This is a genomic window from Mucilaginibacter sp. P25, assembly GCF_050859465.1.
Lineage (GTDB): Bacteria > Bacteroidota > Bacteroidia > Sphingobacteriales > Sphingobacteriaceae > Mucilaginibacter > Mucilaginibacter gossypii.
This window is the reverse complement of sequence record NZ_CP193937.1, coordinates 3104067-3161737: the sequence shown is the minus strand read 5'-3', so window position 1 is coordinate 3161737 and position 57671 is coordinate 3104067. Positions and strand designations below refer to the sequence as shown.

General features: G+C 44.2%; 50 protein-coding genes and 2 pseudogenes (1 of these 52 only partly in view). 11 read left to right on the top strand and 41 right to left on the bottom strand.

The genetic code is table 11. The annotated features are described in order from the left end of the window. From ACRQ5D_RS16205 to ACRQ5D_RS16110, 20 genes are all read right to left on the bottom strand, one after another. A protein-coding gene (locus ACRQ5D_RS16205; RefSeq protein WP_091172356.1) for a glycoside hydrolase family 28 protein crosses the window boundary here: on the bottom strand, nucleotides 1-750 show its beginning. 906 nt of this gene lie to the left of the window's left edge; only the first 750 of its 1656 coding nucleotides appear in the window; its start codon is at nucleotides 748-750; its stop codon lies off the left edge, out of view. Nucleotides 751-980: 230 nt separating this feature from the next. Then, nucleotides 981-1757, bottom strand: coding sequence for a PoNe immunity protein domain-containing protein (locus ACRQ5D_RS16200; RefSeq protein ID WP_091172358.1), 777 nt, complete (start codon nucleotides 1755-1757; stop codon nucleotides 981-983). Nucleotides 1758-1775: 18 nt separating this feature from the next. Continuing rightward, entirely contained in the window at nucleotides 1776-2348 is a 573-nt protein-coding gene (locus ACRQ5D_RS16195; RefSeq protein ID WP_432329523.1) for a hypothetical protein, read from the bottom strand. Nucleotides 2349-2382: 34 nt separating this feature from the next. Further along, a complete protein-coding gene (locus tag ACRQ5D_RS16190; RefSeq protein WP_432329522.1) occupies nucleotides 2383-3147 on the bottom strand; it encodes a PAAR-like protein in 765 nt (254 codons plus the stop codon). Nucleotides 3148-3183: 36 nt separating this feature from the next. Continuing rightward, the gene (locus ACRQ5D_RS16185; RefSeq protein ID WP_143020842.1) at nucleotides 3184-4059 is read right to left on the bottom strand and encodes a hypothetical protein; all 876 of its coding nucleotides are present in this window, start codon (nucleotides 4057-4059) and stop codon (nucleotides 3184-3186) included. Nucleotides 4060-4300: 241 nt separating this feature from the next. Beyond that, complete coding sequence (locus ACRQ5D_RS16180; RefSeq protein ID WP_431199988.1) at nucleotides 4301-5932, bottom strand: type VI secretion system Vgr family protein; 1632 nt, start codon at nucleotides 5930-5932, stop codon at nucleotides 4301-4303. A 19-nt stretch (nucleotides 5933-5951) separates the two neighbouring features. After that, nucleotides 5952-6563 carry a hypothetical protein gene (locus ACRQ5D_RS16175; RefSeq protein WP_091172368.1) on the bottom strand — a complete coding sequence of 204 codons (612 nt, stop codon included), beginning with the start codon at nucleotides 6561-6563 and terminating at the stop codon, nucleotides 5952-5954. A gap of 3 nt (nucleotides 6564-6566) precedes the next feature. Next, nucleotides 6567-7112, bottom strand: a complete 546-nt coding sequence (locus ACRQ5D_RS16170) for a hypothetical protein (RefSeq protein ID WP_431199987.1) — start codon at nucleotides 7110-7112, stop codon at nucleotides 6567-6569. A gap of 44 nt (nucleotides 7113-7156) precedes the next feature. Continuing rightward, nucleotides 7157-7465, bottom strand: a complete 309-nt coding sequence (locus tag ACRQ5D_RS16165; protein WP_431199986.1) for a hypothetical protein — start codon at nucleotides 7463-7465, stop codon at nucleotides 7157-7159. Between the two features lie 112 nt (nucleotides 7466-7577). Continuing rightward, the gene (gene tssD, locus ACRQ5D_RS16160) at nucleotides 7578-7970 is read right to left on the bottom strand and encodes a type VI secretion system tube protein TssD (RefSeq protein WP_090531686.1); all 393 of its coding nucleotides are present in this window, start codon (nucleotides 7968-7970) and stop codon (nucleotides 7578-7580) included. A 74-nt stretch (nucleotides 7971-8044) separates the two neighbouring features. Continuing rightward, nucleotides 8045-8443, bottom strand: coding sequence for a type VI secretion system tube protein TssD (gene tssD / locus ACRQ5D_RS16155; RefSeq protein WP_091172372.1), 399 nt, complete (start codon nucleotides 8441-8443; stop codon nucleotides 8045-8047). A gap of 107 nt (nucleotides 8444-8550) precedes the next feature. Beyond that, the gene (locus ACRQ5D_RS16150; protein WP_091172373.1) at nucleotides 8551-9123 is read right to left on the bottom strand and encodes an NAD(P)H-dependent oxidoreductase; all 573 of its coding nucleotides are present in this window, start codon (nucleotides 9121-9123) and stop codon (nucleotides 8551-8553) included. A 224-nt stretch (nucleotides 9124-9347) separates the two neighbouring features. Beyond that, a complete protein-coding gene (locus ACRQ5D_RS16145) occupies nucleotides 9348-10730 on the bottom strand; it encodes a DUF5458 family protein (RefSeq protein WP_091172375.1) in 1383 nt (460 codons plus the stop codon). Between the two features lie 32 nt (nucleotides 10731-10762). Further along, nucleotides 10763-11203, bottom strand: coding sequence for a type VI secretion system contractile sheath small subunit (locus tag ACRQ5D_RS16140; protein WP_091172377.1), 441 nt, complete (start codon nucleotides 11201-11203; stop codon nucleotides 10763-10765). Between the two features lie 95 nt (nucleotides 11204-11298). Then, entirely contained in the window at nucleotides 11299-13776 is a 2478-nt protein-coding gene (locus ACRQ5D_RS16135; protein ID WP_091172380.1) for an ATP-dependent Clp protease ATP-binding subunit, read from the bottom strand. Nucleotides 13777-13779: 3 nt separating this feature from the next. Further along, the gene (locus ACRQ5D_RS16130; protein ID WP_432329518.1) at nucleotides 13780-15597 is read right to left on the bottom strand and encodes a type VI secretion system protein TssR domain-containing protein; all 1818 of its coding nucleotides are present in this window, start codon (nucleotides 15595-15597) and stop codon (nucleotides 13780-13782) included. Beyond that, nucleotides 15534-16142 (bottom strand): type VI secretion system protein TssR domain-containing protein, encoded by a 609-nt coding sequence (gene tssR, locus ACRQ5D_RS16125; protein ID WP_432329516.1) that lies wholly within the window; start codon nucleotides 16140-16142, stop codon nucleotides 15534-15536. Before tssR ends, ACRQ5D_RS16130 begins: the two co-directional genes overlap by 64 nt. Nucleotides 16143-16173: 31 nt before the next feature. After that, nucleotides 16174-17136 carry a PKD domain-containing protein gene (locus tag ACRQ5D_RS16120; RefSeq protein ID WP_091172384.1) on the bottom strand — a complete coding sequence of 321 codons (963 nt, stop codon included), beginning with the start codon at nucleotides 17134-17136 and terminating at the stop codon, nucleotides 16174-16176. Nucleotides 17137-17173: 37 nt separating this feature from the next. Next, entirely contained in the window at nucleotides 17174-17662 is a 489-nt protein-coding gene (locus ACRQ5D_RS16115) for a type VI secretion system transmembrane protein TssO (protein ID WP_143020843.1), read from the bottom strand. Between the two features lie 8 nt (nucleotides 17663-17670). Then, the gene (locus ACRQ5D_RS16110) at nucleotides 17671-17988 is read right to left on the bottom strand and encodes a hypothetical protein (protein ID WP_432329513.1); all 318 of its coding nucleotides are present in this window, start codon (nucleotides 17986-17988) and stop codon (nucleotides 17671-17673) included. A 419-nt stretch (nucleotides 17989-18407) separates the two neighbouring features. Between ACRQ5D_RS16110 and ACRQ5D_RS16105 the strand changes: the two genes are divergently transcribed. Genes ACRQ5D_RS16105 through ACRQ5D_RS16095 form a run of 3 tightly spaced genes read left to right on the top strand, consistent with a single transcriptional unit; the run spans nucleotide 18408 to nucleotide 20693 of the window. After that, nucleotides 18408-18842: a GPW/gp25 family protein gene (locus ACRQ5D_RS16105; protein ID WP_091172390.1), complete on the top strand. Its 435-nt coding sequence runs from the start codon at nucleotides 18408-18410 to the stop codon at nucleotides 18840-18842. Nucleotides 18843-18846: 4 nt separating this feature from the next. Next, nucleotides 18847-20202 (top strand): type VI secretion system baseplate subunit TssF, encoded by a 1356-nt coding sequence (locus tag ACRQ5D_RS16100; protein WP_431199980.1) that lies wholly within the window; start codon nucleotides 18847-18849, stop codon nucleotides 20200-20202. 35 nt (nucleotides 20203-20237) lie between these two features. Further along, entirely contained in the window at nucleotides 20238-20693 is a 456-nt protein-coding gene (locus ACRQ5D_RS16095) for a hypothetical protein (protein ID WP_431199979.1), read from the top strand. Between the two features lie 191 nt (nucleotides 20694-20884). On the opposite strand, the gene ACRQ5D_RS16090 is transcribed toward ACRQ5D_RS16095, so the two are convergent. The 3 genes from ACRQ5D_RS16090 to ACRQ5D_RS16080 form a co-directional block, all read right to left on the bottom strand. Next, nucleotides 20885-22669 carry a DUF885 domain-containing protein gene (locus ACRQ5D_RS16090; RefSeq protein WP_091172394.1) on the bottom strand — a complete coding sequence of 595 codons (1785 nt, stop codon included), beginning with the start codon at nucleotides 22667-22669 and terminating at the stop codon, nucleotides 20885-20887. A gap of 243 nt (nucleotides 22670-22912) precedes the next feature. Next, complete coding sequence (locus tag ACRQ5D_RS16085; RefSeq protein ID WP_432329511.1) at nucleotides 22913-24379, bottom strand: OmpP1/FadL family transporter; 1467 nt, start codon at nucleotides 24377-24379, stop codon at nucleotides 22913-22915. A 33-nt stretch (nucleotides 24380-24412) separates the two neighbouring features. After that, complete coding sequence (locus ACRQ5D_RS16080; RefSeq protein ID WP_175490052.1) at nucleotides 24413-25348, bottom strand: hypothetical protein; 936 nt, start codon at nucleotides 25346-25348, stop codon at nucleotides 24413-24415. A gap of 100 nt (nucleotides 25349-25448) precedes the next feature. On the opposite strand from ACRQ5D_RS16080, the gene proS reads away from it, so the two are divergent. The 3 genes and pseudogenes from proS (at nucleotide 25449) to ACRQ5D_RS16065 (ending at nucleotide 29080) form a co-directional block, all read left to right on the top strand. Next, nucleotides 25449-26921 carry a proline--tRNA ligase gene (proS, locus tag ACRQ5D_RS16075; protein ID WP_091172399.1) on the top strand — a complete coding sequence of 491 codons (1473 nt, stop codon included), beginning with the start codon at nucleotides 25449-25451 and terminating at the stop codon, nucleotides 26919-26921. Between the two features lie 110 nt (nucleotides 26922-27031). Continuing rightward, nucleotides 27032-28171: a cystathionine gamma-synthase gene (locus tag ACRQ5D_RS16070; RefSeq protein WP_431199976.1), complete on the top strand. Its 1140-nt coding sequence runs from the start codon at nucleotides 27032-27034 to the stop codon at nucleotides 28169-28171. A gap of 117 nt (nucleotides 28172-28288) precedes the next feature. After that, nucleotides 28289-29080, top strand: a pseudogene (locus ACRQ5D_RS16065) (TIGR02757 family protein). Nucleotides 29081-29092: 12 nt separating this feature from the next. Here ACRQ5D_RS16065 and ACRQ5D_RS16060 read toward each other — a convergent pair. Both ACRQ5D_RS16060 and ACRQ5D_RS16055 read right to left on the bottom strand, forming a co-directional pair. Beyond that, a complete protein-coding gene (locus ACRQ5D_RS16060; RefSeq protein WP_143020844.1) occupies nucleotides 29093-29386 on the bottom strand; it encodes a hypothetical protein in 294 nt (97 codons plus the stop codon). 83 nt (nucleotides 29387-29469) lie between these two features. Next, the gene (locus tag ACRQ5D_RS16055; RefSeq protein WP_091172404.1) at nucleotides 29470-30528 is read right to left on the bottom strand and encodes a nucleoid-associated protein; all 1059 of its coding nucleotides are present in this window, start codon (nucleotides 30526-30528) and stop codon (nucleotides 29470-29472) included. A gap of 203 nt (nucleotides 30529-30731) precedes the next feature. Here ACRQ5D_RS16055 and mnmE point away from each other — a divergent pair, with 203 nt between their 5' ends. Together mnmE and ACRQ5D_RS16045 are read left to right on the top strand one after the other, a co-directional pair. Beyond that, nucleotides 30732-32195 carry a tRNA uridine-5-carboxymethylaminomethyl(34) synthesis GTPase MnmE gene (mnmE, locus tag ACRQ5D_RS16050; protein ID WP_091172406.1) on the top strand — a complete coding sequence of 488 codons (1464 nt, stop codon included), beginning with the start codon at nucleotides 30732-30734 and terminating at the stop codon, nucleotides 32193-32195. Nucleotides 32196-32368: 173 nt separating this feature from the next. Then, a complete protein-coding gene (locus tag ACRQ5D_RS16045; protein ID WP_256337514.1) occupies nucleotides 32369-32626 on the top strand; it encodes a hypothetical protein in 258 nt (85 codons plus the stop codon). 108 nt (nucleotides 32627-32734) lie between these two features. On the opposite strand, the gene ACRQ5D_RS16040 is transcribed toward ACRQ5D_RS16045, so the two are convergent. Beyond that, nucleotides 32735-33874: a hypothetical protein gene (locus ACRQ5D_RS16040; protein WP_091172408.1), complete on the bottom strand. Its 1140-nt coding sequence runs from the start codon at nucleotides 33872-33874 to the stop codon at nucleotides 32735-32737. A 19-nt stretch (nucleotides 33875-33893) separates the two neighbouring features. Beyond that, nucleotides 33894-34787: a TssN family type VI secretion system protein gene (locus tag ACRQ5D_RS16035; protein ID WP_091172409.1), complete on the bottom strand. Its 894-nt coding sequence runs from the start codon at nucleotides 34785-34787 to the stop codon at nucleotides 33894-33896. 112 nt (nucleotides 34788-34899) lie between these two features. Here ACRQ5D_RS16035 and ACRQ5D_RS16030 point away from each other — a divergent pair, with 112 nt between their 5' ends. Continuing rightward, nucleotides 34900-35835 carry a type VI secretion system baseplate subunit TssG gene (locus tag ACRQ5D_RS16030; protein WP_091172411.1) on the top strand — a complete coding sequence of 312 codons (936 nt, stop codon included), beginning with the start codon at nucleotides 34900-34902 and terminating at the stop codon, nucleotides 35833-35835. A gap of 190 nt (nucleotides 35836-36025) precedes the next feature. Here the strand turns inward: ACRQ5D_RS16030 and ACRQ5D_RS16025 are convergent, their stop codons facing one another. From ACRQ5D_RS16025 to kduI, 5 genes are all read right to left on the bottom strand, one after another. Next, complete coding sequence (locus ACRQ5D_RS16025) at nucleotides 36026-36430, bottom strand: hypothetical protein (protein WP_431199975.1); 405 nt, start codon at nucleotides 36428-36430, stop codon at nucleotides 36026-36028. Beyond that, nucleotides 36430-36804, bottom strand: a complete 375-nt coding sequence (locus ACRQ5D_RS16020; protein ID WP_431199974.1) for a hypothetical protein — start codon at nucleotides 36802-36804, stop codon at nucleotides 36430-36432. Before ACRQ5D_RS16020 ends, ACRQ5D_RS16025 begins: the two co-directional genes overlap by 1 nt. A gap of 554 nt (nucleotides 36805-37358) precedes the next feature. Then, on the bottom strand, nucleotides 37359-37841 hold the full coding sequence (locus ACRQ5D_RS16015; RefSeq protein WP_431199973.1) for an SDR family oxidoreductase: 483 nt from the start codon (nucleotides 37839-37841) through the stop codon (nucleotides 37359-37361). Continuing rightward, entirely contained in the window at nucleotides 37838-38173 is a 336-nt protein-coding gene (locus ACRQ5D_RS16010; protein ID WP_431199972.1) for an SDR family NAD(P)-dependent oxidoreductase, read from the bottom strand. Before ACRQ5D_RS16010 ends, ACRQ5D_RS16015 begins: the two co-directional genes overlap by 4 nt. Nucleotides 38174-38203: 30 nt before the next feature. Then, entirely contained in the window at nucleotides 38204-39034 is an 831-nt protein-coding gene (gene kduI, locus ACRQ5D_RS16005) for a 5-dehydro-4-deoxy-D-glucuronate isomerase (protein WP_091172417.1), read from the bottom strand. Nucleotides 39035-39300: 266 nt separating this feature from the next. On the opposite strand from kduI, the gene ACRQ5D_RS16000 reads away from it, so the two are divergent. Continuing rightward, nucleotides 39301-40074: a YhcH/YjgK/YiaL family protein gene (locus tag ACRQ5D_RS16000; RefSeq protein ID WP_432329506.1), complete on the top strand. Its 774-nt coding sequence runs from the start codon at nucleotides 39301-39303 to the stop codon at nucleotides 40072-40074. Here ACRQ5D_RS16000 and ACRQ5D_RS15995 read toward each other — a convergent pair. Continuing rightward, nucleotides 40029-40547 (bottom strand): lipocalin family protein, encoded by a 519-nt coding sequence (locus ACRQ5D_RS15995; RefSeq protein ID WP_091172422.1) that lies wholly within the window; start codon nucleotides 40545-40547, stop codon nucleotides 40029-40031. The genes ACRQ5D_RS16000 and ACRQ5D_RS15995 overlap by 46 nt on opposite strands. Before the next feature lie 112 nt (nucleotides 40548-40659). On the opposite strand from ACRQ5D_RS15995, the gene ACRQ5D_RS15990 reads away from it, so the two are divergent. Further along, a complete protein-coding gene (locus tag ACRQ5D_RS15990) occupies nucleotides 40660-41460 on the top strand; it encodes an SDR family oxidoreductase (protein ID WP_091172425.1) in 801 nt (266 codons plus the stop codon). Between the two features lie 163 nt (nucleotides 41461-41623). Here ACRQ5D_RS15990 and ACRQ5D_RS15985 read toward each other — a convergent pair. From ACRQ5D_RS15985 to ACRQ5D_RS15950, 8 genes and pseudogenes are all read right to left on the bottom strand, one after another. Beyond that, nucleotides 41624-43767, bottom strand: a pseudogene (locus ACRQ5D_RS15985) (GH92 family glycosyl hydrolase). A gap of 9 nt (nucleotides 43768-43776) precedes the next feature. Next, complete coding sequence (locus ACRQ5D_RS15980; protein ID WP_176844538.1) at nucleotides 43777-46080, bottom strand: glycoside hydrolase family 3 N-terminal domain-containing protein; 2304 nt, start codon at nucleotides 46078-46080, stop codon at nucleotides 43777-43779. Between the two features lie 509 nt (nucleotides 46081-46589). Next, nucleotides 46590-48860 carry a beta-N-acetylhexosaminidase gene (locus ACRQ5D_RS15975; protein ID WP_091172431.1) on the bottom strand — a complete coding sequence of 757 codons (2271 nt, stop codon included), beginning with the start codon at nucleotides 48858-48860 and terminating at the stop codon, nucleotides 46590-46592. A gap of 22 nt (nucleotides 48861-48882) precedes the next feature. Then, nucleotides 48883-50043, bottom strand: coding sequence for an acyltransferase family protein (locus ACRQ5D_RS15970; protein WP_256337509.1), 1161 nt, complete (start codon nucleotides 50041-50043; stop codon nucleotides 48883-48885). Next, on the bottom strand, nucleotides 50006-52828 hold the full coding sequence (locus ACRQ5D_RS15965; protein ID WP_432329502.1) for a family 78 glycoside hydrolase catalytic domain: 2823 nt from the start codon (nucleotides 52826-52828) through the stop codon (nucleotides 50006-50008). Before ACRQ5D_RS15965 ends, ACRQ5D_RS15970 begins: the two co-directional genes overlap by 38 nt. A gap of 176 nt (nucleotides 52829-53004) precedes the next feature. Continuing rightward, on the bottom strand, nucleotides 53005-54498 hold the full coding sequence (locus tag ACRQ5D_RS15960) for a RagB/SusD family nutrient uptake outer membrane protein (protein WP_091172437.1): 1494 nt from the start codon (nucleotides 54496-54498) through the stop codon (nucleotides 53005-53007). Nucleotides 54499-54551: 53 nt separating this feature from the next. After that, entirely contained in the window at nucleotides 54552-54956 is a 405-nt protein-coding gene (locus ACRQ5D_RS15955; RefSeq protein WP_432329501.1) for a hypothetical protein, read from the bottom strand. Next, nucleotides 54896-57562, bottom strand: a complete 2667-nt coding sequence (locus tag ACRQ5D_RS15950; protein WP_432329788.1) for a SusC/RagA family TonB-linked outer membrane protein — start codon at nucleotides 57560-57562, stop codon at nucleotides 54896-54898. The genes ACRQ5D_RS15955 and ACRQ5D_RS15950 overlap by 61 nt, the downstream gene beginning before the upstream one ends. Nucleotides 57563-57671 lie beyond the last annotated feature (109 nt).

The window sequence follows — 57671 nt, the reverse complement described above, 5'->3', positions numbered from 1 at the left end:
ATTCCATGCGGGCGAATTTTGAAGGGTAACGCCCTGTAGCAATACTTTTTTACAATTGGTAAGTACCAGCATATTTGGCCTGAAAAAGTCCTTAAAAGGTTCGTTATCCTTTATGGTTTTTCCATTGCCAACAACACCTGCCCCAGCTGCTTTAAGTCCGTTAACATAACTTTCAGAAGGGTACCATGACCTGCCATTTTCGCTCACTACGCCTCCCGATGCTACCAGTTTTTTCCATTCAGCTTCAGTAAGCCTGTCTTTGCTGATGGCCCGCCAAACCTCGCCGTGCCCATCAATGATCCCTTCGCCGGTGATGGCGATATTGGTAAGGTTGGTGCCGGATATCGGCGATTCATTACGCACAGCGGCATGGCCTTCATAATTACCTTCAACCAGTTTATATTGCGTTTTATCATCAGTAAACTGGAGCAGCGCCGCCCGGCTTACATGGAGGTTTACATTACTCTTCATCACCAGCGGCCCGGTTAGCCACAAGCCTTGTGGAATAAGCACTACCCCGCCCCCTTTGGCGCTGCAGGCGCTTATTGCTTTATTGATACTTGTTGTATTTAACGTAATGCCATCAGCTTTGGCGCCATATTTTAAAATGTTGATGGTATCCTTTTTAAATACAGGTTTATTTACCTGCGGCAAATGTTGCCAGGAATACTGCTGACACTGTACCCGCGATGTGAAGCAACCCGCCAAAAGCAAAACCGCTATCCCTATCCTTGTTTTTACTACCGACATGTTTTTATTTTAAAACAGCTATTTATCGCCCTATAATTGGTGAGGGAACATTAAATCCTAAACAAGATTAAAGGCTGACGGCAATAAAAAAAGGATTTGCCCAACAAAAACCGCGCAAACGTTCCCAGAAACGTTTGCGTAAGTTTTAGCGGCTAAAAAGAGAGACCGGATTTCGTCAGTTAAACTCAAAGCAACGCCGGTTTATGGTGATTTTATTTGATACCGCGCAATTACGAAGCCGACCAGTGCACCATATCATAAGGATAATTCGGATGGTTAGCGTAACCGCTATCATCAAGTCCCATTATCTTAGTTACCGCTCCCGCCTCCCAGCTCCAGTAACCTTTATATGAGCTTTCTTTTTTGTGGTTTTCATACCATGAATCGTCTTTATGCAACCTGTACCATTTGTCGAGGTAAAGTTTCATTTCGCGCTCCGCATCGGCTTTAGGCATTTTTGTTAAATCATAAATATCCCTGTAAGCTTCGGTGATAAGCGTATCCGGCTGCGGGCCGCTCCCCGGCTTTTTGGTGTTAATGATATACCATAATAAGGCATCCGGTGTCCAGGTTGGGTAACTGGAACCACTATCCGACTGGCGGATATAATTAATAACCGGCTCGTATACCTCATCAGGTACATTCAGTAAGCTGCCTAAGGCTACCATATCAATCATATCGGCATAAAACGCGTCGGCATCCCAGCCTTCGCCATAGTATCCGGCAGCTGCTATATATTCATTATAACACAGGCTGATATCATTCCCGAAAGAATAGTTTAAATAAACCAGGTCAAGATGTTCCATAGCAAGCACCCAGTTGTTTATCGGGCGAAACTTTTCCTGTTGTTTTAAGGTGACATTTTGTTCCTGGTACATTTTTATTATCGACTGCTTCTTATCAAACATTTTTTTAAAGAAAGCAACGTCTTTATATTCTGCTCTTAACTGCGTTTCGGGTGTTGCCGTGGTTCCACCTCCGCCAAATAATTTATCAAAAAAACCCATTTTATAAGCTGTTTAAATTTATGAGAACCATCCTGCAATTGATTTACCAATGCCGCTTCCGGCCAGGCCTCCTATAACCCCGCCAACAATACCACCAACTACCGTACCAACCCCGGGGCATATAGCAGTACCTATCATTGCACCTATTTCGGCACCTGCTATACCTCCGGCAAGGCCACCGGCAGCACCGCCTACCGCTTCTTTTGTTTTTTTGCCAAAACCGCCCTCTTCTTCATACGCCGAATAGATACTTACTGCATCAAGGGCGATACCAACAACTATAAGCCCCCGGCCGGCAACTTTGCCAGCCACACTTAAAGCAGGAGAACGTGCAATTGCCTGGCTTGCCTTAAACAGGCCGTCATTTGCGCCAGTGGCAATTCTGCTATTACGTACCGCCTGCGAAAAATTAGATTCGGACAAGGCTGTAAGAGGTTTTGAATTGAGCATGGACGACCTTACACCATTCATAAAATTGCCGGCCCTGCTGGTTTTTATCTCCAGGGCCTCACTTTGCCCGCGGGTAGCTTTAAAGCCGTTGGAGTTTATAGTTTCTGACTGCATGGATCCGTCGGGCTTAACTCTGATCACCTCGCGGTTCAGGCTGCCATCTGTATTTGCCAGTCTAACCCCTGCTTCTGTCTGCCGGGTTTATCGCCCCGTTATTGTCGATGTGATTTCGCGTCCATCGCTCACTTAACTCGCGGCCGGTTGTCGTATTTTGTATCGATGCTGTATTGTATTTACCGTCTGTAATTTTATACCCATTATCTTTGGCGTAAGCCCCATCAATACCCGAAGCCGTAGGTTTATCAATGTCAATTACAGGGTGCTCACTTCTTACATCTCGAAAACCTTCCTGCCGATGATAAACGTTGTCCTTCATCTCCCCGTAATTACCATGCCTGCGGTAATCACTTTCGCTGTTGCTCCGTACCAGGCTTATCTTGCCGTTTTCAACATCATAAATGGTACCGCGCTGTAATATATCAAGGGTGTTGGTGTACGAACCATAGTTGAACGTTCCGGCGCCAGCACCCGTAACAAGCGCCCCGGCTGTGCTCATACCGCCTGGCGCATTAAAGTCAACACTTATTTTGCCGCCTTGTTTGCATAACAGGTTCGCATCTTCAAATAATAATTTGTAGCCGTTAACCTTAACACCTTTATTGGTCTTGTCCCAGTAAATAGGATCAAATTTGCAGCTGCCACCCGTTACCGAACACCTGCCCATGGGCAAAATATTTTCACCCGGCACCATGTCGGCCTCACTGGCCAGGAACTCACCATAAATTTTCGTGTTGTTATGATGCGTTACCTTTAACCGCACAGGAGCCGACCCTTTATCGCACTTAAGGCAGCTATTGTTTGGAATATATTTTTTTGACATCGGATATTACTTTTTGTGAGTACTAAACCTTCAGCCTTATACATGCAGTACACTGTTGCTCAACTCGTTCTTATCAACGCGTTCCTTCGGAAGCTCATGCTGTTCAATCCGCCTGCATTGATGTGCCGTTACAACAGTATAAAATGAGGGCACATGTAATTGCAAAAACAAATCGGCCTCCTGTAGTATGTTGTTTTCAAATTTGTAAATCTCTTCCATCTCGGTCTGCAGGTCAACCTTCAGGTTATAGGTATTTGTAAGGTCCTTTAGCATCCTCACTAAAACAGGTCTTTCAAACCTTTCTTCGTCAACCTCGGCTTCGTTAGTTATGGTTACGGTGTTGCCATGTTGTTCGGTAAAACTGTAGATGACGAGCGGCAGGTCAATTGTGCCGAAAAAACCTTTCAGTATCAGGGAAGAGCTTTCATTGGCTTGCCATTCCCTGTAAAAAGGTTGAAAAAAGCACCGGTAATGGCTGTATCCCATAAATGATTGCAGAAAGCGTTTAGGATCCTGCAGCAATTTATCTGTTTCGGACAGCATTACATCGATACCATCCTGCTGACGATATTTTTTGGCAATTTTTGACCGGAAGCCCTGCTGCCAGCAATTAGCGATACTATTAAAATTATTGATGCCGATAAATTTCCCTTCCAGATCTGTTATGATCTGTACCGGCGACTGGAACCATTCCATATCTGCTGCCCATTCATGGATCAGCGCCGAACCATCCATATTTTGATCAAGCAGGGTATATTCATAAACCCGTTGCTTATCGTCATGGCTAATGAGTTTTATTTCAATCCACCTGTCCTGCACAAACTCAAGTACTTTTGTGCCAATTATGGTACGGTTGGATGAGCTAAGCTGGTACCATGAACTTTGAGCTGTATTTACCGGTAATATATTCATGATCATGATTGGTTAATTTCAACATCGCCTGCTATAATATGCGCCAGACTGCCGCCGTTGAGATGCATTTTGTCGGTCGAGCTGATCTCGGCCGATTTGCTACTTGATGAAAGTTTGCCGGCCGCAGCATCAAAAGTGATGTCTTTGGCTGATGCAGAGAGTTTGATGCTTTCGGTTTCGCTGGTAAAGGCGATATCTTTTTTCGCATTTGTAGTGATACCTTCATCCTGTGCCGCTACCGCTATCGATTTTTTGGCTGTAACATTGATAACACCATCCCCCCGCCTTCTTTAGCCGGTGATGATGTTATATTAATGCTATTGCCCGCATTAATGTTTATATCTTTTGATACCAGCGTTAAGGTGTTTGGCGCATAAATGGTTACCGTACCGTCGCCATTAAGGGTTACCACGTTACCGCTGGGATCTTTAACGTTAATGCTGCCATTGCTATCGTCCAGTATCACGGTGTTGCCGCTTCGGGTAGTAAGCGCTTTGGTTTTATTGGTTTGACTGCCGCCTGTGCCTGTTTTACCACTAAACATGCTGCCAATAATAACCGGGCGGGCAATATTACCCTCCTCAAATGCCACCAGCACCTGGTCGCCAACTTCGGGGATAAAAACAAAGCCTCGGTTCTTGCTTACTTTATCCGAGCTGCCGGCATCAGGAGAAACTACCCTGAGCCACTCGGTAACATCATTCGCGGTACATTGCCATTTAAATTTTACTTTAACGCGGCCATGCCCATCCGGGTCGGCATTGTCGGTAACATCGGCCAGCTGCATATCCGGGTTTGGCTTTTCGGCTTCAGCAACCGGGATACGCTCCGTATCGGCAGTAACGCCTTCAAACGTATTTTGGTAATGGCCAATACCGTCGATCTGGTGATAAACCGCCGTAACCAGGAACTTGCCAAAATCCTGCAATTCAAAAGCCCCTGTACCCCTTACACTCATGCTTACATTAAGTATTTTGCCCAGGCCCACCATGGGGTTGTCGCAATTGCCTACTATGGTAACCAATTCGGATATCAGCGCTTTTTGCTGGTTATTAACAAAATCATCTATTTCTTTTTTGTTATTTACCCTAACAGCCAATGGTTCATTATAAACTTTGCTGAAAACTTTGTTTGACGCGCTGATGGCATGCGAAAGGTCCGGCGTGCTGCCCGAAGAGCCTTGCGGCTCTGACGAAAGCAGTTCATCCTGCCTGGGGTTGTAAGCAAATTTATTATGCTTTAAAGGCGCTATCTGCATTGCATATTGCAGGCTGTGCAGATCACGACCGTAAATTAGAGCAACCTCCTCCAGTTTATCGGGCTTGCCAAAATTCAGTTTAGCACCATCGTAATAAAACCATTCATAATACTCGGCCGAAAGACGGTTGATAAACTCAAAATCGCTTTCACGATATTGAATGATATAATCAATAGGCGAAGTATTGGTTGGCTTGATATTGAGGTTCAGATCGTTTGCTGGTGCATCCTGGGTAGCTAACTGAATAATGCTGCTCAGGCTTTTGTTAAGATACGAGCCGAGGTCGGGACCCCGGTCAATCAGGATGGTCGGACTAAAGCCGCTCACCAGGATATCGCCATGAAACCCATGGCTTTGCGAAAGCTCTACCTTGGTAACAATACCGCTAAATTTATTTTCGCCGCTATCGGCTGTGCCAAATTGCACGGTAATGTTTTTGCCAATAAAGTCCTTTGAGTTTTCGAGCGTAACAGCGTTGTACTCTTCAACCATATCATGGTTAAACCTGAGCTGAAAAGTATGATGCTCATTAAAACGCTGGTCAAGGTTAAAGGTAGAGAAATGGGTGATCTGGGTACCTTCAATATTGATATCTACTTTTAGTTTCTTTTCCATAATTCGGCTATAAAATCCATTAACCTTTAACAGGCCATGGGCTGTAGTAACTTATAATTTTATATTGCCCGTTAACTTTTCCAAAAACAAACCCGTACGATGTTTCCCTGCCATTTTTTTGCTCATATTGTTGCTGCAACTCGTAAAGCTTACTGCCTTTATCTGTAACTTTTGCAATAACTTTATAATAATTTTCGTCGGTAGCGGCGTCAATTTCCGACAGATCGTCTTCGGTACTTTTGGGTATAAGACGAAGCACGTCAGCACTCAATATAGCAGGCTCATACTGTGGATATTCTGCCCCGCTCACCAGTCCCTCAGCAGGGTTAATCGTAGCAGATCGTAAATCTTCGTTCGACCATTGGGGTGTTGTTTGCAACGGAAAGTAAAACATGGCGGCCAGCTGCTTTTTATTTTTTTGCAGGGCAGCAGCTTTAAACTGTTTCAGGCAGGCCCTGAACAACTGCTCATCCGTAAGGGCCGACTTATGCACAGTTCGGGAGGCCGACTTAGCTATGGTCTTGACAGTATCAGCAACCGGAGCTTTAGGGCTACCGCTGCAGCCAACAGCCGAACCTGCCAACCCGGTAGCAAGCAGTAATAATACCATATGTTTATTAATCCTGTTCATTGGTTAATTTCTGGGAATACTGATCAGTGCCCTGTCTTCCATCCGTTTAAGGATAACTGCCGCGCCCATTTGCTGGGATACCGCCTCGGCATCAAAAACACCGTCTTTGACATATTTGCCCTTAACATACTGGTTCGAAAAACTCCAGAGGTAAGGTGTGTGAATGCCCTTTTTATTATAACCGAAACCGTTATATCCCTCCAGCTTTTGCAAAATAAACGGCAGGCTCCAATTGGTTACCTTATCATACTTCATCAGTTTAATAGCATCAACAGCACTCTCCTCAAAAGTAAACGGAGGGCCGTGACCTACCTTTGGGCGATTGGCCGGCACCTGTACCGTGTAACCGGTAAGCGGATCGCCGTTGTGCAGGTGTTTTTTGAAACTGAACGAGCACTCCATATAATGTACACAAGCTATAAAATACCAGGGGATAGCTCCGCCGCCGCCAAAAAGGTTCATAAACGAAAACGGATCATTTGGGGTAAACCTCCCGGTGTCAAAAAAATTAGCTCCCAAAAGGCCGGTTGTCATCTGCGGTTTGGTCATGATATCCAAAACGCTTTCGGGTTTGGCATTGGCCGCGGTTGGGTTTAATGATAGCGGTGTGGTGTTATAACGATCAAAAAAGGGGTATACACCGATGCGAAAAGATTTTTATTTCCGGCAGCCGACGGCGCATTAGTACCAAGGCGTACCAGGTTTGAAATACTTTCGTAACGGGGGCGGTTTACGGTTACCTTTTCATCGATGATCTTATCGACAGCAGCGATTTTTTCCTTTTTAATAACACAGTTATTAAAAAGCTGCACGTATTCCATGGGGGTTGGAACCGACGATTTTTTCACCTTTTTCTTTGTAGTGGGTAAGGCTGGGTTTATTATTCTCTTCTTTCTTTTCATAAGGTTTATAACTGAACCTAAACAAAAGCTGTAAAAAGATACGGAGGAAAATATGTTACTATCTCCTCCGTATCTTTTTAAAAAGACAGTACAAATCAATTGTACTGAGATATTATTTAGGCCAGTCGTTTTCGTGCTCGGCGTTGCCTATTTTCAGCTTACGCGCCGATATCACAAAGCTTAACGACATTGGGTTGTTACCGATAATCGATATCCCCTCGTTATATTGAATTATATAACCATCCTCAAAATTAAGCTCCTTCATTTTGGCATCTTCTTCAGATTTTTTGAAGGTGATAGTGCCGTGAATTGGTTTGTACTGGCTGTTCACCATCGATTCGATAACCGAAGTATCTTCGGTTGATTCAACCTCAACCTGGATAGTACCACCATATACACCTGATGACGGACGGCCTTTTGAGTCAACGTCCCTGTTTAATGAATAGCTGCATTGCAGCACGTCGAATTCTTTCGATCCTAAACTAATTCTTGCTTTGAAAGCCATGATCAATAAAGTTTTAAGTAGATAAATAAATTAAGTGCCCCTTCGGCACAAACTGATAACAAAATCGGCCGGGCTTAGTTTCTACCTGGCCAATCGTTCACGTGCTCGGCGCTTCCCAGTTTCAACTTGCGGGCCGAGATCACAAACTTCAAACTCATGGGAGTTGCGCCTGTAATGTCGATACCTTCAGAATACTTTACGATGTAGCCATCTTCAAAAGACAGCTCTTTCATTTTAGCGTCTTCCTCAGATTTTTTGATCAGCAAAGTGCCGGCAATCGGTTTGTACTGGTTGTTAACCATTGATTCGATAATGGAGGTGTCTTCAGTCGACTCGATCTCGATATCGATAGTACCGCCGTAAATACCTGAGGACGGGCGTCCTTTTGAGTCTACATCGCGGTTTAATGCATAGGAGCAAGTGAGCACATCGTAGTCCTTGCCCGAAAAATTTAATCTTGCTTTGAAAGCCATAATGATAAATTTTAAGAGGTTAATAATTTAAAGTAGATGCTTTGCGCATTACTTTAATAACTACAATGTAATTAATTTATTGTTTGGAGAAAATATTAAATATTTATTTAAATAAGTTTTAACCCAAAAGAATATAATTTTTGGATCCACTTTTTGCTGTACTCATTATCGAGGTTGTAGAGATGCCCGATGGTACTGGTGTGTACGGGCTTGATGCCGCGCTTTTCGAGGGTTAGTTTTTTTACTGCCAGGTAGGTTGGCTTCATATCAACCTGCCAGTCCTGCCAGGCAGCTTCATCCAATATAGAAACCACACGTCCTGACCGGCCATTGAAATTAACCGACGAGCAGCTGATAAAAACCTGGTCGGGCATGAAAACGCGATCAAAAAAACCTTTAATTTTCGAGTTGATCGAATCTTTATAAACCGGGCAAAATATCACCACGTGCGATGCCCATTTTATTGCGTTTACGGCCTGCACAAGGTCGGGTTCGGGCTCGTTATTGCTTAGCGTGAACTGCTTATTGGGATTAAATTTAAGGTCGGCGATGGCTATCTCCTTTACTACAGCTTCGGCGGCCTGGGCCCCGTCTTTATAGGCGTTGATCAATGCCGCTGTGGTTGGTGTTTTGTCAATATCTGCATTAATGATCAATAGCTGCCTCATCAATGCAAACATAAACCATATTTAACAATAAATAAAGTTAGGCCTCCGGTTAAATTAACCTAAAATGCACACAGCGCTGGTTTAACGGTTGAATCTCGCTTTTAAAACCCGCGTCCTAACAGGAGGCACCTACGGAGCCAATATATTGTTTTGCACATATCCGATATCACTCCTGTAGGTGCTTCCTTATTTTAAAAGGGATTCATTACCACTTCACAACGTTGTGTACCGCGATATTACTGCTGTTTATATTCGCTGTTCCAGGTTGGGCTTGCATCCTCACCTTTTTGTCCGTCAAGCTTCACCACAAAGCTTTTAGCCGGGAAATATGGCGTGATATTAATATCAAGGTGAATGCGGTCCTTTTGCTGTTCATCGCGCTCAAACCTGATTATTTTAAAGCGTTCGATAAGCCTGTCGGGCCCCTGGATGTTATCCAAAAACTTCACAATTTGCGAGCGCAAATCCTGCTCTGTTTTTGATGTCCAGTTTTCAAAAGCCCGGCGGTTCAAAAAGTCGAATAATACTTTGGTGATATAATCAAATACCCTCACTACCGAATAGGTTTGCAAACCGATATTATCGCCGTTAAACAAAGTTTTGGCCGAGAATGCCATTACCTTGCCATACTCATTCACCATAGGTACCAGGCCAATGCGCTCCAGGTGCGAGATCTCGCTCTTTTTAAGGTCAAAGCGTACACCATCCACCTCGTTAACCGCGCCATGTTTTTTACCGGCGGTAACCTGCGACATCAGCGTGTAATACATTTTACCGGCCAATGCTGCCGAGCCCGGGATATACAGGTCATCCTCTTCACCCGCTTCGGCAACTTTGCCGCGGCCTACCAGCCAGTTACAGGTCATGATGGTGTTCGATTTAAAGGCATCGCCGCCGGTTAAATTGGCTGATGTAAACAGGTCTATCACATCATCCGGTTGTTCAAGATCCGCAAAATCGGTCACCAGCATTACTTTATTATCATAAGCTATTTTTGACCAGCGTTCAACTACCTTGTTTGAGCCAAGGTAGCCGGGTACAACCAGGATTGAATAATTTTGACGAAGATCCAGCCTGTCATAATTTTGCTTAAGTTCATTTGCAGCATATTCAATAAAGCGTGGGTTATCAAGCTCTTTCAACTGATCGATCGTGGCATTCATTAATACCACATTCTTCAGCTTATCCTGTTCGGTGTTTTTATAAAACAAATGCACTGTGCGGTAAGCCTGTTCCAGCTCGCAGGTGCTTTCCAATACATTGAGTAAATTTTTGTTCAGGTTTTCTTCAACGCTTTGCAGTTTTTCGGCGCTTTTCTGAATAGTATCGCTAACCGATTCGCCGCTTTCCAAAGCTTCTATCCATTGATTAAGCTTCAGCTTAAGCTCTTCGCGCTCCCCTTTCTTCTCATCATCAGTTAAAAAGATCTGTTTACGGGCTTTGCGTTCGGGGTTCAGGTTTTGAAGGCCATCAATAGTAGCTTCCAGCAAATCAAAACCACCAACTTTTGATAGTTTATCTAAACTGGTTGATAAGGATGCCGCGCCGCTTCTTTCTTTTATTTTAAGAGCCTGGTCTGTTGAATTTTCATTCAGGATCTGCTCGTTTGGTGTTGCCATGATCGTGTTGTTAAATGTTTAGGATTAGCTAATTATTGGTCAAGCTCGGTTACTATATTTTTTAACGCCTCAATAAAGGCCTGTTTGGTTTCGGCGTTATCAAGGGTTGACTTCAGCGTTTTGTTGGTTTTCAGCTGCTTCATGATATTGAGGTACATCTCGCGCTGAATATTAAGCTTATGCAGGTATTTGCTTTGTTGTACCAGGTTTTTTGGTGCAAAATCGCCAAGATTATTAAAGTACAGGGTTTCGGTAACATTTGACCCGTTTTCTCTTTCAAGCTCAACACTTACTTTTGGCTTGTAATGAGCAAAAACCTCTTCAACATTTTTAAGTCCTTCAACCTTCTCCGGTCTCAGCGGCTCATTATCAGTTAATTTTTGAATAAACAAAGTTTTATTGGGAGCTATCTCACCAAATGCTTCTGAGGAATCAACTTTTGTTTCGTTTCCCCCTATTTCGTAATTAAACATAGCTTTATTTAATAAATGATAAGTATGAAAGTGTTTATGTTATAATGCAATAACTATAAAATTGTTTTTAACAGTATGTATTTCAGTTAAATTACTTAACTAATGCTCCATAATAATTCAGTATCATCACTTTTTTTATCTATGGCGATAGTATTTCCTTTTTTCAGTTCGCCCGAAATAATATACCGTGATATTGGCCTGCGCAATTGGTTACGGATCACCGCCGATAGCTGCCGGGCACCATATTTGGGTGTAAAACCGCTTAAGGCCAGCATATTTTTTGCTTCGGCACTTAACTGCATGTTTATGCCCATTTTATCGAGCGCCTGCGTAAGGCTTTTGAGCTGGATCTCAAAGATGCGTACTACATTTTCTTCATGTATAGGTGCAAAGGGTACAATTTCTGATAACCGCGCCAAAAACTCCGGCCTGAATTTATTAGCCATCACCTCCATCAATTGGTTTGATGCAGGCATATACCCCCGGCTAATTTGCTCAGATACCCACTCGCTGCCAATGTTTGAGGTAAATAGCACCAGCGCGTTTGAAAAATCGCCTTGCTTGCCCAGCCTGTCGTGCATATGCCCTTCATCCAGGATCTGTAAAAAGATATCAAATACCGATGGGTGTGCCTTTTCAATTTCATCAAACAGCACAACCGAGTAAGGTTGCTGCCTTATTTTGTTTACGAGCAAGCCGCCCTCTTCATACCCTACATAGCCCGGCGGCGCGCCATACAGCAATGCGGCCGAATGTTCCTCCTTAAACTCCGACATATCAAAGCGGATCATCGCTTTTTCGTCATTAAATAAAAACTCGGCTATTGATTTGGCCAGCTCCGTTTTACCGGTGCCTGTTGGGCCAAGCAAAAAGAATGAGCCGATGGGCTGCCCTTTTTTGTTCAGTCCGCTCCGCGATTCGAGTATGGCATCAGATACGGCTTTCAACGCCTGGTCCTGCCCAACAACCCGTTTTTTTAGGAAACTTTCCATGCCCAAAAGCCTTTCTTTCTCCTGCGCCTGGATCTTGCCTAAGGGGATGCCTGTTTTGTAGGAAATAATAGCAGCAATATCATGGTTATTCACCACCTCGGTTTTATTTTGAGCCAATTCCTCAAGCCGGCTCAAATTGCGTTCAAAGTAAGCGATGTATTCATCGGGCGTTTCAAAAGTATCAACCTGGGTTTCATCTTCCAGCTGCCCTAACAATACCGCGCTTATTTTATTGCGATACAGGGTGTAAAGCCATTTGTATGCTCCGATCAAATCGCCTGCATCATCCTGAGCTTTTAATTCGTTCAGTTCGGTGCGGAGTTCGGAAAGGGCTGTATCGGTGGTATCGTTCATTAAACGGATAGCAGCCATGGTACGGTCGAGCAGATCAAAAGCAGAGTCGGGCAGGCGACGGTCTTTCATGTAGCGTTGTGCCAGTCTTACGCATTCTTCGGCAGTATTATCATCTATCTTTAAGTTGTGGTGCTCCTCATATTGGGGCACCAGTTTTTTAAGCATTTTAATAGCTGTAGGCGTATCGGGCTCATTTACCTGCAGCACCTCAAACCGGCGGCTAAATGCCTGTTCGGGCTCAATCACTTTGCGGTATTCGTCGATGGTAGTGGCACCAATCACCGTTATTTCGCCGCGGGCAAGTTCCGGTTTCAGCAGGTTGCCAACACCGCCGCCTATCGGCCCTTTATTATCAAGCAGTGTATGGATCTCATCAATAAACAGTATAGCTTTTTCAAACTGCTTTATCTCGCGCAGGATGTTTTTTAACCGGTCTTCAATTTCTCCTTTGTAAGATGCCCCTGCGATCAATGAACCCAGATCAAGTTCAAAAAGCTGTACATTTTTAAGCGACGCCGGTACCTGTCCGTTTACAATGCTAAGCGCGAACCCGTCAACCAGGGCTGTTTTGCCAACGCCCGCATCGCCGGTGATCATTACATTGGGCTTGGTGCGCCGGCTCAGGATCTCCATCACCATCCGTGTTTCGCGCTCCCGGCCTATGATAGGATCTACCTTACCCTGTTTGGCCAGGCTTGTGCGGTCTACACAGTATTTGAGTAATGCCGTTGTTTGTTTGGGTGCATCGCTGCCGTTTGTGGCCTGCGCAGAGGGATTTACCGCATGGTTAACATCCTCATTACTCAAATAAATATCCAGTAACTCGCGTTCTTTTACCGGGAAGGATTTTAGCTGGTTAGCATCAAAACCCACATTGGGCTTTATTAACGCAATCAACACACAAACGGGCGTAATCAAATCCTGGCCTAATTTTATGCGCACATTATCGGCTTCTTCAAATACCTGCTTTACCTGGTCGTTACCTAACATTTCGTCGGGCACGGTTAACGCGGCCGAATAATCTTCAATGCGCACTTCGGCCCAATCGCTTATGTAAGCCGTGTCCTTCCCGATGGATTGAAGCAGGTTCTTCAACCCCACTTCCTGGTGCATCAAGCCTTTTAAAAGGTGCGCCGGACCGAATTCCTTATGGTGATATTCTTTGGCTAATGACTGCGCTACCCGCACCGCCGTTTTCACCGACTCGCTTAAATTAACTATGTTCATATGCTATTGCAGGTTAGCCTGGGTTATATAATAATAGGTTTTGCCGTTTGACGTAAAGTGTTGGTTGGTAATAGCAGCCTGTTTAATAACATCACTGATATGGATCAAATATTGGATATATGCCTCAAATTGTGCCTGCGGCATATCATCGTTATGTTTAAGATCATTCACCTTTTTATTATAGAAATCTTTTTTGCCGGGTAAGGGTAAACTGGTAACCCGCAGAAAATAATCGGCCAGGGTCATGTCTTTAATATCACCGCCAGATAAGTTAAGCCCTAAATGCTTGGCAGCGATGTCAACATAGTTATCAACCAGCTTTGAGCGGTAATCGGACGCGTCCCGCTGCAGGTTTTCGCCTATCATGAGCGACAGCAGATCTGTCAGCTGCTTATAATCCTGCTCGTTCAATATCAGCAGGTATTGCAGCTGCCCCTTGCTTTCATTTACCAGGTTTCTGGGCGCTTCGGCGCTGAGGTAATATTTGAAAGCGTTATGTGGCATATTGTTTCCCAAATCGGTTGACGGCTGGCCCTGCTGCTGCATAACCAGCGGCTGTACATAACGTTTTTCGCGCCCGGTAAGCCTGAATGCGCTGTCGAGCGTATGGATCTGGTTACGGATATCATAGTCTGTTTCGCGCATCAGGCGTTCAACTGCCAAACTCATGGCCTGGTTTGATTTTACCACTCTCTTGGGCGGAAACACCACAGCGCCCTGGATCAGGCTCTTTTTGGGGTAATCGAGGTAAAAAGAAACCGAATCGGACAGTGATGTATTGAATTGCTGCACGTTGGTAAGGCCTTCTCCATTCACCATGCGCTGTTTTTTATAATCGGCCAGCTTTACCGCAGATTGTGATACAATTTGTCTTGCCTGGATTACAAAATCATTGTAGATAGGGTTGTAATCGCTAAATACCTGGATAGCCAACAAGCGGGCGTTGGCGGCCGCTATCTGACTGGCCACCGTATTAACCCCTACCGAATTACGATCTAAAGCGCCGGTGGCACCAATCAGGATGACCAGGTTGGTTTCGTCCGGATGATTGCCAAACAGGCTTAACCCCGTGCGGATACCGTCAAAAACTGGTTGGGAACTTATCACCGGGGCACAGTTACCTGTTACTGTTGACTGCGATTCGAGGTATTTTACCAGGTTACGATAATCGGCACTAAGCGGGGTTGACTGGATGCCCCCTGTTTGACAGCCGGACGCGTTACGGTAAACTACAGCCCCGTATCTAACCTGGTTACTCCTGGCATGCGCATCAAAAATATCTTCAAATGATTGAATAGTACTGGTAATACCCGAAAAATAATTGCGCATAGGGCTACCGCCATCAACCACAAACACAATGTTAACGTGGTGAACATTGTTGCGGATCTTGAGATAATCCTTATATGCTAAATGCCCGCCTTTGATATTGAGCACACTGTTATGGCTTTTATCATAAACATCGGTTGCGAAGCCGAGGCTAAGATTACCCGAAGCAGATGAGCTTACCGGCATGCTCAATAACAAGGGAGCATTATCGGCCAGTAAGGGGTCAAAAGCAAAATAGCCCGTACCTCCCTTGCTATTATTGGTTTTGAGGGAACTGTTGATATATCTTGCAATAGAATCATTGATCAATGGCTGGTTTTCCCTTGCCGACCCGATATATAGCCTATCGCCCCAGCTATGAACGGCGTCGGCGGCTATCCAGCCATAAACACTGCCAGCTGCATTATCGGCAATTAACTGCGGATCGGACCCTACCAATACTTTTTTCCCGTCGTCAGATTTTTTGTATACATAAACCACGTTGTGCAGTGCCACTTTGGTTTTTTCTGGCTTTGATCGGGCCCGGCAAAAATGTATGCCGAATCAGTTTTGTCATAATAATAATCGGGCATAGTGAGCGGACCGGCACCACTTATAATGGTGATATATTTTTCGGGATAACCATTTGTGCTGGTAAAAGCAGACTGCCAGGGCAACACCTTTGAAATGCTGATCCATCCGTAACTTTGCGAGCCTTTTTTATTGGTAAGCTTTTTACCTTGTACCATGCCTGCCTGGTACTTAATCAGTTTTATAAACCCGTTTTTTTGTTCACTTACATAAAAAGGTTCCATGAAACTTATTTTTTTCATTACCAGCGTTCCGCCCGGCGAGGTATATGTATAATTTTCGGCCCTGTCCGAAAATACGATCCATGGCAGAGAAGTACGGTCGTCGGTATTGTAAATGCTGGTACGCTCATCAGGTTTTTCAAAAGCTTTGGGCAGTGTTACCACTGTTTTGCCAAGCGATACCGGCGATTGCGCCCGGGCCGCAATTACTATACAGGTTAAAAAAACGAAGCTTAATATATTTTTCATGTTGGTTGATGCAAATAGGTTTTAAAATGGATTATCTGGGCCTCCTTTCGGGAGCGGCAGTGGTTGCATGCTGCCTTACCGAAAGCATGCTTGAACAGTTTGATTTTGGCTTTAGGGTAACCTGTGCTTCGTCAACACTGATGCCTCCTCCAAAAGTTAACCGCATACAGTAGGAGTAAAAATCAGTCCGTTTGCTTTCGCCGTTATCTTCAAGGTTTACGGTAACTTTCTCGTCTCCGCAGAAATATCTCCTAACGAGGTAATAATAATGGCGGTTAAAATCACCGCCGTTGGCTATGGCCTGCAGGTGTGCCCTGATATCATCGATTACACGGCGCTCACTTTCACCAGGGTTTACGATCTGGTTGGCAAATGTTGAATCGGGATTGGTAATACGCATGCGGTGATAGACCGGGCGCCTGCTTTTATCCGTGCTAAGTTTGATAAAATAGGTACCGGGATTGTGAAAGGTGTAGAGTGCAGTTGGTCCTTTAACATCCACCCGGCCGGTTTCCCCAAACGACCATTCAAAAATCCGGGCATTACCCTGCGCCTCAAGCCTTACCTGTTCATTTACAATCCCCTGTGTGGGGCCGTTAATTGTAATCAGGGTATCGGCAGCTATGGTTGGGGTACTATCTTTTACGCTAACCGGGAATTGCTGCGTTAAATTGCCGTCAACGGTAAGCCGTATGATATAGTCGCCTGTTTTTTTAAAGTGGTAGCTCCCGTTTTGTTGAGTTGATTTATCGCCATTGCCAAACTCCCAAAGCCAGCTTTTTGCATTAGCCGTATTATCCGAGTAAACCAGGTGCTCGTTCAGGGCTATCTCATCCTTCAGGATACGGGCGTTGATCACTCTCTTTTCAAACAATGAACTACGCAGCAGGAAAATGATACCAGCAATAACAACTACGCCTGTAAAAATGTATAAAAAGGTGTAGGTGTTCCGGTTAGTATCGACGGGCCTCCCGTCGTTGTAATCGTTTTTCATTTTGCTTAGGTTATATATTGTAGATGTATGATGATGCTTACCGGGCCATGCTCATGTTTTGCTGCAATTGCCGCTGCGCAATGTGGCAGTCATCAACCGATCCTTTTATGTTCCTGATATCGTTATAATTGCCCGTTAGTTCGCGCTTATCATAAAAAAGTGCCTGCAACAGTTTTGAAGCGTGGATAAAGCATTTATACCGCGCATCATATGGGCGGCGGTTGTAATATGACTTTATGGCACCTATTGAACCGCTGATATCATTCTCCAAAAAAACGGCCTGCACGTTGGGGTTAAACTTTACTATTTTATGATACGTTGTATCAACGGTTGGTAACGCTTCGGTAACAAGGCTTTCAAACTGCTCTTCTTCGTTTACCTTTTTAGCAAACTCGCTTTTTGATACTAACCCTTCGTTGCCATAATTATAAAATATAGCCACGCACAATATCACCGACGTCACTAAAAACATCCCCATGAAAAACAAGAATTTTTCTCTCCGTTCTTTTAAACTAAATTTTAACATATGGCTTATTAATGCGGATAGTGATGGTTTAACTGGTTAATTGCCGATTTATTTACCCGGCTACACGACTCTAACTGTGAGCGAAGGCTTTCAATCTGGAAACGAGTGGTAAAAAGCGAATCTTTGATGCTGGCAATGGTTTCAATATCGTTGCTAAGCTTTTTATACAACTCAAAACTTTTAAGCGGGTAAGGGTTACTTTGCAGCCGCTCCCGGATATGCTGATTACTCTCCTGGATATCATTAAGCAGTACCGTTTGGTTATTAAGCTCCTGCGAGTTCATTTTTGCATACTGCGAGAGTTGCTGCATGCGCAGCAGGATCAATTCAAAGCTGTTATTGATATCGGTACGGAGCGCTATCAGCTGATCTGTTTTTTTAACGCGGGCATTTAATAATTCAAGCTCACGGCCCGAGGTTGCAAAAAGAAGTAAACGATAATGATGGCAAAACCCAGTAATGTAATAAGGTACATCATGAATTTGCGATAAGCCCGGTTTAGGTCGCTATTGTTTACAGGTTTCATCTAATATTATAGTATCGGTTCGGTTTATTTACAGCTAAAAAAGCTGCATTTATAATATTTAGCTCATATTTATTAATTAACCAATAGTGTAATAATTATCAAAAAATCAATACTTTATCAACTATTTGTAACCAATAAAACATATCTACAACTATTTTTGAAAATAAATGTTTATAAAAAGTTAAAATTTAACACAGACGCAATCCAATAATATCATTTATGCTAAACCCGCTTTATTCAAAACCGCTCCGCTTTAGCCATATCAATAATGGCCAGGACCTTGATAAACAAGACCTTGGCGCGTCTATATCGCAATACATCGAACTCATTATTTTTACCCGTTTTGGCGAGCACCGTTACAACCCCGAATTTGGCTGCGAGATCTGGGATATGGATTTTGAACTCATTATGAGTGAGACTATTTGGGAAGAAAAGCTGAGGCAATCGTTGTTGCGTTCTATCAGCAAATTTGAAAACAGGATCTATGATATTGATATCAGCGTGAACATTACCGAGATCAACAAATTTTACCCCTTGCGCAACGTGAGCGAGATAAAAAAGAAAGTAGATATAACCATTAAAGGCAAACTGAACAAAACCGGCGAAACATATTTGTTCAAAACTGCTTTATTCCTAAGCCCGCTATCAGCATAAACCTATGAGCGCTATATTTTATAATTCAAAAGAAGAGATCAGGAACCGCATGCTGAAGAACGCTACCGAGTTTTGGGGCGTTCAAAACGTAAATGATGTTGATCCGCTGGTAAAGCTTTTGATTGAAGCCCTGAGCACCGAGTTGTTCAACTTAAACAACGATGTTAAAAACCTGGAGCATCGCATCCTGAACAAAATATCCAGGATCCTGGCTTCCGACTATTTAACGGCTCCCCTGCCCGCCTATGCCATATTAAAAGGTAAACCCATCGAGGCTTCAGAAATATTGAACATCGGCAATCATTTTTATTTCCGAAAACAATTGGCAGCAGAGGTTGGCAAAACCAGCCCGGAACAACTGGACATTTACTTTACACCGGCAGGCTCTAACTCTGTATTTAATGCAGAAATAAAATACAGCTTCAACGGGGGCAGGCTGCAGGAACATATTGAAAATGGGCAGAAGAATACGTTGCTAAGCGTCCGCACTGGTGCTTTTGGCGAACCTAACACCCTTTGGATAGGCATTGAAACAGCAGTAGCATTGAATACTTTTAAAAATGCAGGAATCTATTTCGACTGGCCTGTTTACATCAGCAATACCGATTTTTACAGCCTGCTGCAGGTAACTAAATTTTATCTGGATGGTTCACAGCTTGATACTGAACCTGGCCTCATTTACGCTGATGAACAAGCCGACGATCAGAAACCTGTTTTTTATGATCAGCATATCATTAACCTTATAACCCGCGACGTCAGGACCTATTACAACAATCATTTTATTTCGCTTACCGATGAGCGGCTAAGCAATATTACCGCCTTCAAAGCAAATTATCCGGTTGAGTTGCTGTCGTTTTTTAACGAGCAGGATTTGAAATCACTTAAGCCCTGCCTGTGGTTCAAGATCGTATTCCCAGCGGCAATCCCGGCAAATGCCATTGATGAACTACAGTTACATTTAAACTGTTTCCCGGTAATGAGCAGGCGGCTTCACCAACAAAAATTCAGGATCAAGGAGATCAGCGATATCATCCCTATAAAACCAGGCGCTTATGATCATTTTTTATCGATCCATGAGCTGCATGACGACAATAACGTTCGGTATAACGAGATCCCGTATAGCCAGGCCGGTATTAATTATGAGGGCAGTTACTCCATCAGGAATGGCGGCGCCGAGCGTTTTGATGCACGTAACGCCAGGCAAACTATCGAATATTTGTTTGAGTTGCTTCGCGACGAAAAAGCGGCCTTTGCTGCATACGGAAGCGACTTTTTAACAACGGCCTTAAAAACACTGGAGCAAAATATCTCCATTATCGAAAAAAGTCCAAAAGTTCAAAAGATCATCATGAACTGGTAAATTACCTGGTACTAAAACCGGCAAACAAAGCAGCCATGTTATACCTCAGTTTTTGGACAACCCTCGCCGATAATGCCAACAATATCCGCAAAGGGTCAAAGCTGCAACAGGCGGAAACCATTAAACTTAAGCCGGATAGTTTAAGGCTCCTTACCACGACCACTGGCGGCCGAAACAGCCTTGGAGCTTCCGAGCGGATCCAGGCCTATAAATACGGCCTCACCACTAAAGACCGCATAGTTACCCTTGCCGATCTAACAAGTTTCTGCAGATATGAGCTTGGAGCAAAAATAAAAAACATCCGCGTAAGCAAAGGGGTAAGTATCTCAGCCAATCCCAAAGAAGGTTTTATTAAAACAACCGATATTTATATAACCCCGGCCGATCATGAACTTTCGGCACCGGAATGGGCCACGCTGCTTGAGCTGCTAAAATCAAAGCTGCAAAGCCGGAGCGTAATGGATGTTAATTATAGGGTGTTTGCGGAGTAAGATATACATATTGTTACCGTCATCGCCCTTGTGTTCTTTTGTTATTAAGCGACGGGCCCTGCAAATAGGGCAGAATCACGGGCTGCATTATTTTGTCCCGCTTGCCCACCCTGCTCTATCGCGACATCGTAAATAACCAATAAAGCGGGATGATTTTTAAATAACCCGCTTTTTGCGTTTTATAGAAAATCTTACAACGCCTTCTCTTTCGGCACAAAATCATTCATCACCGCCTCGCGGATTAATGCCGGCGGCAGGATCCCTTGCGACAGGATGAAATCATGGAAATGCAAAGCGTTGAATTTGTTGCCTAACGCAGCCTCGGTATCTTTGCGCAGGGCAATCATTTTGGTAAAACCATAAAAATAGCTATTGGCCTGGCCGGGAGCGTTAATGGTATAACGCTCAACTTCCTGGCGGGCAAAGGCACGCGATTGTACTACATCGTTCATCAATACATCAAGCGCCTGTTGCTGGGTTATCTTACCAGCCTGCAATTCAGGATCAAGGAAGGCGCGCGCGGCCCTGAGCAAGCGATAATCTAACGATACCAACTGTCCTTCTAAAGGCATGTAAGGGCGGGTAATATATTCGGAATATAAGCCCCAGCCTTCCACATTAGTTGAGTTAAATGCGTACAGGGCGCGTGCCTGTGATACCCCTTCTTCTACCATTTTATCAAACTGTAATTCGTGGCCGGGTCTTGCTTCGTGGGCTATGATGGTCCACGAGGCGGCATCAAAAGTAAAGTCATCGTACTTGTCTGTAGCTTTTTCGCCGGGTGATGCGGGCATGTTTAATGGCAGCACAAAAACACCTCGCTGGCCAGTATTGTTCAGGAACGGCGGTGGCACCATATGCGGGGCGGGGCTCTGCGCGGTTTCGGCGGCTGTAGCTAAACGGATAATAGCCGGGCGGTTTGGCAGCGTTACCAGTTGATGATCGCGAATGATGCCTTCAATATCTTTTAAATGCTGCTCGTACAGCGGAATAATAGAATCTCCGTGGATTTGCTCTTTTTTAAGTTCACGAATTACAGCCCGATAGTCATCTGATGGCAGGCCACGTTTTTTGGCTATCTGCCCGGCAATAGGCTTCATCTCGTCCTGGATCTGGTTGAACAGGGCATGTGCCATTTCAGCTACTTTCGCAGGGGGAATATCTATACCATAAGCTTCGAGGTTCATAGCATACTCTTCGGGTGGGAGCCTGAAGTCTGTACGGGCTTTTACCAGTACATTTGCTTTTACCCATTTGTCATAATCTTCCAGTTGTTTTTTCAGGGTTGCATAGGGTTGTTCCCATCCGGTCACCTTGTATTTGGTACAAAGCTCGGCGATGCCGCTTACGATACTCGCATTGCGCGATAGATCGGTTTCCATGCGTTGCTTTGACGGATAGATCATGTTTTTGCCGTCCATCTGGTGCTGCAGACGTTCCCTGTAAATGGTTGTCAATGGTTTATAACCTTTTTCCAGTCCTGCATATTTACGGATACGCATTACCGCTGCCTGGCGACGGGCTTCGGGGGTTTGATCGTCAAGCAGTGTTTCCAGTCCGCTATAAATGGTTGAGGACGCATTTAAAAAAGGGACCTGGCGGCTCAACTCAAAGTCCTGCTGGCGAAAACCCAGTTTGAGGTGGGTTATAATGATATTGATATCCTGTTGAATAAAAGTATTTTTTTCAGTCTTAAGGGCTTCGGTAAGTTTAGCGACAACGGCCTCTTCATCCTTGCGTTCGGCCATGATGTTTTGGAGGGTTGGTACAGCGATGTCGCTGTCATACTCGGCCAGGCCTTGTGATGATCCGTATTCGGGCGAGTATTTTTTATCCAGATCGATGATGGTTTTGGTATACTCATTTGACTTGGTCACCCAGGCTTTTGTTTCGGCCGATTGCTGCGCCCGGGCATTAATGCCGATACCAGTCAATAGCACTAACAAACCGGTGCTTTTAAGTAGATTTTTGTTCATGGTCAATTTAAATTATGAATGGCAAGTTACTTAATTTGACCGTTGATATTTTTGATTACGTTGATTTCGCTGATAATAGCACATTTTGACTTTTTCGGCATTGTTGGCGACGACATCAACAACGGCACAACGATATACGTTAAATGAAACAGCCTGTCTTTTCGTAGCGAAAAGACAGGCTGTACAACAGATCAACGCAATAAGCGTAATCAATCAAAAAAATCAACGGTTAAAAGCGGTACCCTAAAGTAAGGAATGCATTGTTGTTAGTTTTTTCAAATCGGCGAAAGGACTGGTTGCACCTACTTCATAAGGGAAAATGGTTTGTTTGCCGGTTACCCTGGCGTAAGTAGCGTCAACAAAATAAGCACCAAAATGAAAGCCTATACCGCCGCTAACTGTTTTAATATCACTGCCAAGGTCTTTCATCGGGTTACCCTGCTGGCTGTAACCGCCGCGCAGATAAACGAGGCTGTTCACGTTTACTTCGGCGCCCACATGAAGGTTCACTGTTGAGCGGTAAAGTGATTTGATATCACTGTTGTCACCATCGGCAGTATAACTGTCGTTACTGCTTAAATGGGTAGTGGTATAATCGATATATTCAACATCGCCGCTTATGAAACCATATTTGCCTATGAAAACAGACGCGCCACCTGCTAATTTTAACGGCGTACGCAGATTGTAGCTTAGCTGATATGGTTCGGATTCGTTTTGATGACTCTTGCCACCTGTGTATTGCGTGGCAACCCCTTCGGAATATGAATCATCAATATTATAAAACGTTGGTGAGGTAAATACAAAGCCCAGGCGTAAAGCTTGTATAGGTTTATAAATAATACCTAATTTGGCGTTAAAGCCCGAGCCTTTGGTGCTTTGGTCTTGCGCGAAAGTGGATGAAAAGTCGGTAGGGTTGCCGCCATTGGTTATAATGGCGTTGCCATTTTCGGTAAACCTGGCATGCGAATTATACCTGATATCAGTAATAGCCAATCCCAAACCTATATAAAGCTTATTGCTGTAATTGGCGCCAAACGAAAGGTTAAACTCCGACTGGCCGCCGGTACGGGTAATCCCCGCCAATTGCCTTACCGGAACATTCACTGTGCTTGCATACGAATTTGGGTCAGTTGCAGGGCCAAAATTATCGATCAGGACATGATCATATGCCCAGCCATCGAGCCCACTAGGGTTAACACTGCCATATTGAGACACTTCGCGCTTGGCGATACCGGCATAGTAATCAGAAATAGAACTGGTTTGGTTTGTACCGCCGTAAGCAACGTTTTCATAAAAGTTATTGGTACGGCTGTAGCCCGCGCCATAATTGATACTTAGCCAGCCTTTGCTTTTGTCGCGCCCACGGGTAGTTAGCTGCTGATAAAATACGATGGCAGCGTTGCTCATATTCACATCATTACGGTTGGCGCTTCCTGCCTGCCCAAAAAAGCTGGAGCTTATTTTGGAGTTATCATACTCAGGGGTAATACTAACCTCCGAGTGTGTAAAAAAGCCTAAGCCGGCAGGATTGCCGCTAACGGAGCTTAAATCGCCGCCTACGGCTGTGCCGGCGTTGCCAATAGCTTTGATACGTGAGGTTGACCCGGTTTGAAAGGTTGAAAACCTGATGGCATCCTGTGAGTATTGTGCAAAACTATCTTTAGTAATTGCTACTATAGCAATTATGCTTAGTAAATACTTGATTTTCATAAAATTCAGGTAAATAAAATATAAGATTTAGGTTTATGGTCTTGATGGTCTGCCGCCACCGCCGCCACTGCTGCTGCCTGTGCTGCGTGAACTGCCGCCGCTTGAGCTTGGTGATGGCGTATAGGATGGTTGCTGCGATGTACGTTCAACCTGTGGCTGTCTGTAAACCGGCTGTGCATCACGGGTAGGCGCCGCGTCCGTACGGGCCGGGCGTGCATAGCGGGTGCCATTGTTATTATTATAACTGTTATTTCCGCTATTGCTGCTGCCGTTACTGTAAGTGTTCGTTCTGCTGCCCAATGGTCTGTTACGACCTCCGGGAATGTAGCCTATACCGGAAGTGGCACTGCTGACAGGGCGACGCCCGCTGCCTGCAAAAGGATTGCCATTACCACGATAAGGACGCGCTGTACCTGACGAGGCATAGCCTCCACCATAGTAACCGCCATATCCGCCGTATCCGTAACCGCCGCCGTAATAACCGCCGTATCCACCATATCCGTAGCCTAAGCCCCAGCCACCATAATAACCGCCGTATCCATAACCTAATCCTAAGCCAAGGCCGCCGTAGTAGCCTCCATAACCCAATCCCCAGCCGTTGTAATAACCAGCACCGCCATAATATCCTAAACCACCATAGCTCAATCCATAGTTGTAGTAAGGATAGTTATTGTACGCCGAATAAAAGTCGTCATAATAGCCGAAAGGAGAAAAGTAACTGAAACGGTTTATACGTGCCGAATAATCATCGTAGTAAAAGTAATCATCGTCGTCATCGCTATATCCATCCTCTGCAACCGGGGTTTGGTTGTAAGCCGGCTGTTGTGCATAAACAGGTTCATCGCCCGCTCGTGCATCAGAAAAATAAACGTTGTCATTACTTTGGTTTGATGCAAGCTTGGTTGTAGAGCAGGAACTCAATGCCATGGCACCGATAATAAACATTCCTATCGCGATGTTCCGTTTCATATACAGGTAAGTAAAAAGTGCAAGGTCAAATAAGTTTTAAATTTATAAATTTGGCAGCAATATACAACAATTACACAAGTCCAAATTCTATCCAATCAATATGAGCAAAGGTGTTATTAGTAAAGACGAAGATTATTCGCAATGGTTTAACGACTTAGTAATTAAATCTGACATGGCCGAGTATTCGCCGGTTAGAGGCTGTATGATCATTAAACCGTACGGTTATTCGATATGGGAAAAGATCCAGGCAGTGCTTGACGAGATGTTTAAAGACACCGGCCACAGTAATGCTTATTTCCCGCTTTTAATACCTAAGTCATTCTTTAGTAAAGAAGCCAGCCATGTTGACGGTTTTGCCAAAGAATGTGCTGTTGTAACCCATTACCGCCTCAAAAATGATGGCGAAGGAAATATTATTGTTGACGAGGAAGCCAAGCTTGAAGAGGAGCTCATCATCCGTCCGACATCAGAGACTATTATCTGGAACACTTACAAGGGTTGGATCCAATCATACCGCGACCTGCCTATCCTGGTTAACCAGTGGGCCAACGTAATGCGCTGGGAAATGCGTACCCGTTTGTTTTTACGCACCAGCGAATTTTTATGGCAGGAAGGCCACACCGCGCATGCAACAGCGGAAGAAGCGGTGGCTGAAACAGAGCAAATGCTTAATGTATACGCCGATTTTGCCGAAAACTGGATGGCTTTGCCGGTAGTAAAAGGCCGTAAAACCGCTAATGAGCGTTTTGCCGGTGCTTTGGATACTTATTGCATTGAGGCGCTGATGCAAGATGGTAAAGCTTTACAAGCCGGTACATCGCACTTTTTAGGGCAGAACTTTGCCAAAGCTTTTGATGTAAAGTTCACCAACAAAGAGAATAAAATTGAACACGTTTGGGCCACTTCATGGGGCGTTTCAACCCGTTTAATTGGGGCATTGATCATGGCTCACAGCGATGACGCAGGCCTTGTATTGCCTCCGAAACTTGCACCAATTCAGGTTGTAGTTGTGCCTATCTATAAACACCAGGAAGAGCTGGATAATATCAGCGCCTATGTTAACTCGTTAAAAAAGGAACTTAAGGCTAAAGGTATTTCGGTTAAGTTTGATAACCGCGATACTCATCGCCCGGGAGCTAAATTTGCTGAATACGAACTGAAAGGTGTTCCATTACGCGTAGCCATAGGCAGCCGTGATATGCAGAACGGAACAGTTGAACTGGCCCGCCGTGATACCAAAACAAAAGAAACAACCACACAGGAAGGCCTTTCCGGTAAAATAGAAAGCCTGCTCGAGGAGATCCAAAATAACATCTACAAAAAAGCGTTCGATTTCCGGGCTGAAAATACCACCGAAGTTGATACCTGGGATGAATTTAAACGTATGCTCGATGAACAACCCGGCTTTATCAGTGCACACTGGGACGGCACATCCGAAACCGAACAAAAAATAAAAGAGGAAACTAAGGCGACAATCCGTTGCATACCTTTGGATAATAAACAGGAAGAAGGTAAATGTATTTTGACAGGTAAGCCATCGACGCAGCGGGTGTTATTTGCGAGGGCGTATTAATTTTGTAAAGTCCATAGTTCGTGGTCGATAGTCCATAGCTATGAATAATTGTTTTTTTACTACTATGGTCCATGAACTATCGGCTATGGACCGTGCTTACAGCACCACTCATGAAATTCGCAACTAAAGCAATACACGCAGGGCAGGAGCCCGATCCAACTACCGGCGCTATCATGACGCCGATATATCAAACATCAACCTACTGGCAAAAATCGCCGGGAGATAATAAGGGTTATGAGTACTCGCGTGGTACCAACCCTACCCGTAAAGCGCTGGAAGATTGTTTGGCTGCTTTGGAAAACGCAAAGTTTGGCCTGGCGTTTTCGAGCGGTATGGGCGCTACTGATGCGGTGATGAAACTGCTTGCGCCCGGCGATGAGGTTATTACCGGTAATGACCTTTACGGAGGTTCGTACCGGATATTCACTAAGATCTTTGCCAATTACGGTATCAAGTTCCATTTTTTGGATCTGTCTGATCCGGAGCTTGTACGTACCCATGTAAATGATAAAACCAAATTAGTTTGGATTGAAACGCCTACCAATCCTACTATGCGGATTGTAGATGTGGAAGCAATTGGCAAGATCACTAAAGAGAAGAATTTACTTTTTGTGGTAGATAACACATTTGCATCACCATACCTGCAAAACCCAATTGATTTGTGTGCTGATATTGTAATGCATTCGGTAACCAAATACATAGGTGGCCACAGCGATGTGGTGATGGGTGCACTGATGCTGAACGATGAAGAACTTTATAAAAAGCTATGGTTCATCTACAATGCCTGCGGTGCTACACCAGGACCTATGGATAGCTTTTTAGTTTTGCGTGGTATCAAAACCCTGCACCTGCGCATGAAAGCCCATTGCGAAAATGGAAGGCAGATAGCCGAATTTTTGAAAGATCATCCTAAAGTTGAAAAGATCTACTGGCCGGGCTTTACCGATCATCCTAACCATGATATCGCTAAAAAACAAATGCGCGATTTTGGTGGCATGATCAGCATTGTATTGAAAGACGCCGATTTGCAGGAGACTTTCCGCATTGCATCGTCATTTAAAGTATTTTCATTGGCCGAGTCATTAGGAGGAGTTGAATCATTGATCAATCACCCGGTAAGCATGACCCACGGCTCAATTCCTAAAGCCGAACGTGAAAAAGCAGGCGTAGTTGATAACCTGCTGCGCCTGAGCGTAGGTGTAGAAGATATCGAAGATTTGCTGGAGGATATTAAGCAAGCTTTAAGTTAAGCTTTATATTAAAAAATACGCGTCATTGCGAGGTACGAAGCAATCCCCGACAGGCAGAGCCGCTCTGTATAGTTTGGGATTGCTTCGTACCTCGCAATGGCGTTTTTGTAAATACTCATGACAGAAAATCTCAAAGCGTTCCTCGACGCGAAAGTTGCCCAATACAACCGCCCCGAATTTATTGAGAATGATCCGGTAACCATCCCGCACATGTTTAGCCAAAAGCAGGATATCGAGATCATGGGTTTCTGGGCTGCCACACTGGCCTGGGGACAGCGGGTTACCATTATCAAAAAATGCAAAGAACTTATTACGTTGATGGATGGCGCGCCTTACGATTTCATCATCAATCATGAAGAGCCTGATCTGAAAAAGCTGTTAAAGTTCAAGCACCGCACTTTTAATGATGTGGATACTTTATATTTCATCGCTTTTTTTCGGCAGCATTATGAACGGTTTGAATCGTTGGAGGATGCGTTTATACCCCCACCCCCTGAAGGGGGAGGGAAAGGTTCAAGCGATTGAGGGTGCTTTAAATCATTTTCGCTCATACTTTTTTCTTTGCCCGATTTTCCACATCGTACTAAAAAACATGTATCATCACCATCGCAAAAATCAACCTGCAAACGGCTGAATATGTTTTTACGCTGGATGGTGCGGAAGGACGATAACGGCGTTGATTTTGGCATCTGGAACCGCATCAAACCGACCGATCTGATCTGCCCGCTTGATTTGCATGTTGACAGGGTATCGCGCAAACTCAATCTTATCACCCGAAAACAAACCGATTGGCAAACGGCCGTTGAACTGACCGAAAGACTCCGCGGGTTCGATCCTAACGATCCGGTTAAATATGATTTTGCCTTGTTTGGTTTGGGGATAGAAGAACGCTGGGGCGTACAGTTTTAAAATATTAGCATTCTACTTACCCAAAACTACAATACCTGGTTTAGGGGCATCAACAAGTTCTGTGCGCACCAATGTACCGTTATTGAAATAATAATAATGATATGATAGTGGTTTTGATTGTGCATCTGCAGAAGCTATTCGCCTGTAAACTGCATGCTGTGAGGTTTCTTCAACTAACTCCAGGTTATACTTTTCTGAATTTTTAAATTCGCTTTCACTCATCCCTATGGTATAGTGTTTTACACTACAACTGGAGAATACCAGTAGAATTGACAGAATAATGAGCGTGTTTTTTAGAGCAGACATGTGACTTAGTTTATTTTTCTTGTGTTACAGGTATGACTCACACGAGAAACAAAGGTTTATTCACTATCTGTTGTTTTTTGCCATTAAGCCTCTTCTTTAAAATAAACCTTATAATAGTTCATCGCCCGGCCGTCGTCAAAACCTTTTTCAATCAGTTCTTTATCGCCATGAATATAAATATGGAAGTTTTTATCAAGTTTTAACACGCTTTTATAAACACGTGCCTGCTTCTTTACGGCATTTTCTGATATTACAAAATTATCGGCAATTGGGCTGTCAAACTCCTGCTCGTACTGGTTTTTGAAGTTTTTGAATGATTCGATGGCCTGTTCATTACCGATCACTTCGTTCGAAAACTCCTCCATATCAAAGGTTTCCTTTTCTTTAAAATACTTCATGGAGCGGTTTAGCAGGTCGATCTTGTCGGCCTTGCTCATCTCAAATTCTTCATCGATTTTTTCGGTGATGAAGTTTTTGTAAATGCCCAGGGTATTGTTGGTTTGATTGAAGCTGTCGTTGCGGATCTTTAATTGCAGGAAATCATCCTTCCAAAATCGCGCCGCTTCCTGTCCGCCGTTGGTTTTATCAACCACAACAACCTTGTAGCCGTTCTCTTTTTCGATATTGAAGATTAGTACACCTTTATCCAGTTTATTAATATTGATGGCATCCTGCTCATAATCAACCTGGAAACCGCCTTTGTCCGGGTAAACTTTAAGGTAAGTTTCCTTGTTTTCCGACTTGAAGATACCGATGGCATCCAGTGGGTTGCCTTCAATTTGCACTTTATTAAAGTAAACCACATAAAGCTCGCCGCCTTTAATGTTAGGGTGATTGGTAACCTTGTACAAATGCTTCGCTATTTTCTCAGATGCCTCATGAAACTTAGTGTTGTCATCAAATACCTGTGTGGCAAAGTGGTGCAGCTCGTTTAGTTCCAGGTCGCCACTGCTGTGCATCAGGTGATAAACCTCGTTAGCCTTTTCAAAAGGTTTCAGAAAATACTGCATAAGCAGGTTGGGAATAATCTCATCCTTCAATTCTAACGGCTGTTCGGAAAGGGCATACATCTCTTCCTGCGACTGATTACCAACATGATGTACCGAAATAGTATCGAGCGAAGCTTCAAAAAAAGTTACCATAATTGCCTGCGAAGGTAAAGATTTTAGTTAATGGTTCATGGATCATAGTTCATGGTGTGCCCGCGTTTTTCATGTTCAAGTCATATGGAGATGGATTAGAAGGAGCAGGTGAGAAAAATCACCACGAAATAACGACCTTTGCACTTTGGTAAATTAGGCGGGCTTAGGCTATGATCTATGAACCATTAACTATCAACTAAAAAATGACAGATAATACCGATACCATAGTTGCCCTTGCCACACCAAACGGTGTGGGCGCCATTGCTGTGATTCGCCTTTCGGGCCCTGATGCCATAAACATAGCCAACAGTGTTTTTAAAGGCAAAGACCTGAGCAAACAGGCATCGCATACTATTCATTTCGGCAGTATTGCCGATGGTGATTTGATTTTGGACGAGGTGCTGGTATCGTTGTTTGTTGGTCCGCGGTCATACACCCGCGAAAATGTTGTTGAGATTTCATGTCATGCTTCGGGTTATATTATTGAAAGTATCATTAAGCTGTTCATCAAAAAAGGTGCACGGTCGGCCAAACCCGGCGAATTTACCCTAAGGGCATTCCTCAATGGTCAGCTCGACCTGAGCCAGGCCGAAGCTGTGGCCGACCTGATCGCCTCCAACTCTAAAGCATCGCAGCAGGTGGCCTTGCAACAACTTCGCGGAGGCTTCAGCACTCAGTTACAGGCCCTACGCGAGCAACTGGTAAACTTTGCTTCGCTCATTGAATTGGAACTCGATTTTGCTGAGGAAGATGTAGAGTTTGCCAACCGAGACCAACTGAAACAGTTGATCCACGAGATTACCAAAATTGTTGGCCGGCTAATTAATTCATTTGAGTTGGGTAATGCCATTAAAAATGGTGTAAACACGGTAATAGCAGGCAGGCCAAATGCGGGCAAATCAACCCTGCTGAACGCCCTGCTTAATGAAGAGCGTGCCATAGTGAGCCATATCCCCGGTACTACAAGAGATACGATTGAGGAGGTGCTGAATATCCAGGGCATTAATTTCAGGCTGATTGATACCGCCGGGATCCGGGAAGCTACCGACGCCATTGAACAGATAGGCGTACAGCGCACCATGGAAAAGATCAGCCAGTCGGCCCTGTTGGTTTATGTTTTTGATGCTGCGGAGATTACTATTGAAGAACTGAACAATGATATTGCCAGCCTGCAAAAACCCGGGGTTACCATGTTAGTGGTAGCCAATAAAGCAGATCTGCTGAATAAGTCCGACAGTCAGGAAGCCGGGATGTCCGAAAGAAGCTTCGCTGATTTATTCGCTAATGCTTACAGTTTCGGGGAACGAGGTTTATTCACTTCTCCATCCACTGACTTTCGGACTTTCGGATTTCCGGACATTATTTTTATCTCCGCCAAAGAAAAACATCATATTGACGAATTGAAACACAAGATCTACTCGTCTGCCGTAAAAGACCAGCTCAGTGGCGATGAAACGCTGGTAACCAATATCCGCCACCTCGAAGCCTTACAAAAAACTGAAGAGGCGCTTGTAAGGGTATTGGGCGGTATTGATGGCAGCATAACTTCCGATTTTTTGTCGATGGATATTAAACAGGCGCTTCACTACCTCGGTGAGATCACTGGTGTTGTTACTACGGATGATTTGCTGGAGAATATTTTTAGTAAGTTTTGTATCGGAAAGTAATTACACAAGTTAACAAACGCTTACTAATTAAACATTTAATTCATAAATAAGGTATTATTCCTTTTTGCTAATATTCATGGCGTTCACCTGCTCTTGTACCTTACGTTAACCAGCCCTGCCAATAAATTGGTCAAGATCCTAATTTAAGTTTTTGTTTAAGCCTGTACCTGGCCATGCGGATACTTTTTGGCTCAACGCCAAGGCGGTTAGCTATTTCCCTGGTATCAAGCCCCATTAAAATATATGAGCAATATTTTAATGGGGCGGGCAAGGCTGTTTTCGGCCTGTTGCTGCAGGGTATTGAAAAAACCGGGACGACTTTGGCTTATGATCTGCTGCTCATCAATACTTTTATCCATCCGCAGGTTTTGGTTAATGATGCGGCCTACCCAGTGAGCGCGGTTATACCGAAATATTGGAACAACTGTTAATGGCGGGTGCCGAAAGCGGGTAATAAAACAATACTGGTTTATGATGAGTGCCTGCCGCAATATATGGAAACGGCAGGCATTTGTTTTATTGGAACCTTTTAACCGTACTTAATCAAGCAATGTCCAGGTACGTTTAGTTTGTATGGTTTGTATGGCTTGCTGCTCGGCAACTACAATGTTCTCTTTACGCTGCCCTATGTATTCTAATGTACTAAGCTTATTCCACAGGGCAACAATTACCCGCATAAATTCATCAATCGCTGTCATTGACGAGTTTATCTCATGATGATTATAAACTATTTCGATTAAACGGGCTAAAAGCTCTTCAAAGTTACCGGGTGTTACATCCTTCCATTCATAGAAATATTTAAGCAATTCTTCCCGTTCTGCTCCCGGCATGCTTTTAACGGTACTGAAAAACAGGTGTGCCATTTCTGAAAAGCAGGAAACCAGTTGGATAGGCGGCTGAAGATAGATCAGGTTTCGGTATGAAAAATAAATCCTCGCGATATAATCAAGCATTTTATCGCACAGCATCTTTACATTTTTACCAATAGTAGATACCGAATCTTTTGAGGTGATCTTGTCAATAATACGGAACGAAAGCAGCTGAAGGTTGTTGATCTGTGCCCCAAAGTTTTCATAATAGGTCATCAGGCCGGCATGGCTTATCAGCGCAGTACATGGCGGGATATAGCTTACATTGGCCTGAAAGGAGCTTCCGCTTCGTACAAATTTACCAACCTCCATAAAATGCGCCCCGATGCTGTTGAGTTGTGACGCCGGCAAAACAGTGATACTGTAATGTTTGCTGATATCAGGATAGCGGATAGGCTGTTCTTGCGGGTCGGGTGTGCCTGAGGGTACACGTTCAAAGGGGTTTACGGTAAGCAGCACATAATAGGTTTCTGATGCTTCATTGATAGTTTCCTGGCCAAAGTAATGACTAAATGTTAGCGGTTGTTCGGCACGGGTAATATCAATCCTGAAACCTTCGGCGGTGATGGCGTTACACTGGTTTAAAGTTACCTGCACCTGGCCTGATGCCCGTTCGGTGATCTGGATATCCAGCGATGAGCTTTGCCCTTGTGCGGGTGGAAGCAGCCCGAAATTATTATTGTTGAGCGGCAGCGAATTGGCATCGCGTACTATATCATGAATAAAATTATCAGTATTAACAAGATGTGCGCTGGAAATTTTCATTCCATCTATCCAGTTCACAGGTTTATGTTTTAATGGGCTGATCATGTTTTTGTTTTAATATAGTTTACAGGTAAATGGCCTGGTCGCCGGTGCGGGCGGGTTCACTTACCACTTCCGATACACGTTTGGCAAATATGGTTACCGATTCGGTTATCCGATTTTCTGTAATATTAAGGTCCGGGTCGATAAAGTGGCGTTGCTTAAAAAACGACGGCTTAATATAAAAGATCCACTTATAGCTTTCATTATTATTAAGCTTATACTGCACCGTTGATTTTGGAAATTTAAGATTATAATCATCAATAAACTTTTGAAACCACTGGCCAAAGTTCATATTTGGCGGTGCTTTGGCCTTTACTTTAAGCGGTTCAGGATCGTCGGTGTTTTTATACAGATCAAGTTCGAGCACCATCAGCCTGTCAAAATCCAGGTGTTCCATACTGATCTCTTCAGGCGTACGGGGATATTGCCAAACCTTGTAAATTTCGAGCGGGATGCTTAAAAAGGCGATGTACCCCCACCAAAAAACCGGCGGTAATAAAAATATCAGGATACTGGTTGAGGCCCACAGGCCATATTGCATATCATTAAGCCAGTTAAATGCCAACTTGAAAAGAAACATCCCCAGCAAGCATGATATTAAAGAAGCCACGAGGAAAAACCATTTTTTATCGAGAAACTGATCTTCATGGTATTTGCCTGCAAGCCAGGTGTAAAATACACCCATACCTAAATATATCAGTTGGCAAAATAAGTACCCCCACGGCATAAACTGCATACCTAAAAAGCCCAAAAAACCCGGAACTCCCAATATAACAGCCGTTAAAAGTAAAGTGATGATAAGGCGCCTGTTACTTAGATATTTGTTTTTCTTGTTCACCACCGACATGATCAGCGCGGCAATGAAGAACAGGACAGGAGCTATCAGATAACTTATAAAAAACGATTTAAGGTTCATGAGTATTAAATATGTAGGCCGGGCAGCTATCTTATATTAATTTCAATTTAGTATAATCAATTACCGATAATATTGGTTATTGTTTTGGATAGCATCAATTATTTAAATCACAATGAGAATAAAAAAGCCTAATCAAATTGATACCGACTTTAAAGCGGCAGCTATAGCGGCAGAAATTATTGAAAATGAAATGGTTAGTGCCGGTGATGTAATAATACTGCCCAAAGGCCCTAAAAAGCGTGCCTATGATAAGGAGATAGCAGGCATAACGGCTGATAAAAAAACTGAAAGTAAAAAACCGGTAACCACCATTTGGGTTAACCGCGATGGGTTTTATGATATGCTGCCCGAGGGATTGTTTCACCGGCCGCCGGCTTCGAGTGTGATGATCACCGAGGAGGATATGATCAAAGATATTAAAGCCCGCCGCGAAGAAGAAAAACAAACCCGTCGCTTTTTTGCCCCATTTGAGGCCGAGCTTAACTATTTCAGAACACTGGTCGAGCTTTATGAAAACCGGCTCGACAAAAAAAATGAATACGATGAGCTGATCAATATATTTTTAAAGGAATGGCAGGAGTTTGAGTGTTTTACAAAAAAGCAGATGCTTATTTTGATACATGTTTTACCTGTAATACATGAGCAGCGCAATAATATAAATTTTGTGAGCAGTATTATTAATATGATGTTCAATGTACCCTTATCATTGCATTACAAAACGGTATACCCGAAGCAAAAAAACAATACCATTATAAAAGGCGGAACAGCCCTTGGCGCCGGTACTTTAGGCGTAAACTTTATTGCCGGGCAGGTTATTGAGGCCGAGCGAAAATTAATCATGAACATAGGCCCCGTGAGCGCCACCAGGATGCTGGAGTTTTTACCCGGCACATCTGCTGCAAAAGCTATTGACGTATTGTTATCCTACTTTATACCGTTAGGCACCGGCATACAATTTAACCTCCTTGCCGATCCTGCCTCGCAAAAATTGGTTATCGGCGGAGCAGGGGCCAATGCTACCCTTGGTTATACTACTTATTTGGGGTGATGATGATACCAATCTCCAATTTTACACCCCAGAGTATGTACGCGTCTTTTTCACAAAATAAAAATCGTCATTTAGATATAGCAGCGAAGGAACAAGCATAAGGTGAAAGAGAAATCTTCTACACCCCACAATGCAGACGCACAACACATTTCTCACTCGTTCTTCGTTTTGAAATGACTTTAATATATAGTTACTTCTTCGCTTGCTTCAACAGCCAGTGAGCAACATCATTCACTGCCTTGTCATTCTGATACCCGGCAGGTAGCCTGCCGTTCACATATTCATTGTAAAGCCATGGATCGCCAACAGCTATTACCGTGCCCTTACCATATTTGGCAGATGCTATAATCGTAGCACCATCTTTGTTTTTAAGCACAGATACGGCAGTCCCCGTTGAACCTATTGAACAGGCATCTTTCATAAAAACCTTAGTAGCTGTTTTCAATACCGGATTGTTTTTTACGTAGACAGCACCATCCTCAAAATGAGCATCATCAATTACATGGTTTTGCAGATCGTTATTGAAATGCATCCCGAATTTTGCAGCAAGGTTATTGAAATGAGGCAGCTCCACATTAACGCTGTCGTTAGCCATCAGCAGCAGCACACCACCTTTTTTACCCAGGCAGCAATTTGCTCAATATCATCTTCCTGGATATAGTTTGGGTTCGGGCTCTCCTTTTTAGTATCAGGGTCAACAATTATATAAACAGATGAACCTTTCAGGTTTTCCAAAGTCGGTGCCATACCAAGCGTATCCAGCTTAGCGCCGCGGCTTGTAAAAGCCTCGCCAAAGATCTTGAAACCGTTATTATCCGCTTCATCCCACAGATAATGAAAGCGCTCCGACTGCCCGTTGGCTCCTTTATGTACCTCATGGTTAAAATAATAATCGAGCGTTACAGTTTGACCGCTTGCGGCAAAGCCGACAAGGGAGAACAGGGTTATAAGGGATAATTTTAGTTTCATAGTAGGTTTATTATTTGGTTAGCCTGCGGTAGGTGTTATCACCATACATTTAACTTTTTTATCTATTTTCCAGGTGTTCAATTTTTTTAGGTGTAAACACTTTCACTTGTTTTCAAAAAAACAATACTGATAATCAACATGTTAACTTTAGCAAAAAGCACCTTTTTAGCAAAAATGAACACATGTCCATTGATAATCAACAAGTTAATATTTTACAAGATCAAAAATTGAACACCTTGTTTTTAAAAAATTGAACACTTGTGTTTGTGCCCAGCTTTACGGCCATATATCTCAGCGGTCATGCTGAGTGTTTAAATCCGGGGCCTCTAAAGGTTAGATGACAAAGAGGGCCTGTCAGTCTGAGCCTGTCGAAGACTCGTGCGCAGAGACCCTGCCCGCCATACTTCGACAGGCTCAGTATGACACTCCTTTTTTAAGTTGTCATGGGTAACTTGTTTCAGCACCCCACTCGCCAAGTAACTGTCATGTATGAAGCTGACCTTAACAATGCGATCCCGAAATAAATACGGGATGACCTTAGTTATCTTATTCCCCTAAACTCCACCAAAAATCGAGAACCCGCCGTCAACGCAGATCATCGAACCGGTTACAAATACCGAGGCATCGCTCAGTAACCATACCAGTGCTCCTTTAAGTTCATCGGCATGGCCAAAGCGTTTAAACGGCGTTTGTTTGATCACCAGTTCGCCCCTTTGGGTATAACCGCCTTCGGGTTTGGTGAGCAGGTAACGGTTTTGTTCGGTAAGGAAAAAACCCGGTGCCAACGCGTTCATCCTTATTGCATCACCATAACGGTTAGCCAGCTCAACCGCAAACCATTGGTTATAGCAATCAACAGCGGCCTTGCCTATATTATAGCCTAATACCTTGGTTATGGCGCGTTTTGAGTTCATTGACGATATATTAACAATGCTGCCTTTACCCGTTTTGGCAATGGCTTCGCCGAAAACCTGTGTAGGGATCAGTGTACCCCAAAGGTTCAGCTCCATTACTTTTTTCATGCCATCGATGTTCATTTTAAAAATATCCTCATCGGGCTGTAAAACCCCTCGGGCATGTTACCGCCCGCACCGTTCACCAGGCCATCTATCCTGCCAAAAGCTGCCAGCAATTTATCTTTGGCGGCTACCAGTTCAGCCTCGTTCATTACATCGGCTACCAGTGCTATGGCTTTGCCCCCGGCTGCATTTATGGCGTTGGCACGTTCTTCTGCTACCTGGGCATTACGACCAAGAATGCCTACCGCGCCCCCCGCCTCAACAATACCATCTATAAATGCTTTGCCTAATATGCCTGTTCCGCCGGTTACTACAATTACTTTACCGGCTAATGAAAATTGATTCTCCACTTAAACTATATTTTTAAGGTTGATGTATAATTATTTCAGATCTGTTATAGCAATGGCGTCCATATCGGTGTAATCGAGGTTTTCGCCTGCCATACCCCAAATAAAGCTATAGTTTGACGTACCACTGCCCGAGTGGATGCTCCATGGCGGCGATACTACGGCATCGTAATTATCCATGGTGATGTGCCTTGTTTCCTGTCCTTCGCCCATGTAATGGAAGATCTTTTGGCCGGCAGGTACGTCGAAATAAAAATATGCCTCCATACGCCTGTCGTGCACGTGGGCCGGCATGGTGTTCCAAACACTGCCTTCATGTAATATGGTAAGCCCCATTACCAGCTGGCAGCTCCGTACACCTTCCAGGTGGATATATTTATTGATGGTGCGTTTATTTGCCGTTGCTACCGAACCCAGCTCAACCTTAATCGCATCGGCGTGGGTAAGCAGGGTTGTTGGGTATACCGCGTGTGCCGGTGATGACAGCAGGTAAAATACAGCCGGCACTGAGGGATCGGCACTTTCAAAGGTTACGCTTTTTGTACCTTTGCCAATGTACAGGCAATCAAGCTTATTCATTTCAAAGACTTCTCCGTCGGCTTTTACTACACCGGCACCGGCTACATTAATAATGCCGATCTCGCGTCGCTCTAAAAAATATTCGGCACGCAGGTTTGGATAATTTGGCAGCCCAAGTGTTTTACCTACCGGGTTAGCCATACCTACAATCATCCTGTCGTAATGGGTATAGGTACAATTGATCTGGTCGGGCTGAACCTGTTTATCTATCAAAAATCTTTCGCGTATGGTAGTGGTATCGTAGCTTTTAAAATCCGTTGGGTGGACACTGTGTATTGTTTTCAAAGCAAATGTTGTTTTAGAAAATCTTTTGTTAATAAATACAATTCTACAATCTTATAAACGATTTCAAAAGCCATTTAAGCCTTATTTTCACTCCAACGTTATAGTGATAACACGATTACTAAACCATTTAAAAGCTAAACTATAACGTTAAAGTAAATATTTAACAGATCATATATCATTTTAATTAATTAAGCTTGTATTATTGGTACTTAATGAGCTGCCGAACCAGGGCAACGCCAATTCAATAACCGGTAAACTAATAAACTATGAAACAATTAGCAGCCTATAAAAACATCGCACTACTAACCGTCTTGTTGCTTGTTGCAGGCATTGTTAATGCCCAGCAGCAGGAGCTTACAACTAAAAGTGCAAAAACATGGGTAAAAAGCCGCATCTGGGCTAATGGGTTAAAGCTTAAATTAAACTCCTCAACCAATAACCTCGAATTTGCAAAACAATATGCCGCCAATAAAGCGGTATGGGATAAGGCTTTTGAATTTCTGCGCGAACGCAATCTTGATCAGATAGCTCCCGGTAAATATCCTATAGATGGCGATAACGTTTATGCATCCGTTACTGAAGGCCCTTCCAAAGAGTTTGAACAATCGGCCTGGGAATCGCACCAAAACTATATCGACCTGCAATATGTAATCAAAGGCAAGGAAAAGATCGGTGTCGCCCCTATTGAAAGCCTTACTGTTACTAAACCCTATGACCCGGCTAAAGACGGTGCCAACTACAGCGGCGAGGGTAAATGCTACACCGCCACTCCCGACGAATTTTTCCTGTTTTTCCCCAGTGATGGCCACCGGCCTAATATCAAGGTTGATGGTTATGATAAGGTGAAGAAATTGGTTATTAAGATAAAAGTGGTGAAGCAAATTTTTTCATGTCATTGCGAGGAGGAACGACAGAAGCAATCGCATGCTATACAGAGCGGCCCTGCTTCCGTGCGATTGCCGCGCTACGCTCGCAATGACATTTTTTCACCTACCTACACCTGCACCGTTTTCACCAGCTTTCGCACATCAAATCCCTGATTGGCAGCCTGTACCACCAACTGATTATAGATCTGTTCATCAAGTGTTGAACGGCGGCTCAGGATCCATAAGTAATTTCTATTCGGATGCCCTACCATGGCATAGCTGTAATCATCAGCCAAAGCAATGATCCAGTATTTACCTTTAAATGGCCACTGAAATTGTACTTCCAACTTTGCGTTACTTGTTTTATCAGCAACAACAGCACTGCCCTCGGCAATTTTTATCTTATTATCTTTTATACAACGGTTTTTAACAATGATACTACCATCTTTTGCTAAACCATAGGCTGCCGAAGTAAAAGTGCAATCCGACTCAAACCATTGCGGGAAAGCGGCAATTTCAAACCAGGAACCAACATATTTTTTCAAATCCACATAAGGAACAGTTTCAAGCGGTTTGCAGCGGGTTGCTTGTAAGGCTAAAGCAGTTAAACCTAATGCTACAGAGGTTGCAATGATCTCTTTCTTCATAAACCAATAACGCCTGTTATGCCCAAAAAGTTTAAAACAAAAGCATATTAACGGCAGCCAAACGCCTTATCATTATTTAATTACCTTTGCGCCAAAGCATTATTTTTATAACATGCCCGGTAAAACAAAGATCAGTATTTTAGGCTGCGGCTGGTACGGCAGCGCATTGGCTAAAGCGTTAATTGCCGATGGCATGCAGGTAAAAGGCTCAACCACTTCTACCGCAAAAATGGATAACCTGGCTGCTTTGGGCATCCGGCCCTATGTAGTTAACTTTTCGCCGGACGAGGAAATATATGATGCCGATTTTTTTGATTGCGATGTTTTGTGGATAGCCATTCCGCCCAAAAGCCGCAGCGGTGAGGGTGATATTTTTTTACAGAAGGTTAAAGGCATTGTCCATGCCATAAAAAGGTTTGCTATACAGCAAGTGATTTTCGTCAGCTCCACAGGGGTTTATGCCGATAACAACAGGCACGTGAATGAAGAAACCGATCCACAGCCCAATACAGAAGCCGGCAGGATATTATTTGAAGCTGAGAACCTTTTCCGTGCCGAGGATGGCTTTAAAACAACCATTATCCGTTTTGCAGGATTGATTGGACCCGGACGCAATCCCGGCAGGTTTTTTGCCGGTAAAAAGGAGATCCCTAACGGTGACGCGCCAGTAAACCTCATCCATCTTGATGATTGTATCGGCATTAGCAAAGCGATATTGGCTAAAGAGGCATTCGGTTATCTTTTTAATGGATGCTCGCCGGTTCACCCTGCTAAGGCTGATTTTTATACACAGGCTGCTCTTGATTCGGGCTTTGAAAAGCCGGAGTTTATAAGGGAGTTGAAGGAATGGAAAGTTGTGGAGAGTATAAACGTTGGACCGGTATTAGCTTATCAATACCAGGTCTTGATTTAATGACGCAGGTTTAAGCGTCTACGCTTGAACCATCTTAAAGCGTGAGCGTCCACGCTTGAACCATCTTAAAGCGTGAGCGTCCACGCTCACATCTAACAAATAGTAAGCGTGGACGCTTGAACTCAAAAGCCTTAAAACACCGGCGCTTTCGCCTTATCACCCATCACAAATACCAGCTTCCCCCTTTCATAATATCCTTATGTGTAATATATTCTTTGGGGTAAGGTTTACCATTTAAGCTGATGTTTTGCACATATTTATTCTCTTCGGATAGCCCCTTTGCTTCTATCACAAAACTTTTGCCGCCAGGTAAAGCAATGCTAACCCTATCTAATAGCGGCGCACCAAAAACATAACGGCCATCTGCCGGATTAACGGGATAAAAACCCATAGCAGTAAAGATATACCAGGCCGACATTTGTCCGCAGTCATCATTGCCAGAGAGGCCATTGGGTTTGTTTATATAAAACTGGTCGGCAATTTGCCTTACCAGTTCCTGTGTTTTGGCAGGGTTCCCGGCAAGCGTGTACAAATAAGCCACATGATGGTTAGGTTCGTTGCCATGTGCATACTGGCCTATTAACCCGGTAACATCAAGCGTTGAGCCTTTTCCAAACACTTTTGAATCCATAGTAAACAATGAATCCAGCTTGCCCGAAAATGCTTTTTTGCCGCCCGTGAGTTTAATCAAACCCGGAATATCATGCTGAACCTGCCAGGTATATTGCCAGGCATTGCCTTCGGTATAGTCACCACCAATAGCCAGTTGGCCACTATCTAAATTGGCAAAAGGCTGTACCCATTCGCCGTTTGATTTTCGGCCACGCATCAAGCGCGTGCTTTTATCAAACAGGCTATTATAAAACAGAGATCGTTTGATGAAATAATTGTAGTCACTTTGTTTGTTCAGCGCCTTGGCTAATTGAGCGGCGCACCAATCGTCGTAAGCGGCCTCCAGTGTACGGGAAACAGCTTCGCGTTTTACAGTATCTGATGGCAGGTAGCCATAACGCAGATATAGGCTCCAATCGTATTTTGGATTTTTATTATGTGTAAGCGTGTTCTTAATGGCAGCAAATGCCTTTTGCCGATCAAAACCTTTAATCCCTTTCAGCGCGGCATCTACAATTACCGGTACGGCATGGTTACCGATCATGGCGTAGCTTTCCTTACCCCACAGCGTCCAGATTGGCAGCATACCTGCCACGTCGTTGTGTTGTAACATGCTCTCTACCATTTGCCCGTCTTTTTCAGGACAAATAATAGTATACAGTGGATGGGCGGCCCTGTAAGTATCCCATAATGAAAGCGTAGAATAGAAAACTTTATCAGCGGATCGGTGCACCAGGCTGTCGGCTCCGCGATATTGACCGTCAACATCCGCAATGTTGTTAGGCTGGATCAAGGCGTGGTACAGGCTGGTATAAAATGCTATTTTCTCTTTTTTGCTGCCTTCGGCTTTAAGTTTACCAAGATTATTTTCCCATGTACGGGCTGCTTCCGTTTTTACCTGTTCAAATGTTTTGTGCTGTGTTTCGGCCAGCAGGTTTTTACGCGCACCGGCAATACTTACGCCCGATACCCCAACTTTAGCTTCAATAGTTTCACCGGGTTTCAGATCGAAATCCAATATTAAGCGGCGTTTATTATCGCCATCAATAAAATGCTGTCCGGTAAACGGGCGGTTAAAAACAGCCGTGAAATATACTTTTTTATCTACCCATTGGCTGGTGAAGGCATAACCATTGATAGTTATTTTGCTATCGATAGTGATCTCCCCGTCAGAAACATGCTCAGCCAATTGCTCCGGGCTATCAACCAGTCCGCTTTGCATATCAACAAGCAAATGTGCTTTACCGGCTTTTGTAAAAGTATACCGGTGCAAACCAGTATGGGCAGAAGCAGTTAGTTGAGCCTTAATATTGTTATCGCCCAAAATCACTTCATAATAACCGGGCGATGCTTTTTCTTCCTGATGAGAAAATTTGCTTTGAAACTTTTGAGGTTGATCGCCCTGAAAGGGAAAAACAGCACATCTCCTAAATCAACACCACCTGTACCGCTTAAATGGGTATGCGCGAAACCGGTGATCACGTTATCTTCATAACGATATCCCGAGCAGTAGTCCCAACCAAAATTCCCGGTCTCAGGACTAAGCTGAACCATACCAAAAGGCACCGTAGCGCCCGGAAAGGTATGCCCGGTTGCGGAAGTGCCAATGAAGGTGTTTACGTATTTATTATACGATTGCGCATTAACCTCAACAGCCAAAGTCAACACTAATAAAACGGCAATCAGCTTTTTCATGACCTTTTACTATTTATATTCAATTGTCTTTTTTAACACAACATCTTCGGCCGAGCGTGCTATCATCACATCAAATGTACCGGGTTCGGTTACCTGTTTCATTTGATTATTCCAGATAGCGATATCTTCGGGCTTTACCGTAAATTTAACTGTTTTGGTTTCGCCGGGTTTAAGGTTGATCTTGTCAAAACCCTTGAGGGCCATTACAGGCGTAGTTACCGAATTTACCTTATTGCCCAGGTACATTTGTACCACTTCCTTACCGGCCATGCCACCGCTGTTGGTTACATCTACCGAAACCGTTATAGTCTCATTTTTTCCGAACGACGCTGCCGATACCTGCAGATTACTGTATTTAAATGAAGTATAGCTCAATCCATAACCAAAGGGGAACAGCGCATCCGGCGATGAAAAAACATAGTCTTGTCCCGGTTTTTCGGTTGAACCCGGATTATGATAAAAACCTTTGTTGGATGCCACATGATTATAAAAAACCGGGATATGCCCGGTTGACTGCGGGATAGATACCGTAAGCCTGCCTGATGGGTTTACCTTGCCGAACAGGATGTTGGCAATGGCATTGCCTCCCCTTTCGCCGGGATACCAGGCCTCCACAACAGCCGGGATATTCTCTTTTTCCCAGCTGATGCTTTGCGGCCGACCGTGTACCAGTACCAAAATTACAGGTTTACCTGTTTTATAAACAGCCTGCAACAGTTCACGTTGTACCCCATCGGGATCAATGTCGGTTACATCATAACCTTCGCCGCAGGTGAATGGGTCTTTAGGCTCGCTTTCGGGTGCATGCCCGTCCCAGCCTACGCCGGAGAATACCACGCTGGTGGTGCCCAAAACCACTATCACGGCATCACTGTTTTTTGCTGCTTTGACGGCTTCGGGAAAGCCGCTTTTGTCCGGGCCCGACAGGGCACAGCCTTTAGCATAATTGATTTTTATTTTATTGCCGGCCAACTGTTTTATGCCATCAAGCACTGTTGTGCCCGAGCGGCTGTCGCGGGTTGAACTGTAATCGCCATACTGAACCTCGTTGGCATTGGGGCCGATAACCGCCAGCGATTTCAGGCTGTTCATATTGAGCGGTAAAAGCTGTTTATCGTTTTTAAGCAGGATGATCGATTCCTCGGCTATCTGTTGGGATAAGGCGATATGATCAGCGGTGTGTACCCGTTTCTTTAGCGCTGATGTATCGGGCAATGCCTTTTCAAACAAACCTGCTTTAAATTTTATAGTAAGGATGCGGGCAACGGCGCTATCAATCAGGGCTTCATTTACTTTTCCGCTTTTCACCAGGCCAATCAGTTTATCATATACATCGGGGCTAGGCGCTTCCAGGTCAACCCCGGCGTTCAGGCCAATTGGAGCAGCGCCTTCGGCGTCCTTAGCAATATGATGAAAAGTGTATAAATGCTTTAAACCTTCATAGTCCGAAAAAACATAGCCTTTAAAACCCCACTCCTCCCGCAATATGGTTTGCAGCAGGAAATGGTTAGCATGTGCAGGCACGCCGTCAATTTCGTTGTAAGCAGGCATTACAGCGTAAATATTTGCCTTTTGCACGGCATCTTTAAAAGGCGGCAAAAACATCGACCGTAGCTCCCTTTCCCCTACTGATGCCGGGGCTAAATTGATACCTGCCACAGGGATGCTGTAGGCCGCGAAATGCTTGGCCGTGCACATTACTTTGTCTTTACCAATACCGTTTATTGTTTGTGAAGGATCACCCTGCATCCCAATTACAAACGATGTACCCATCCTGCTCACGAGATATGGATCTTCGGCATAACATTCCTCATTACGGCCATAACGCGGGTCGCGGATGAGATCGAACAAAGGCGAAAGCGCCTGGTCAACTCCTGACGAGGACGCTTCATAAGCGATCATCGAACCCATTTTTTCAATCAGCGCCGGGTTCCAGGTGCTGCCTTGCGCTATAGCCTGTGGAAAGATGGTAGCGCCTGCCGCCAGTTGCCCATGCAGGCATTCGCCTATTTGTATAGGCGGGATACCAAGTCTTGTTTTTTCTTTAGCATATTTCTTTGCGGCTACAGATAGCGTGGCGATATCATTGATATTGGTAAAAGGGCTTTCACAAACGCCATAAGCAATTGGGTTTTGCATGGAGCCTTTTAACGAGTTCATGCTCATCTGGCCCACCTTTTCTTCCAGCGTCATACGGTTTAACAGGTCTTTCACGCGTACAGGCACAGGTGCCTTGGGGTCTTTATAAACCTGTGCGGCTCCGATGTTAATTACAAAAGCAAACGCGGTAAACAGGCATAATTTCTTTTGCATAGTATCCAGATATTTAATTTTCAAATGTAGAGACGCATCACATGCGTCTCCCACATGCAAAGCATCGTTGCTTGTCCTCCTCGCCGTTGTTGGTGTTGTCACCAACAACTTTTCATGCGGCATTTCAGAAAATAAAAATCATAGGAGTTGTTGGTGACAACACCAACAACGGCATATTTTCATCATGTTCCCTCAGGGTCTCTCGCAGAGGACCCTGAGGTTCTTTGCGTTCTAAACATTTACCAGGATAAAGAACAGCGAACCGGCGTGGCGTCGACATCAGGGTCCTCTGCGAGAGACCCTGATAGGACGTTAAAGAGCGTGTCATCGTGAGCGTAGCGCGGCAATCTCGTAGCCAATGCATGTCCGCTCTGTATAACTACGAGATTGCTTCGTCGTTCCTCCTCGCAATAACATGGTTTTTTAAACCAATAATTTCAACTGATCTGCATCTTCCGTACACCTATGGTGTTGTCACCAACAACGGCATAGAAACCGATTTTATCCCTTCAATGCATCAAATAAAACTTAGAATAAAGCTTTTCCCCTCCGGCTACCTTCAATTCTGTCAGGGTTTGATTCTCATTAGCTTTATCAGCCATGTAATGTCCGCTTAAAGCATAGATGCCTTTTTTCAAATGTAATAGAGCTTTTTGCGGTTCTACATAAGTGTTCAGCCCGGGTTTAATTACCGGTACTTCATCCAAAAACAAAGCAGGACTAACCTCAAAACCGGTAGTTAATTCATAATCCGCTTCCTTGTCTATTTTGATAAAACCTTTAATTTTAACCCAGTTAATAAAACCTTCGGTTGCAATTTTAACGGGTACAATCAGGCTTGTTTCGCCGGTTTCCGTTGGCTTTTCATTTTCCAGCTTATCTATATCGCGTTCCCTCGTTTTAAAAACCTCGTAAGCCATTCCGGGTTTGAGGTTAGCAACTTTTTCATGTGCAGACTTGATATTCACCCGCCTGATGCTGGCCATTTGGCGAATGTGTTGATCATTCAATGTCCAGGTGGTGAAGGTTCTTAAACCGATGCTGTCTTTTAAGGGTACATTGATATTTACCGGGAAAGGTACAGCCACGCTATTGGCATCCGGCATTTTACCGTTTAACGCATAACGTACTTTAGCTCCTTTCAGCGGGTAGCTCAGCGTTAGTTTAAACCGGCTTTTATTGGTAATTACGTTGTCTACGCCGTCAATATCAGGCAGGCGGGCGTTGAAATCCCACAACTTAAACAGGCCGTACTGGTTTTTCATTTTCCAGCCGAAGCGCTCCAGGTCTTTTTCATTTTTCGGACTCCAGGTGAGTTCGGCTACGGCGAGGGCACGGGGGTAAACCATGTATTGCAGGTGCTGCGCGTTGGGCACCTTTTCGTTCCAGATATTGCCCTGGGCACCTAAGATATACTCCGCTTCTGCATTGGTTAGTTCTTTCGACTGCGGCTCATAATTATAAACCATTTGCCAGGTAACCGGCGGATTCCAGCCTATCGGTTCCAGATCCTCATTGGCTTGCGGGGCATCAAAGTACATGTATGGCAGCGGCGTCATTACTACGTGATGATGCATCCTGGCGGCAGCTATCCCTCCTGCTTCGCCCTGCCAGCTCATTACTGTCGCTGACTCGGCAAGGCCACCCTCCAAAATCTCGTCCCAACCAACTAACTTCTTATTTTTTGACAGCAGGAACCTTTCTATCCGTTTAATAAAATAACTCTGTACTTCTTTTTCGTCTTTCAGGTGCTCACGTTTCATGAGTGCAACTGCTGTAGGGCTTTTGAGCCAATCGGCCATCTCAGCTTCATCACCGCCGATATGAATGTATTGGTTCGGGAACAGTGCTATCACTTCTGTCAGCACATCTTCCATAAATTTGAAAGTATATTCACTCGGGTCAAGCATCCGCACGCGGTGTTTAGCCCCTGTCGAATCCTGGCAGCCCAGTTGCGGGTAAGCAAAAATAGCAGCCTCGCTATGGCCCGGCATTTCAATTTCGGGCAGGATCGTCACAAATCTGTCCTGCGCATATTTAATCACATCCCTAATTTCATCCTTGGTATAAAACCCGTCGCGACCGTCATCTATCAGATTGTCCAGCTTACGGAATTCGCCCCGTTTAGCATAGTAGCTGATCCTGGCACCAACTTCGGTAAGGCGCGGATATTTATCAATCTGGATGCGCCAGCCTTCATCGTCGGTTAAGTGCCAATGAAACACATTCAGTTTGTAATGTGCCATTACGTCGATGTATTTTTTTACTTCATCAACCGTAAAAAAATGGCGGCTTACATCAAGGCTTAGGCCACGCCAGCCAAAACGTGGCTGATCGGCTATGGTACAGGTAGTTACTTTTAGGGGTGCTGCTTTATCTGTCGGCAACAATTGAATTAGTGATTGTACCCCGTAAAAAACACCAGCCCCACTGCCGCTGATACTTACCGATGCAGGGTTTACATTCATCGTGTAGGCACTCTCAGCATTAGACCAAACATTGTTTAACCTGATGGCTGTTTTGGCAGGGATCTTTTCAAAAACTTTTACCGTTGTTTGCAGGCCGTAGTTTTGATTAAGGTAATCCTGCAGGTATTTGCCTATTGGTTCTGTCTCTTTATTAACCCCGATCACGGCAGACTTACTTAAAATAAAGCTGCCCTTCCCTTCCTTTAAACTTAACGGCTGCGGGATGATATGAAACTGTGCTTTTACCGTTATTGCCAATAAAAGCAGTGAGGTGAACAGTAAAATATGTTTAAAAAATGGTGTTTTCTTCATTTCGGTAGATGATGAATAAAGATTATACCTTAATGGTAATATTCCTTTTGTAGAGGATCCAAACCGGGATAAAAATGATCAGCACAGTCAGGATAGCTCCGGCCAGTGAAGCGTTTTCGGGCGAGAGATATGGCACAAATAACTGATTATAAGTGAACGACCATAAATTGGTTTTACCTACCGGGATGGCAGCTATTAAAGCCGGGATAATATCGGCCAAAACATAGGCAGCAATGGCATTACGCCCGAACGCTAAAAATGGCGGCAGCAGGGCTTTATTCCCTTTGATATCAATAAACCAGTATGACAATGCAAGAATATTAATAGCCAGCCCGGCAGTAAGCAACACGAATGAGCTTGTCCACAATTGTTTGTTAACTGGAAAAAATGGATTCCAGATCAAAGCCAGTATGATCAATACGATGCCGGCTCCCATTATTTTAAGCAGATCAGCACTGGTTTTAAGTTTGCCCATTTTGAGCCAGGTACCGGTGAATACACCTAACAAACAGGTAGCAACAGATGGGATTGTCCCAAGCAAACCCTCCGGGTCCCAGGTTTTGGATGAGCTCCAGAGGTGGTTTTCGGTAAATACCGATCTGTCAATCCAGGCGCCCAAATTGGTTGCCGGTTCAAGGTTAGGTGTACCAAAACCCGGTACAGGTACCAGCGTCATCAATAAAAAATAACCTATTAAACAGCTTACAGCGATAATTACCTGTGTACGGATGCCGGTTTTAACGTACAGCAAGGCAGTTATGCCAAAAACAAGCCCGATGCGCTGCAACACACCGGGAAAACGCAGATGCGCGAATTGAAAATCGTTGATCAGTGGTAAACAAACGCCAAGGGCTATGATAATCAGCGTACGGCGCAGGATGGATAACAGCAATTTGTTATGATTAGCTATATCCGCTTTTTTACTTTCCATGGCATATACGATAGATACGCCTACCATAAACAGGAAGAAGGGAAACACCAGGTCTGTTGGGGTACAGCCGTTCCATTTGGAGTGTTCAAGCGGCCAGTAAATATGCCCCCAATCGCCGGGGTCATTTACCAGGATCATAGCAGCTACGGTAAATCCCCTGAAAAAATCAAGCGACAAAAGTCTTGGGCGGCTTGCCTTTGTTGTGCCTGTGTTTTTAAGCGCTTCCTGCTGATTGATTACCATAGTTGCCATGTATTATAGTACCATTAGGTATTTTTTTATGGGTTTTTAAAATGTATTTGAACTGGTAAGTACCCGAGCCCACATCCATCTGCATATCGCCGCCGGCCGGTTTGATGTTGGCGATATCTTTATTGGTATTAATGTCGATATTACTTTCTGTCACCGGGCCATCAACCGCCGGCAAAGTGACCGTAGCAGTAGTATTTGGCGGCACAATTACATCAAGGGTAAAAATGCCGTTATCAATACTCCAGGCCGATTTTACCTTTCCGTATAATGTTTCCAGCTCGGCATTGGCATTGGTCAATTTACCGCCGGGATGCGGGAAGATATTTATTTTATGAAAGCCAGGGCTACTCTCGTCGGTATTGATCCCTGCAATAACCCGGTACATCCAATCGCCAATGGCGCCATAAGCATAGTGGTTAAAGGAGTTCATCTCCGGGTCTTCAAAAGTACCATTGGGTTTTATGCCATCCCAGCGCTCCCAAATGGTAGTAGCCCCGTTTTTTACGGGATAAAGCCATGAAGGGTATGATTCTTTCATCAACAGGTCATAGGCAATATCGGTGTGACCGAAACGACTTAACACATGACAGATATACGGCGTGCCTAAAAAGCCTGTTGTAATGTGTTCATCATAATCTTCAATATTGTTTACCAGCCTTTTTGCTGCAGATTCGCGCAGGTTTTCGGGCAGCAGGTCGAAGTTCAGGGCAAGTACATATGATGTTTGCGTACCCGAAATCATACGTCCGTTAGGTGTAACATATTCTGCCTGGAAAGCCTTTTTGATATCAGCTAACAGCGCGGTATATTTTTTAACATCATCTTCCTTACCCAATATAGTAGCGGCATTAATAACCAGCTGAGTTGAATAAGCATAAAAAGCCTGCGCTATCAGGTTTTTATCGGTTAGGGCGGCGCCATCCTCGTAGTCGGTGCCGGCGTAAAACAGCCAGTCGCCAAAGTGGTTACCGGTGTCCCAAAGGCCGTTTCGGGTATGCCGGGTAATGTAGCCCACCCAGGCGGTCATGCTTGGGTACTGGTTTTCCAATACCTTTTTGTCGCCGTAAGCCAGGTAAATATTCCAGGGGACAATGGTTGCCACATCGCTCCATCCTGAGGCTGCTGCCGAAGCGCTATCCAGCATGTTAGGGATCACATAAGGTACCGCGCCGTTTTTATGCTGGTCGGCCGAAAGATCTTTTAGCCATTTGGTAAAAAATCCGGCCACATCCATATTGAAGGTAGCGGTGCGGGAAAAAGCCTGAGCATCGCCCGTCCAGCCCATACGCTCATCGCGCTGGGGGCAGTCGGTAGGTACATCGATAAAATTGCCCTTTTGCCCCCATTGAATATTATGCTGCAACTGGTTAATGAGTGGATTAGAGGTAGAGAACATACCCGTTTGCGCCATATCCGAGTACAAGGCAAAGGCAACCACATTGGTCGAATCCAACTGGCCTTCATATCCTTCAACCTTCAGGTACCTGAAGCCCTGGAAGGTAAAATGAGGTTCGAATGTTTCAATACTATCGCCCTTAAAAACATAAACGTTTTCCTGTTTGGCTGTACGCAGGTTTTTTGTGTAGAAGTTCCCTTTCTGATCCAAAACCTCGGCATGGAACAGCTTTACCGTATCGCCTGCTTTTGCCTTTAATTTAAACTGCACCCAGCCAACCAGGTTTTGCCCAAAATCAACCACATGCTCGCCCGCAGGAGTGGTAAATACTTTGAGCGGCTTAAACATTTCGTGCTTGCGCACCGGCGGACCAAATGTGGCCACTAAATTTTCTTTAACGGTATCAACGGTGCGTACCGAATCCCAGTTTAAATCTTTGTAAGCAATGGTCGACCAGCCTTTCTTCTCCTTGCGGGCATCATAAACTTCGCCATCAAAAAATGATGATGAACGGATCGGCCCATAAGCTACCTTCCAGGTTTTATCCGAATTAATGAGTATCCGTTTACCGTTAGTGTACACCACCTCTAACTGAAAAAGCAAACCAAGTTTGGTGCCATACACATTCTTTTTTCGATTATAGGTATAACCACGGTACCAGCCGTCGCCAAGGGTTACGCCAACAGCGTTATCGCCTTTTAGCAGGTCGGCAGTTACATCATAAACCTGGTATTGCAGGCGTTTATTGTAACTCGTCCAGCCGGGGGCAAAATAGTCGCTGCTAATTCGTTTACCATTAAATTGCGCCTCATATAAACCGTGGGCAGTAATGTATAAATGCGCCGCACGTACCTTATGATCAAGCTTAAATGTTTTCCTGAACATGGGGCATGGGCCACCGGTAGTATCCGACAGGTAATTATTTTCTATCCATTTGGCGCTCCAGTCGGCGGGTTTAAGCAGGCCCATTTTCCATGAGTTAACCATGCTCCATGGGGTAACCTGCTGCCGGTTATTCCAAACGCGTACCTGCCAGTAAACTTTCTGACGTGAAGCGAGCGCAGGGCCGCCATAGTAAACATGCAGCGATTCATTGGAGTTAACTTTTCCCGAGGTCCAGAGCAGGTCTTTACCTTTCAGTAAGGATACGGCATTACTGCCTACCCTTATTTCATAGGCAATTTGCTGAATGTTGCGATCCCGGGTTATTAGTTTCCAACCAAGACGGGGAACGGCATCGTCGACAGAGATGGGGTTTATTTTGTATTCACAAACCAGGTTATCAACCCGGAACGGCGGAGGAACAGGCGGCACTTTTTGTGCTTGTACAATTATTGGCAGAAAAGAAAAAAACAATATAATAACGCGTGTGCATACCTTTTTACACATACCTTTTTTGGGGTTTTAATAGTTCATGCTATTAAATAAACTTTAACAGCAATATTGTTTTGATATGCACCTGAAATTTTTCATCGAGCCTGCCCACAAAATGTGCGTTCATCGCAATATACACCTATAAACGTAATATAGCCGGGTAAAAGTTTCACCCTGGCCATGTAACATTATTAATGTTCGAGGTTTGCTTCATTTAAAGGATACTGGAACAGCAGGCGGATATTGCTATAGGCAGCAGAATTAATTTGCCATGAGCTATTTTTATACGCCCGTTCGCTGATAGCATGTGCTTTCATTACCTCAACGGCCTTGCCGGTGCGCAAAAGGTCAAACCAACGGTGGTTTTCAAACGCAAGCTCAACCTGGCGCTCGTGTGCTATGGCAGCACGGAACTCCTCCTGGCTGGTAACGTTCAAGTCGGGATTGGCATTACCCATTGATTTAGGTTCAAGCCCCGCGCGCTGCCTAACCAGGTTCAGATATTTGAAAGCATCGCCACCTGCTGCAAAGCCTTGTTCGTTTAAACACTCGGCAAGCATCAGGTAAACATCTGCATAACGATAAACCGGGAAGTTGTTGCCGGTAATGCCTTGTACCGATCCGATGCTCTGATACTTCTTTATGAAAGGCAGATCGATGCCGTACTCATCTGATGTAAAGTTTATCAGTGAAGCATCTTTCCTTTTATCGCCTTCTTCATAGGCATTGACAAGGTCCTGAGTAGGGATATTCCAGCCGTTTTGAGCATTGTTACCGATGTAAAAGCCGGTAACATCATTATCATAGTAATCCCATGGGATGAAAGTATCTATAAAATCAGCCCCCAGGCCGTTAGGGCCTTCAATATACTGAATTTGAAAAATTGACTCGGGGCCGTTTTCCTTAGCAATATCAAAATTATCCGCATAATTAGCGTTAAGGTTATAGGCCCCTGACGATATAACACTGCGTAACAGTGGTATGGCTAAATCAAATTTCTTTTGGGTCATATAAACTTCGGCCAGCATGGTTTCGACAGTACCTTTGGTTACCCTGCCTTTATTAGCGGTGGTTTGGTATTTTACAGGTAGTTTAGCTATCGCGGCCTGGGCGTCCGCGATGATCTGGGTATAAACAGCAGCTTCCGGTGACTTAGTGGACAGGTCATAAGCATCACCTACCGATTTTGGCTCGACAAGCACCAGCGGTACATCACCAAACATACGTACCAGGTTAAAATAATTGAACGCCCGTAAAAATAAAGCTTGCCCTCCTATGGTATCGGTAGTGGCGGCATCAAGCTTGGCAGCCGGCAAGCGATTGATGATAACATTGCAGCGGCCGATACCGGTGAAACAGGAGCTGAAGTACGCCTGCACAATATCATTATTATTCAATTCGCGAAACTCATCCAACTCCTCCTTATTGTTGCCTGAACGATCGTAAGGATCATATTCATATGAAGTATTATCAGACCGCATTTCGCCCATTGCCCAAAATGACCCGTTATATAAACCCTGAAGAGGGGCATAGGCACCATTAATAGCCTGAACAAACTGGGCCTTTGTTTTAAAAAAGTTGGCACTGTTTTGAGTATCTGTGGGTTGCAGGTTAAGATAATCCTTTTTACAGCCGTAAAAACCAATAGCTGCGAGGCTAAGAAAAAGGTATATGTTTTTTTTCATGTCTTCTGATTCTTAATGTTGCTCAATTGTGTTTTCAAAAATCGCTGTATCCACTAAAATGTCACGTTACAACCTAATGTGTAAATTGCCGAAACAGGATAGCCTGTAAAATTCACATTGGGTGATAACGAACGGTTACCCTGTTGCCCCTCAATGCCGACCTCGGGGCTGCCTCCTTTATAACCTGTAATCAGGATGGCATTTTGAGCGCTGAAGTATACCCTGAAGTTTTTGCTGAATTTTGTTTTGAAATTGTAACCGAGATCAATATTCTTCACCATTAAATACGAGTTGCTCTCTACCCAATATGAGGGATAAAAATCGCGGGCAAGGCCAGTGTTTGAAGTAGTAGTAGGCAATATGCCGGCCCCCGGCTGCTCCGGTGATCTCCAGCGGTTTATAACACTTTGCTCAACATTAAAAATACCATCCAAATTGGTTGTAAACTGTTTGTACATATCAAACACATGCCCCCTACCGAGCCGGCCGAGATAATGTTCAGGTCAAATTGTTTGTAACTGAAGTGGTTGTTAAAACCAAATGTAAATTTAGGCCAGGGGTTGCCAATAGGTACCTGGTCTTTACCATCAATAACACCGTCATTATTAACATCCTTATACCTGATATTGCCAACATTTTCACCTTCAAAATGCGGGTATTTGTCAAGTTCGGCCTGGCTTTGGAATATACCTTCAAAAATATATCCGTAAAACTGCCCAAGCGGCAACCCTACCAGTGTAATACTGGTTGGGTTGTCATTCCGGGGCGCGTCATAGATTTGAGGTGTAGGGCCAAGGCTTATAACCTTATTACGATTTAACGATATATTAAAATCTGTACTCCAGTTAAAAGCTTTGCTAACTATGTTTTTGGTGGTTACCGTAAACTCAAAGCCGCGGTTACGCACGTTGCCAACATTTGATAACGCGTATCCGTAGCCCGAGGCTATCGGCACGGGTATATATTGCAGTAACCGTTCGGTAAAGCGGTTATAATACTCGGCAATTAAGTAAACCCGGCCTTTAAATAACGAAAGGTCCATGCCTACATCAAACTGTTTGGTTGTTTCCCAGCCAACTTCAGCATTACCGAGATCCGTAATTGACTTTCCGGGAGCCAGTGCTCCGCCAAAAGTATAATTGGTTTCGTCTACAGCGGCTACATAGTCGTAGTTACCCACGCTGTTATTACCCGCGTGACCGTAGCTGGCTGTGAATTTCAGCTGATCGATCACATTTGTTTTTGGGAAGAATGATTCGTCAGAGATCCGCCAGCCGCCCGATACTGAAGGGAAAGTTCCCCACCGGTGCCCCGGTGCAAACCTTGACGATCCGTCGCGGCGTATGGAGGCGCTTAATAAATACTTATCCTTATATGCATAGTTCACCCTGCCAATCAGCGATAATAGCCTCCATTCCTCGTCACCGGCATTAGCTGTGATAATGGTAGCGGCCCTTACCGAACGGACTACATCGTCGGGAAAACCGGTGCCATAGGTTAAACGATAGTGGCTGGTTTCCTGCTGTATTGAATAGTCGCCCAAAACAGTTAATGTATGACTGCCCCACGTTTTTTTGTAGGTTACGGAGTTTTCGCTAAGCCAGTTGAAGGAATTAGACGAATTAAATGATCCTATAGCTTTAACCTGGTTTCCGTCCTTATTGGGAATGCGGAAGCTTCCTAAAAACGACGGGCGAAAGTAATCGCCATTGCTATTCTGATAATCAATACCAAAAGTAGATTTTACATCTAAGCCTTTAATTATTTCCCAGTTAACGTATGTATTAGCCAACGTACGGAATTGTGAATACTTATTAGTGGTATTAACCAGCTCACTTACCGGATTGGCGTTAAGTGCTGTGCCTGCGATATTCCCGTTTCCCTCCGAACCTACCACATTGGTATATGAACCGTCGGGCTGTTTCACCGGCGTAAGCGGGCTTTCAAGATAGGCCTGGCTTAATACAGCCTGGTCAAAATGCCCGTCTGTTTGTTGTAATTTACGCTGGCTGTAAGTTGGAGCGATGCTAAGACCGGCCGTAACATTTTTAAACAGATCGGCATCCATATTGACTTTTACCGAATATCTCCTGAATCCGGTGTTAAGCACCGTACCTTGCTGATCAAAATATCCCAATGAAAACAAAGAGCGTACTTTATCGGTACCATTTGAAACAGTAACATCATAATTTTGCATAGGCGCATTACGGGTAACTGCATCATACCAATCAGTACCTTTGCCAAGTGCTTTTGGATTCCTGAACGCCTCAGGCACCTGATTCATGCTGAATGGCACTCCGTTCACTTTATCCAGATCCTGCAAAGCTTCAATACGCCACTGCGCGTATTGTTCGGCGGTCATCATTTTTAATTTGCTTTTGGGCAATATGGTTTGAACACCTGTTGAAGTATTTACCGTTACTGACGACTCGCCTTTTTTCGCCCTCCTGGTAGTGACCAAAATAACACCGTTTGACCCTCGCGAACCGTAAATAGCTGTAGAAGCAGCGTCTTTCAATACACTGATATTTTCTATATCGTCGGGATTGATGGTACTTAAAGGATTTTGATATTGATCAAACCCCGGAGAAATGGGGAATCCATCAATTACATATAAAGGATCATCACCGGCACCTACTGAACCGGCGCCGCGTATATTTACAGAAACACCACCACCCGGAGTACCGGTTACCTGGTTTACGGTTACGCCCGCAAGCTGGCCGGCCAGTTTCAAATCAAGACTCGCTGTTTTGATCTCTTTGATATTGCCCATTTTTACCGAACCAACAGCACCCGTTACATCCTTACGCTCCTGGTTGCCGTAACCTACAACAACTACCTCCTTTAATTCCTTGTTATCTTCACTTAAAACAACGTTGATAGTTGTTCTTTTATTAACCGGTTCTTCTTTGGTTTGAAAACCGATAAATGTAAATACCAAAACTGCATTATCTTCGGCATTTAGGGAATACTTACCGTCCACCCCGGTTATGGCACCAACATTGGTGCCTTTTACTTTAACATTAACACCCGGTAACGGCTGATTTTTATCATCTACCACAATACCGCTTATGGTTATGGGTACCTGGGCAGTGCTTACATCGGGCGTTTTCTTTTTATTTACAATAATATTTTTATCATCAATAACATACGTTAAAGGCTCATCCTTAAAG

What these genes read in the sequence shown, in the direction of transcription:
- ACRQ5D_RS15960 (WP_091172437.1), bottom strand. Translation starts at nt 54,498, where the DNA reads ATGAAAAAAAACATATACCTTTTTCTTAGCCTCGCAGCTATTGGTTTT.
- tssD (WP_091172372.1), bottom strand. Translation starts at nt 8,443, where the DNA reads ATGGCTTTCAAAGCAAGATTAAATTTTTCGGGCAAGGACTACGATGTG.
- ACRQ5D_RS16105 (WP_091172390.1), top strand. Translation starts at nt 18,408, where the DNA reads ATGCTAAACCCGCTTTATTCAAAACCGCTCCGCTTTAGCCATATCAAT.
- ACRQ5D_RS16080 (WP_175490052.1), bottom strand. Translation starts at nt 25,348, where the DNA reads ATGAAACGGAACATCGCGATAGGAATGTTTATTATCGGTGCCATGGCA.
- ACRQ5D_RS15975 (WP_091172431.1), bottom strand. Translation starts at nt 48,860, where the DNA reads ATGAAGAAAACACCATTTTTTAAACATATTTTACTGTTCACCTCACTG.
- ACRQ5D_RS15995 (WP_091172422.1), bottom strand. Translation starts at nt 40,547, where the DNA reads ATGAAGAAAGAGATCATTGCAACCTCTGTAGCATTAGGTTTAACTGCT.
- ACRQ5D_RS16170 (WP_431199987.1), bottom strand. Translation starts at nt 7,112, where the DNA reads ATGACCAAACCGCAGATGACAACCGGCCTTTTGGGAGCTAATTTTTTT.
- ACRQ5D_RS16100 (WP_431199980.1), top strand. Translation starts at nt 18,847, where the DNA reads ATGAGCGCTATATTTTATAATTCAAAAGAAGAGATCAGGAACCGCATG.
- tssR (WP_432329516.1), bottom strand. Translation starts at nt 16,142, where the DNA reads ATGAAAAATATATTAAGCTTCGTTTTTTTAACCTGTATAGTAATTGCG.
- ACRQ5D_RS16060 (WP_143020844.1), bottom strand. Translation starts at nt 29,386, where the DNA reads ATGTCTGCTCTAAAAAACACGCTCATTATTCTGTCAATTCTACTGGTA.
- ACRQ5D_RS16090 (WP_091172394.1), bottom strand. Translation starts at nt 22,669, where the DNA reads ATGAACAAAAATCTACTTAAAAGCACCGGTTTGTTAGTGCTATTGACT.
- ACRQ5D_RS16070 (WP_431199976.1), top strand. Translation starts at nt 27,032, where the DNA reads ATGAAATTCGCAACTAAAGCAATACACGCAGGGCAGGAGCCCGATCCA.
- ACRQ5D_RS16085 (WP_432329511.1), bottom strand. Translation starts at nt 24,379, where the DNA reads ATGAAAATCAAGTATTTACTAAGCATAATTGCTATAGTAGCAATTACT.
- ACRQ5D_RS16175 (WP_091172368.1), bottom strand. Translation starts at nt 6,563, where the DNA reads ATGAACAGGATTAATAAACATATGGTATTATTACTGCTTGCTACCGGG.
- ACRQ5D_RS16115 (WP_143020843.1), bottom strand. Translation starts at nt 17,662, where the DNA reads ATGTTAAAATTTAGTTTAAAAGAACGGAGAGAAAAATTCTTGTTTTTC.
- ACRQ5D_RS16015 (WP_431199973.1), bottom strand. Translation starts at nt 37,841, where the DNA reads ATGAACATCGATGGCATGAAAAAAGTAATGGAGCTGAACCTTTGGGGT.
- ACRQ5D_RS16030 (WP_091172411.1), top strand. Translation starts at nt 34,900, where the DNA reads ATGAGAATAAAAAAGCCTAATCAAATTGATACCGACTTTAAAGCGGCA.
- ACRQ5D_RS15965 (WP_432329502.1), bottom strand. Translation starts at nt 52,828, where the DNA reads ATGTGTAAAAAGGTATGCACACGCGTTATTATATTGTTTTTTTCTTTT.
- proS (WP_091172399.1), top strand. Translation starts at nt 25,449, where the DNA reads ATGAGCAAAGGTGTTATTAGTAAAGACGAAGATTATTCGCAATGGTTT.
- ACRQ5D_RS16145 (WP_091172375.1), bottom strand. Translation starts at nt 10,730, where the DNA reads ATGGCAACACCAAACGAGCAGATCCTGAATGAAAATTCAACAGACCAG.
- ACRQ5D_RS16190 (WP_432329522.1), bottom strand. Translation starts at nt 3,147, where the DNA reads ATGTCAAAAAAATATATTCCAAACAATAGCTGCCTTAAGTGCGATAAA.
- ACRQ5D_RS16120 (WP_091172384.1), bottom strand. Translation starts at nt 17,136, where the DNA reads ATGAAAAACGATTACAACGACGGGAGGCCCGTCGATACTAACCGGAAC.
- mnmE (WP_091172406.1), top strand. Translation starts at nt 30,732, where the DNA reads ATGACAGATAATACCGATACCATAGTTGCCCTTGCCACACCAAACGGT.
- ACRQ5D_RS15955 (WP_432329501.1), bottom strand. Translation starts at nt 54,956, where the DNA reads ATGTACAAACAGTTTACAACCAATTTGGATGGTATTTTTAATGTTGAG.
- ACRQ5D_RS16055 (WP_091172404.1), bottom strand. Translation starts at nt 30,528, where the DNA reads ATGGTAACTTTTTTTGAAGCTTCGCTCGATACTATTTCGGTACATCAT.
- ACRQ5D_RS16025 (WP_431199975.1), bottom strand. Translation starts at nt 36,430, where the DNA reads ATGGCTAACGACAGCGTTAATGTGGAGCTGCCTCATTTCAATAACCTT.
- ACRQ5D_RS16180 (WP_431199988.1), bottom strand. Translation starts at nt 5,932, where the DNA reads ATGGAAAAGAAACTAAAAGTAGATATCAATATTGAAGGTACCCAGATC.
- ACRQ5D_RS16000 (WP_432329506.1), top strand. Translation starts at nt 39,301, where the DNA reads ATGAAACAATTAGCAGCCTATAAAAACATCGCACTACTAACCGTCTTG.
- ACRQ5D_RS15980 (WP_176844538.1), bottom strand. Translation starts at nt 46,080, where the DNA reads ATGCAAAAGAAATTATGCCTGTTTACCGCGTTTGCTTTTGTAATTAAC.
- ACRQ5D_RS15990 (WP_091172425.1), top strand. Translation starts at nt 40,660, where the DNA reads ATGCCCGGTAAAACAAAGATCAGTATTTTAGGCTGCGGCTGGTACGGC.
- ACRQ5D_RS16185 (WP_143020842.1), bottom strand. Translation starts at nt 4,059, where the DNA reads ATGAATATATTACCGGTAAATACAGCTCAAAGTTCATGGTACCAGCTT.
- tssD (WP_090531686.1), bottom strand. Translation starts at nt 7,970, where the DNA reads ATGGCTTTCAAAGCAAGAATTAGTTTAGGATCGAAAGAATTCGACGTG.
- ACRQ5D_RS16200 (WP_091172358.1), bottom strand. Translation starts at nt 1,757, where the DNA reads ATGGGTTTTTTTGATAAATTATTTGGCGGAGGTGGAACCACGGCAACA.
- ACRQ5D_RS16150 (WP_091172373.1), bottom strand. Translation starts at nt 9,123, where the DNA reads ATGTTTGCATTGATGAGGCAGCTATTGATCATTAATGCAGATATTGAC.
- ACRQ5D_RS16035 (WP_091172409.1), bottom strand. Translation starts at nt 34,787, where the DNA reads ATGAACCTTAAATCGTTTTTTATAAGTTATCTGATAGCTCCTGTCCTG.
- ACRQ5D_RS16040 (WP_091172408.1), bottom strand. Translation starts at nt 33,874, where the DNA reads ATGATCAGCCCATTAAAACATAAACCTGTGAACTGGATAGATGGAATG.
- ACRQ5D_RS15970 (WP_256337509.1), bottom strand. Translation starts at nt 50,043, where the DNA reads ATGGCAACTATGGTAATCAATCAGCAGGAAGCGCTTAAAAACACAGGC.
- ACRQ5D_RS16020 (WP_431199974.1), bottom strand. Translation starts at nt 36,804, where the DNA reads ATGAAACTAAAATTATCCCTTATAACCCTGTTCTCCCTTGTCGGCTTT.
- ACRQ5D_RS16095 (WP_431199979.1), top strand. Translation starts at nt 20,238, where the DNA reads ATGTTATACCTCAGTTTTTGGACAACCCTCGCCGATAATGCCAACAAT.
- ACRQ5D_RS16045 (WP_256337514.1), top strand. Translation starts at nt 32,369, where the DNA reads ATGCGGATACTTTTTGGCTCAACGCCAAGGCGGTTAGCTATTTCCCTG.
- ACRQ5D_RS16165 (WP_431199986.1), bottom strand. Translation starts at nt 7,465, where the DNA reads ATGAAAAGAAAGAAGAGAATAATAAACCCAGCCTTACCCACTACAAAG.
- ACRQ5D_RS16135 (WP_091172380.1), bottom strand. Translation starts at nt 13,776, where the DNA reads ATGAACATAGTTAATTTAAGCGAGTCGGTGAAAACGGCGGTGCGGGTA.
- ACRQ5D_RS16140 (WP_091172377.1), bottom strand. Translation starts at nt 11,203, where the DNA reads ATGTTTAATTACGAAATAGGGGGAAACGAAACAAAAGTTGATTCCTCA.